Here is a 52,339-nt window from a genome sequence, read left to right on the forward strand (position 1 = left end):
GTTGAGGAGAGGTTCAGCTTCAACCCCGTGAGGAAGACCCAGGCCGGCGCCGGCCGGTCCGCAAGCCTGGTTGCCTCATTCTCGGGCAGGCGGTAGCGGGCTAGCGCCTGGGCGGCGGGAGAGGCGAGGGCGCGAAAGCTCTGCGGCGGGCGATCGATGACCGCGATCGGCACCTGGTCGGCGATGCGCCGCCAGTGCTGCCAACGATGGAATTGAGCGAGGTTATCGGCGCCCATAATCCAGACAAAGCGCAAGCCCGAGAGGCGGCGGCGCAAGGTGTTGATGGTGTCGATAGTGTAGCGCGTACGGATGACGGATTCGAGACAGCTCACCTCGATCCGGGGATCGTTGGCGACGTCGCGCGCGGCCTGCATGCGCTCGCCGAGCGCGTGCAGCGCGCCGTTCTCCTTCAGCGGATTGCCCGGCGTCACCAGCCACCACACCCGGTCGAGCTGCAATCGCTTCAGCGCGAACTGGCTGATGGCACGATGGGCCTGATGTGGCGGATTGAACGAGCCGCCGAGCAGGCCGATGCGCATGCCCTCGGTGTAGGGCGGGATGGTCTGCGCCACGAAGCGCGGCGCGACGAATTTGTTGCTCAATGCCCGCGCCTCGCGACGTTACGGCCGCGTCTGCCCGGTGCCGTGGACGCGATACTTGAAGCTCGTCAATTGTTCTGCGCCGACCGGACCGCGGGCGTGGAATCTGCCGGTGGCGATGCCGATCTCGGCGCCGAAACCGAACTCGCCGCCATCGGCGAACTGCGTCGAGGCGTTGTGCAGCACGATCGCGGAATCGACCTCGCTCAGGAATTTCTTCGCGGCAGCGTCATTCTCGCTCACGATCGCATCGGTGTGATGCGAGCCGTGGTTCTGAATGTGCGCAATCGCGCCGTCGACGCCGTCGACCACCTTCGCCGCGATGATCGCGTCGAGATATTCGGTGTCCCAATCGTCCTCGCTCGCGGGCTTCACACGCGCATCTGTCTTCTGCACGGCGTCGTCGCCGCGCACTTCGCAGCCGGCGTCGATCAGCATCTCGACCAGCGGCTTCAGGCTGTTCGCAGCAGCGGCGCGATCGACCAGCAGCGTCTCGGCCGCGCCGCAGACGCCGGTGCGCCGCATCTTGGCGTTGAGCACGATCGACTTCGCCATGGCGAGGTCGGCGCTGGCATCGACATAGACGTGGTTGACGCCTTCGAGATGCGCGAACACCGGCACGCGCGCTTCCTGCTCGACGCGCGCGACCAGGCTCTTGCCGCCGCGCGGCACGATCACGTCGACGGCGCCGTTCAGTCCCGACAACATCATGCCGACCGCTGCCCGGTCGCGCGTCGGCACCAGCGTGATCGCAGCTTCGGGCAGGCCCGCCTCGCGCAGGCCCTGCACCAGGCATTGATGGATCGCGCGGCAGGAACGGAAACTGTCGGAGCCGCCGCGCAGGATCACGGCATTGCCGGATTTCAGGCACAGCACGCCGGCATCCGCCGCAACGTTCGGCCGGCTCTCGAAGATCACGCCGACGACGCCGAGCGGCACGCGAACGCGCTCGATGGTCATGCCGTTCGGTCGCTGCCAGCTCTCGGTGACGATTCCGACCGGATCGGCGATGCCGCGCACGATGCCGATGCCCTCGGCCATCGCCTCGACGCGCGCGGGCGTCAGCGTCAAACGGTCGATGAAGGACGCGGTCATGTTGCTCGAGGCGCGGGCCTCGGCGACGTCCTCGGCATTGGCGGCGAGGATGGCGGCGGCATGCTCTCGGATCGCCCGCTCCATGGCTTCCAGCGCCCGGTTCTTCTGCTCCGGCGGCGCCAGCGCCAGCACGCGCGCGGCAGCGCGGGCACGGCTGGCGAGATCGGACATCAGCGCCTGGAGATCGGCATTGCCGTCGAGGGCTTTGAGGGGGGCGGCCATAGCGGTTTCAACCTTCTGCTAAGGCGGTGTCCTAGCACGGAAATCCCGCTTTTGCGAAGGGCGGGGAGGGTATGGCTGGTCTCCCGGCGGCGTGCGGACTAGGTCATTGGCCGAGCCGCGACGTCATGGCCGGGCTCACCATGTTTCCCTTGGGCGTCATTCCGGGGCGGTGCGTCAGCACCGAACCCGGAATCTCGAGATTCCCCGAAGCGCAATTGCGCTCGGAGGTCTGGTCCCTCGGACCATCCCGGAATGACGGAGCAAAGGGTTTACCCGCCCACCACCAGATCGTCGCGGTGGATCATCTCGGCGCGGCCGCTGATGCCGAGGATGGCCATGACGTCCGGGGAGGAGCGGCCCTTGATCCGCTCGGCGTCCTCGGCGTCGTAGGCGATCAGGCCGCGGCCGATCTCGCTGGCGTCGGGGCCGCGCACGATCACGGCATCACCGCGGGCGAACTGGCCCTCGACCTTGATCACGCCCGCCGGCAACAGGCTGGCGCCGGCGCGCAGTGCCGCGACCGCGCCGGCATCGATGGTCAGCGTGCCCTTTGACTCCAGCGAGCCTGCGATCCAGCGCTTTCGCGACGTGATGGGATTGGCCGGCGTCAGAAACCAGGTGCAGCGGCCGCCATCGGCGATCGCCTGCAGCGGATGCTCGATCTTGCCGGAGGCGATCAGCATATGCGTTCCGCCGGTGGTGGCGATCTTGGCTGCCTCGACCTTGGTGCGCATGCCGCCGCGCGACAGCTCAGACTCGGCATCGCCTGCCACAGCTTCGATCTCCGAAGAGATGCTGTCGACCACGGGAATGAGTTTTGCGTTCGGATTGTTCTTCGGCGGGGCGTCGTAGAGCCCGTCGATGTCGGAGAGCAGCACCAGCAGGTCGGCGCTCGCCATGGTGGCGACGCGCGCGGCGAGCCGGTCATTGTCGCCGTAGCGAATCTCGTTGGTGGCGACCGTGTCGTTCTCGTTGATCACGGGGATCGCGCGCCACTCCAGCAGCTTGCCGATGGTGGAGCGGGCATTGAGGTAACGGCGGCGCTCCTCGGTGTCCTGGAGCGTGACCAGGATCTGGCCGGCGCCGATGCCGTGCGCGCCGAGCACCTCCGACCAGATCCGCGCCAGCGCGATCTGGCCGACGGCGGCCGCGGCCTGGCTCTCCTCGAGCTTCAGCGGGCCGCGCGGCAGCTTGAGCCGGCTGCGGCCGAGCGCGATCGAGCCGGAGGAGACCACGAGCACGTCGCGACCCTCGCGATGCAGCTTGGCCATGTCGTCGGCGAGCGCGGCGAGCCAGGATGCGCGCACCTCGCCCTTGTCGGAATCGACCAGCAGCGCGGAGCCGACCTTGACGACGATGCGGCGGAATTGACTGAGTTCGGGGCTGGCCATGGCGCGTTGCTGCGAATTGCTCTGCTTCGAAAGGCGGCGGAGCGCGACAGGCGGCGCCGATAAGGCCTGCTTTTGCAGCAGGACGATGGCCGGCGCAAGGCGGCAGGCCCGGTAAACGGCGGCAAGGCTTGTCTTGGGCGTCCGCCCGGTTCTAATGCCGGCAACCAAAACGGGCTGAAAGAGGAAACGAATGGATCGCCGCAAATTCATGGCTGGATGTCTGGGGCTGCCGCTAGTCGCACAGGTGGGCGGGGCGCAAGCGCAGGCCGGATTGACAAAAATCATCTTTCCGTTCGCGGCGGGCGCAGGCGGCGACACGCTGTGCCGGCTGATTGCGCAAGAGATGGCGCCGGCGTTGCAACGGACCATCGTGGTCGAGAACCGCACCGGCGGCGATGGCCTGATCGGCATCAAGGCGGTCAGGGGTGGCAGCCCCGACGGCAGCCTGGTGCTGGTGACGACCGGTCCCACCATGTACCTGCTGCCGATGGTGGAGACGATTCCGAGCTTCGACACGGCGAAGGATTTCATGCCGGTGTCGCTGCTGGCGCGGTTCGAATTCGCCGTTGTGATTGGCCCGGCGGTCGATGCTGCCGATTTCAAGGCGTTCGTGGCCTGGCTGAAGGCACATCCCGACAAGGCGACGTTCGGGGTGCCGAGCAACGGCACCATTCCGCATTTCATGGGCTCGAAGCTGGAGAAGGACCTCGGCATTCCCTTGACCCGCGTGCCCTATCGCGGCAGCGCGCCGATCCTCAATGATCTCGTCGGCGGTCATCTGTCGTTCGGCATCGTGACATTGGCCGATGCGCTGCCGCAGCACCGCGCCAAGGGCGTGAAGATCATCGCGGCCTCGAGCGCGGAACGTTCGCCGTTCGCTCCGGAAGTCCCGACGCTGAGGGAGAGCGGCATCGATCTCGTCGCGGACGCCTGGTACGGCATGTGGCTTCCCGCCGGCAGTCCGCCCGAGCTTGCGACCAAGCTCGGCGCGGCCGCGAGCGCCGCGCTCGCCAAGCCCGAGGTGAAGGAGAAGCTGACAGCGATCGGCCTGATCCCGGTCGGCAGCAATGCGGACGGGCTGACCCAGGAGCTCGCCGCAAATACTGCGTTCTGGCAGCCGATCGTGAAGGCGACGGGGTACAAGATCGAGAATTGAAGCCCTCTCCCTCTCCCCGCTTGCGGGGAGAGGGTCGGGGTGAGGGGGAGTCTCCGCGGGGACGGTGGCAGTTGGACTCGCGGAGAGTCCTCCTCACCCGGATCGCATCTGGCGATGCGATCCGGCCTCTCCCCGCAAGCGGGGAGAGGCGAAGAGCAACTCACATCTTCGCGCGCTGCGCGATGCCGTCCTTGATCGACGCCAGCTCCTTCTCGTCCCAGACGCCGATCAAAATGCCGCCCTTCACCTGGAGCTGGTTGTCGGCATAGGCCGCGATCTTCTCCCGCGACGTGGTGATGTGGTCGTTGGGATGCAGCGCCCAGTCGAACAGCTCTGCCTGCAATCGCGTGATGACAGCAGCGCATTCGGGATCGTCGCCGCGATCCAAAAACTCTTCCGGGTCGGTCTCGAGATCATACAGCATCGGACGGAAGCCGGAGGCGTGGATGTATTTCCAGCGGCCGTCGAACACCATGAACAGGCGGCAGCGCTCGATCGGCTGGTTCAGCTTCAGCCGCACGTCCTGCATGGCGTAGTCGTATTCGGAGAACGCGACCTTGCGCCAATCGCTCGGTGTCGGCCCGCGCAGCAGCGGCAGCAGCGAGCGCCCTTCGAGGATGTGGCCCGGTACCTTGCCACCGAAGTAATCGACGAAGGTCGGCGCGAGATCGATGCCTTCGACCAATGCATCGCTGTGCGTGCCGCGGGTGGCGTCGGCCTGTTTCGATGGATCGATGATGATCAGCGGGATCTTCGCCGACTGCTCGTGGAACAGATCCTTCTCGCCCATCCAGTGATCGCCGAGATAGTCGCCATGATCCGAGGTGAACACGATCATGGTGGTCTCCAGCAGGCCGCGTTCCTCCAGGAACTTCATCAGCACGCCCATCTGGTCGTCGATCTGGGTGATCAGGCCCATATAGGTCGGGATCACCTTCTCCCGGGCATCGTCGCGCGCCATGTTGCGGGAGTAGCGCATGTCCATATAGGCGCCGAACACCGGATGCGGGTTTTGCCGCTCGCGCTCGGAGCGGATCGCCGGAATCATGTCCGCCGTCGAATACATGCTGTCATAGGGTTTTGGCGCGATGTAGGGCCAGTGCGGCTTGATGTAGGACAGATGCAGGCACCACGGCTTGCCGTCGGTCTCGGCCTCGCTGATGAAGTCCATCGCCCGCCGCGTCATGTAGGGCGTCTCGGAATGCTCTTCCGGCACGCGCGCGGCCTTGTCGGCGTGCACCAGCAGCCAGCCGTTCTGCAAGCTGCCGTCGTCGGCCGCGCCGGAATTGGCCCAGTGCTCCCAGGGGTTCGTCGCCTCAAATCCCTGCTGGCGCAGATACTCGTCGTATTTCGGCCGCGGCCGTCCGGTGGGGTGCAGGCCGTCGTCGCGCTCATAGGGCTCGAAACCGCATTCGGCGACATGCACGCCGATCATCGACTCCGGCGGGATGCCGAGCGCCTTCATGCCTTCGAGGTCGGGCGCCATGTGGGTCTTGCCGACCAGCACGTTGCGCACGCCGATGCTCTTGAGGTGATCGCCGAGCGTCGGCTCACCAACGCGGAGCGGCCAGCCGTTCCAGTGCGAACCGTGCGAACGCATGTAGCGTCCGGTGTAGAACGACATCCGCGACGGACCGCAGATCGGCGATTGCACGTACGCCTTGGTGAAGAGCACGCCGCGCTTGGCTAAGGCGTCGATGTTGGGCGTCTTCAGGGTCGGATGGCCGGTGCAGCCGAGATAGTCGTAGCGAAGCTGGTCGCACATGATCCAGAGAACGTTCTTCGCGCGCGCCATGCGTCATCCCTGCCGTTTCTTGATCTTTGGATGCTGCGCTATCGACGGCGCGAAGACAACCTCTCCCGAAGGGATGCGCGACCCGCGGCCGCACATTCCCCGTCGTCCCGGCGAAGGCCGGGACCCATACTCCTCAGAAGAAGTTATGACGCGAGATGGCAATGACCAATCTTCGCCAAATCGGTGGTTATGGGTCCCGGCCTTCGCCGGGACGACGGTGGGGAGAGAGTGCCGTTGCCTCAGTTCACGCCGACCAGGGCTCCGCCTCGGCCGCGCTCTTCGCCTTGGCGGAGACCGGGCTCTCGCCGATCACATCCGCAAGCGCGCGCACCGCTTCCTTGACGCCCTGGCCGGTGGCGCCGGACATCAGCAGCGGCGTCTTCTTGGCGGCGCGCTTCAGCCGGTCCTTCTGCTTCTTCAACTCGTCCGGCTCGACCGCGTCGATCTTGTTCAGCGCGACGATCTCGATCTTGTCGGTGAGCAGGCCGCCATAGGCGTCGAGCTCCGTTCGCACCGTCTTGTAGGCCTTGCCGGCGTGCTCGCAGGTCGCGTCGACGAGATGCAGCAGCACGCGGCAGCGCTCGACATGGCCGAGGAAGCGGTCGCCGAGGCCCGCGCCTTCATGCGCGCCCTCGATGAGACCGGGAATGTCGGCCAGCACGAATTCGCGGCCGTCAGCGTTCACGACGCCGAGCTGGGGATGCAGCGTCGTGAAGGGATAGTCGGCGATCTTCGGCTTGGCCGCGCTGACCTTGCTGAGCAAGGTCGACTTGCCGGCATTGGGCAGGCCGACCAGGCCGGCATCCGCGATCAGCTTCAGCCGCAGCCAGATCCAGCGTTCCTCGCCGGGCTGGCCGGGATTGGCATTGCGCGGCGCGCGGTTGGTCGACGACTTGAAATGCGCGTTGCCGAAGCCGCCATTGCCGCCCTCGGCGAGCACGAATTTTTCGCCGACATTGGTGAAGTCGTGGATCAGCGTCTCGCGGTCTTCGTCGAAGATCTGCGTGCCCACCGGCACCTTCAGCGTGATCGGCTTGCCGTTGGCGCCGTGGCGGTCCGAGCCGGCGCCGTTCTCGCCCTTCTGCGCCTTGAAATGCTGCTGGTAGCGGTAATCGATCAGCGTATTCAGACCGTCGGCGACCTCGATGACGACATTGCCGCCGCGGCCGCCATTGCCGCCGGAGGGACCGCCGAATTCGATGAATTTTTCGCGGCGGAACGCCACGCAGCCGTTCCCGCCGTCGCCGGAGCGGATATAGACCTTTGCTTCGTCAAGGAATTTCATGGGCCATAGGTAGGCCAGGGGCGGGGATGCGGCAACCCGCACTTGTCCGTGAAAAGCAGGAAAATCGGCAAATTTCCGTGCTTGCTTAACCCCAAATCCCGGTCTTGCGCCCGTTTGACGGCCGTCGGTCCGAGGCCCGTCGGGCCGCGCAAACCGTCAGGCCGGCGGCGTATCGCCGGCCGGCCGCAACACGCAGCGCAGCGGATGCTGACGGGCAGCCGCAAGGCTCTGGATTCTCGCGCTAAAGGCCGCGGCCTCGGTTCGGCGAAAGATCCCGCAGGAGCCGCGTTGACGCGCATGGGTGGCAAACACGATCCCGGTGGCGCGGTCGCGGCTCATCTGGAACACGGTTTCAAGAACCGACACCACAAATTCCGCGGGCGTGTAGGGGTCATTCAGCAGGACGATCTCGAGCCAAGGCGCCTCGCCACCATCCGCTTCGACATCGGCCGTGGCGCCCTTGGCGATGCCATGGCTCAAATAAAGCAGGGCGTCGTAGCGGGTGGCGCCCTGTGCCTGGAGGAAGCGCCCAACCGGCTCGGCGAAGAGCTCGACGAGCATATCGGCGCCGGTCACGACCTGCCGTTCGGACAGATGGGCCTCGTTGAAGGCGAGCTGAAGCACATGGCCAAGGCCCGGTGGAGCCGGTGCGCCACGCGAAGGGTTTCCAGCCGTCTCATCCGCCGCGCTTGCGGCCTCGACATCGCTTCGCAGGCGCGCCAAGTCGATGCCGCAAGCCAGCAACACTGGCGACGCGTCTTCATCGTCGATCATGGCGATCAGCAAATCGTCCAGGTTCGGATGCGCGCGGCCGCGCGCCCGGGCGGTCGACGCCGCACGCTGGAGCGAATGCTTGAGCGTCTCGGAGCAGGTCGGGGGCAATGCCATCGCGGGCCATCATTGTACGGTCGGGTCGTGCAGGCTGTTTGTCGGTCCTTTGCCGGCCGCGGTTCACGCCGGGCTCGCGCCTGTCCTGCCCTTCCGCTCGCGCCGCGAGGTGGCGTTAGCCCGGCCTTTTACGGATCAGGAATTTCTGCGTGCCCTCCAGCACCAGCTCCTTGCGCTGGTTGAACACGGTGCTTGTGAGCGTCACCGTGCCGGTCGAACGGCCCGGCACCAGCTCGGTGACCTCGAGTGCCGGATAGATGGTGTCGTTGGCGAACACGGGCTTGAGGAACCGGCTCGATTGCTCGAGGAAGCCGACCAGGGATTCCTCGACCATGAACGGGAACAGGCCCGCGCCGGGCGCGGTGTGGATCAGCGTCTGGAAGCCATGGGCGAGCAGGTCCGGCATGCCGCGGGTGCGGCAATATTCCACGTCGTAATGCACCGGATGGGTGTCGCCGCTCGCGGTCTGGAACGCCGCGAACACCGCCGAGGTCTGGGTGCGGCTCGGCAGCACGAAACGCTCGCCGAGAGCGAAATCCTCAAACCAGCGTTGCTGTGAGATCATGCGGTGCTGGGTCGGATCGAAGTCGGTCATGCGCTGCTCTCCCGTCGGTGCGGTGCCTCATCGCTACCGCGATGCGAAGAGTGCGACAATCCGTTCAATTCGGCGGAAGCGGGCTTGTCTCGGCTGCCTGCGTCATTAAAACGACCGCAAGCGACGCTAGTCGCCTGTTTTCGACGCTCTCTCCGCTCGTCATTGCGAGCGAAGCGAAGCAATCCAGCCTACCTCCGCGGAAACAGTCTGGATTGCTTCGTCGCAAGAGCTCCTCGCAATGACGGGTTTCCACGAACGACAGCAATGCCATTGTTCAAGAACCTCTCCGCCTATGACGACCGCTCGGCGCGGCTGGCCGGCATCGCGCTGATGGTGCTGTCGATCTTCATGTTCTCGTTCGGCGACGCCATGGGCAAGTTCCTGGTCGCGACCTATTCGGTGGGGCAGCTGCTGTTCCTGCGCGCCTGTGCGGCGCTGCTGCTGCTCGCGCCCTTGATCTGGCGGCAGCGTGACGACTTCTTTCGCCTCGAGCGGCCCTGGCTTCAGCTCTTGCGCGTGACGTTGTCGACGCTGGAGGTGGCGGCTTTTTTCGTCGCAACCGTCTATCTGCCGCTTGCCGACGTCATCACCTATTATCTCGCAGGTCCCATCTTCGTCACGGCGATGTCGGCGGTCTTCCTCGGCGAGCGGGTCGGCTGGCGGCGCTGGACCGCGATCCTGATCGGATTCTGCGGCGTCCTGATCGCGTTGCGGCCGTCGGCGCAGACGATCAGCCTGCCGGCGCTGATCGCGCTCGGCGGCAGCCTGTCGTTCGCAACCCTGATGCTGATCACGCGCAGCCTGCGCAAGACGCCCGATATCGTGATGGCGTCCTCGCAGTTCGTCGGCACCTTTCTGTTAGGTGCCGGCCTGTCGGCGTTCCACTGGGTGCCGCCGACGCCGAGCAGCCTCGTGATCTTCGCGCTGGCGGGATGCATCTCGGTGACGGCGCTGTTCTGCGTCAATCGCTCGCTCAAGCTCGCGCCGGCCAGCGTCGTGGTGCCCTATCAATATTCGATGATCGTCTGGGCCGTGATCTTCGGCTTCGTCGTGTTCGGCGACGTGCCCTCGATGGCCACCATCGTCGGCGCCGCGATCATCATCGGCGCCGGGTTCTATATCTACTTGCGCGAACGCGATCTCGGCCGTGCGACTGTGGACGTCAATCCGCCGGCGTAACTACCACCGTCGTCCCGGCGAAGGCCGGGACCCATACCCACAGGGAGTAGTTTTGCGAAGACTCGGAGTGGGAATCCTCGCATCACGAACAGTCGGGGTTATGGGTCCCGGCCTTCGCCGGGACGACGGTGGAGAATGACGCAGCGCCTCCGCCCTACCGCACCCTTCTTGCGCTGCTCCAGCTCTTCAGCGACGCCCACACCCCGCGCGAGAGACGGAAGCAGTCGACGGGTGTGGAGCAGCCCAGCGCCAGGAAGCGGTGCAGCTGGACGCCGCTCCACTGGAAGCCGCACTTCTCGATCACGTTGCGCGAGGCCGGGTTGGTGACGCGCGCGCCGGCGTAGAGATGGTCGTCGTCGAACTCCTCGAAGAAGAAATCGATCGCGCCGCGCGCGGCTTCGGTCGCGAAGCCCTGGCCCCAATGCTCGACGCCGAGCCAGTAGCCGAGCTCGGCATTGCCGGGCGTCGAGCAGTCGATGCCGACCATGCCGACCGGCCCGCTGTCGTGCTCGATCAGGAACACGGTTTCGCTGCCGAGCTCGGCGGTGGCGCGGACGAATGCGACGGCGTCGTCTTGCGAATAGGGATGCGGCAGGCGGCGGGTGTTTTCCGCGATGCGGCGGTCATTGGCGAGGTGGGCGATGGTCCTGACGTCGGCGAGTGTCGGCCGCCGCAAGGTCAGCCGTTCGGTGGCGACGACGCTCGGTCTCGCCTCCCGCAAGGTCGCGCTCGAAAAATCCTGCAACATGTCCGGCTCCGTCAACGTCATTAAGTCAAACGAAAGGGGAGGCCGGTTTCCCGCCTCCCCTGGAGCCTATTTGTGGACTCCGCCGGTTTGGTCAGGACCCGGCGGACTCCAAATTTGATCCACCGTCTATTCAGCTGCCTCTGCGAGCGGAAGCACCGATACGAATGTGCGGCCGTTGGCTTTAGCCTGGAACGTGACACGACCCTCGATCTTGGCGAACAGAGTGTGGTCCGTGCCCATGCCGACATTAAGGCCGGGATGCCAGGTGGTGCCGCGCTGACGCGCAATGATGTTGCCGGGAATCACAACTTCCCCGCCGAACGCCTTGATGCCAAGGCGCTTGCCCTTTGAATCGCGACCGTTGCGCGATGAACCGCCTGCTTTTTTGTGAGCCATGGCTCGTCTCCGAAATCCTGCGTATTTCTAGATCAATTCCTTGACGGAATCATTTCACATTTTCTCACGCATCAATTCGTGAATTGGCGTGATCAATTTATGCGGCGGCTTCGTCCGTCGCCGTGTCCTTGGCGACCTTTTCCTTCTTCGGACGCGGGCCCTTGGTGGGCTTGGCGTTGTCCGTCAGGATCTCGCTGACGCGCAGCACCGTGATCTCGTCGCGGTAGCCGCGCTTGCGGCGCGAATTCTTGCGGCGGCGCTTCTTGAACGCGATGACCTTGGGGCCACGCTTGTGGTCGAGCACCTCGACCGCCACGGACGCACCTGCGACCGTCGGCAGGCCCAGGATCGGCGTGTCGCCGCCGACCACCAGAACTTCATTCAGCTGCACGATCGAGCCGACTTCGCCTTCGATCTTGCCTACTTCCAGGACATCATCCGGAACGACGCGGTACTGCCGGCCGCCGGTTTTGATGACTGCGAACATCGTTTTCTTCCTTCGTGTTCAATCCCGGCCTCGCGACAGTTTGTCCGGGCCGGCTTTTTGTCAGTCGCTATGGGTTCATGCGAGTTTTGTGCGGGCGGGAGTTATCCCTTTGAAAACCCACGCAAAAACAAGCGGCGCGAGAAACGCCCCGCGCCGGGTGTGGGACTTATAGCCGCCGGACGCCGCAAGTCAAGGAAAACCGCCGAAAAAGGCCCGGATTTGAAGGATTTGGCGCCCGCCCGCCCGTCAGCCGATTCTCCGCCGGCTTTGCAACCAACGGGTTCCCGCGCCGTTGTCCCCAAGATTTCGCAAGCGGGCAAGGGCACCCATGGCAACGGACGAACTGGTCGCCACGACGGGCATCGCGCAGCACGGTGCGGGCCGGCTGCCGTCGGTCGATGTCGACAGCTTCAACATCGAGATCAAGGACGAGGACGGCTTCCTCGGTGATCGCGCCAGCAAGGGCGCATTCCGGGACATGCTCGATCGCTGGCGCAAACCCTTGCGCAAATCCGGCGAGGATCCCTTCGGCGACGAGCCGTCGGACGAGATCAGCAAGAAGACCCTGGATGCCATCCTGGTCGGCGACGACACCGAGGCGTCCGCGCTGGTCCACAGCGCGATCGAGGAGTTCGCCCAGGAGCTTGCCTATGTCACGCGGCGCTTCCTGAAGACCAAGGCCTGGGCCAAGACCGAGCGCATCGTGGTCGGCGGCGGGTTTCGCGATTCCCGGCTCGGCGAGCTCGCGATTGCCCGCACCGAGATCATCCTGAGGTCCGAGGATCTCAAGGTCGACATGCGGCCGATCCGCCATCATCCGGACGAGGCCGGCCTGCTAGGCGCGCTGCATCTGGCGCCGTCCTGGATCTTCGAGGCCCATGACAGCATCCTCGCCGTCGATATCGGCGGCACCAACATCCGCTGCGGCGTGGTCGAGACGCGCTGGAAGAAGGCCAGGGACCTCTCGAAAGCGGGCGTCTGGAAGTCCGAGCTGTGGCGTCACGCCGATGACGAGCCGACGCGCGAAGGCGCGGTGAAGCGGCTCACGAAAATGCTGAAAGGGCTGATCACCGAGGCCGAAAACGAGGGCTTCAAGCTCGCGCCCTTCATCGGCATCGCCTGTCCCGGCGTGATCAACGCGGACGGCTCGATCGAGAAGGGTGCGCAGAACCTGCCGGGCAATTGGGAGAGCAGCAAGTTCAACCTGCCGGCGAGCCTGATCGAAGGCATCCCGCAGATCGGCGCGCACGACACCGCGATCCTGATGCACAATGACGGCGTGGTTCAGGGCCTCTCCGAGATACCGTTCATGCAGGATGTCGAGCGCTGGGGCGTGCTCACCATCGGCACCGGGCTCGGCAACGCGCGCTTCACCAACCGCCGCAAGGACAATGGGAAAGACCGTGATTCTACCGAGAATGGGAAGAAAAAGGCTAAGTCTGACAAGGAGTAACCTTGACTGGTTAGGTTAAGGGACGGATTGCGTTGCGGTGCATGGGGCACCCGGTACGGTCGAATTTGTCGCCTCACCTGGCCAGCGAAGCCGCCCTTCCTGGCCAGTATTTCAATGAGCGGCACGGGACCGCCAGTGTTTACCGCGTCTGGCGGTCCCACCCCTTACTCGGACTCAACTCCAGTCGATGCGCTGAAAGAACGCCGCGATCTCTGCGGCCGCGTGGTCGGGATTTTCCCGATGTGGGAAGTGGCCGGCGCCGGGAAACATCGCGAGATCGAGCGCGCTGAACGTCTCGCCGAGCCGGTCGGTCCACGCATAGGGAAACAGCGGATCGTGCTCGGCCCAGCGCACGCAGGTCGGCACGTCGATCGGCGGCAGCTGTGGAGCTTCGCCCTTGATCATCGCGACACGCCCGGCATGCGCGGCGCGATAATACGCAAAGCCGCCGGCGAGATTGCCGTCCTTGAAGAAATTGTCGGCGAAGGCGTCGAGGACATCATCGAAGGCGTTCTTTCGGTGCGCCCAGCCTTTCAGGAAGTGACCGATATACAGCCGGCAGTTTTCGCGGCTTGCGCCGACGAGCCGCACGGCCATCTCCATCTGGTGGAAGGACTGGTACCAGATGTGGTTGAGCCGGTCGGGTGCCGCCATGCGCGGCCCGATGCCGGGATAGACGAAATCGAAGAAGAACAGACCGGGGATCCGCTCCGGCGCCAGGCGGGCCAGGGGCTGCATCACAGCGCCGCCGACATCGTGGCCGACGACGCCGAATCGGCTGACGCCGAGCCCGTCCATCAGCGCCAGCATGTCCGCCGCATGACCGTCCGCCCCAAATGGGCCGGATGGCTTGTCGCTGTCGCCAAAGCCGCGCAGATCTGGCGCGATCAGCGTGAAGCGATCGGCCAGCCGGTCCATCACCGGCTCCCAGGTCAGCCAGAATTCGGGCCAACCATGCAGCAAAAGCAGCGGTTTGCCTTGGCCAGAGCGGACCAGATGGAAATCGGCGCCATTGGCCTTGATCGTCAGATGCTCCATGGCAGTTCCTTCCGAAGGCTGGGATGGGGATGAAAGAGGCAGCGGATTTTCCCCTTTCGCGCCTTGTCTGGCCCGCCATCCTCGCCTATTAACGCCCCCAACCACAGGGGCCCTGCTCCTAATATGGCGCCTTCAGGAGAGGTGGCAGAGTGGTTGAATGCACCGCACTCGAAATGCGGCATAGGTGCAAGCCTATCGGGGGTTCGAATCCCTCCCTCTCCGCCATTATCCTTTGTCTGCCCCGGTTCCTGCTTAAGACGCCCGCCCCGATTGCTGCGCAAGTACCGTCCGCGCTGTCGTGACAAAGGCCTGCGCGGCCGGCGATAGCGTTCGGCCCTGACGCTGCAGCAGTGACACCGGACGGGTGATGGCTGGGCGCACCAGAGGTCTTGCGATCAGTGTTGGAAACTGATCGGCCGGCAGCATCGTGGCGGGAAGGATGGCAAGCCCCAGTCCCTGCGCCGTCATGGCGAGTGCGGTGTTGATCAGCGTCACTTCATAGGTCGGCGAGAGGCGCTTGCCTTGCGCGCCCAGCGCCTGGTCGATCTGCATGCGGATCCGTGTCTCGCGCCGCATCGCGATCGTCGGGAGCTGCGCCAGCTCGTCCCATGTGAGGGAACGCCGCGCGGCGAAGTCGGCGGTGCGGCGGCCGATGACACTCAGCCGTCCATGGATCAGCGTCTCGATCGTCATCTCCGCGAATTCACCCTCCACGCTGCCGATCGCGAACTCCGCATCGGTTGCGATCAGGCGCGGAACGAGATCGTCGGCGGCGACGTCGCGCATGTCGATTTCGATGTCGGGATGGGCCGCGCGGAATTTCGCCAGCACCAGGGGCAGCAGCGCCGATGCGGCGCCGGCGGAGGCGACAAAAGCGACGCGGCCGGTGCGCGCTTGCGCGAGGTCACGCATGCGCCGTGACAGTCCCAGCGCATCGCTCAGCATGCGTTCGGCGGCACGAAAGGCCTCGTCGGCTGCCAGCGTCGGCTGCACCGAACGCGTAGAGCGGTCGAACAATTTTACGCCGAGCTGGATCTCGAGCTGTTGGATCAGCAGGCTCGCCGCCGATTGCGTGATCCCCAGCTCGCGCGCGGCCCGCGTGATGCTGCGCGTCCGGTACACGGCGCTGAAGGCCCGTAGCTGCCGCAAGGTGACATTCATAGGCAAAGCTCATGAATTAATGAATTCTTTCTGGCTTATCTCATAAGCGGCCCCGCAATAAAATGCATGCCGCGCGGACAGAGAATCCGCCGCACAGCAAGGGGATGAAACGGGCATGAGGACACAGGTTCTGGTGGTGGGCGCCGGGCCCGTGGGATTGACCGCGGCCATGGATCTGGCCTCGCGCGGGATCGACGTTGTCGTCGCGGAGATCCGCCACGCCGGCGATCCGCCCAGCGTCAAATGCAATCACGTCTCGGCGCGCTCGATGGAGATCTTCCGCCGGCTCGGCGTCGCCGCGAAGCTGCGCGACGCGGGCCTGCCCGCGGACTTCCCGAACGATTGCTCCTACCGGACCACGGCGACCGGCATCGAACTCTGCCGCATCGATATCCCCTCTCGCGCGCGCCGTTACAGCGCAACCGGCGGCCCAGATACCTGGTGGCCGACGCCGGAGCCGCCGCACCGGATCAACCAGGTCTATCTCGAGCCGATCCTGTTCAGCCACGCCGCAGCCCAGCCGCGCATCACCATTCTGGCGCGCACGGAAATCACTGATATCGAGCAGGACGACCACGGCGTGGTCGCCCTCGCACGCAATCTCGACAGCGGGAGTTCGCTCCGCATCGAAGCCGGCTTCGTGATCGGGTGCGACGGCAGCCGTTCCCTCGTCCGCAAATCGATCGGCGCGAGCCTGTCCGGGACGCCGGTGATCCAGCGCGTGCAATCGACCTTCATCGAAGCCCCGCAACTCAAGCAGCTGATGGGTGCGCACAAGCCGGCCTGGATGGTGCTCTCGCTCAACCCGCGACGCTCCGGCACGACCGTTGCGATCGACGGTCACAACCGCTGGCTGATCCACAACCACCTCAAGCCCGACGAGCCGGAGTTCGATTCGGTCGATCGCGACTGGGCGATCCGTGCCATTCTCGGCGTCGACGAGCGCTTCGAGTACAAGGTCCTCAGCAAGGAGGACTGGGTCGGGCGTCGCCTCGTGGCCGATCGCTTCCGCGACCGCAGGGTCTTCATCTGCGGCGACGCCGCGCATCTGTGGATGCCTTATGCCGGCTACGGCATGAATGCGGGCATTGCGGACGCCGTCGACCTCTGCTGGCAATTGGCGGCGCATCTGAACGGGTGGGCGCCGGCTTCGATCCTCGATGCTTACGAGGCGGAGCGTCAGCCCATCACCGAACAGGTGTCGCGGTTCGCGATGGATCATGCGATGAAGATGATGGCGCAGCGCGGCGGCGTGTCGGCGGAGATCGAGGACGACACGCCGCGCGGGCACGCGGCGCGCGCAGCGCTGGCCAAGGCGGCCTACGAACTCAACGTCCAGCAATATTGCTGCGCCGGGCTGAACTTCGGCTATTACTACGATGCCTCTCCGATCATCGCCTATGACGGCGAGACGCCACCGGCTTACGCGATGGGGAGTTTTACGCCCTCCACCGTGCCGGGCGCACGCGCGCCGCATGTGTTCCTGCGCGACGGACGATCGCTCTACGACGCATTCGGACCGGGCTACACACTGTTGCGGCTGGATCCGGCGATCGATGTGACGCCGCTGCTGTCGGCCGCAGGAGAGCGCGGCATGCCGCTCGCGCTGGTCGACATCGCGCCGGATGAGGCCAACGGCGCCTATGCAGAGAAGCTCGTGCTGGTACGGCCCGACCAGCACATCGCCTGGCGCGGCCCGGCCGCGCCCGAAAATCCGCAAGGCCTGCTGGCGCGTCTCACCGGCGCGGCGGCGTAGAGGAACATCAAGCTGCCGGCCTGACGGCCGTTGGCCACGAACGAAAAATGCATTGGGAGGGGAACGTGCTTCACGTTGCAAGGCGCCGCATTCTGGCCGTGCTGACGGCCGCGATTTTCGCCGTGCTGCCGCTGGAGGCGGGCGAAGCCGCCTACCCGGAGCAATTGATCAAGATCATCGTGACCTTCCCGCCCGGCGGCAGCGCCGATACCGTGATCCGCGCGCTCGAGCCGTTGGTCACGGCCGAGCTCAAGCAAAGCCTCGTGATCGAGAACCGCGCCGGCGCTGGAGGCAACATCGGCATGGCCGCGGTCGCGCAAGCCAAGCCGGACGGCTACACGCTCGGCGTCGCGCCGGCAGGCGCCCTGACGGTGAACCTGCACCTCAATCCGTCGATGCCGTTCGACCCCAGGGATCTCGTGCCCATCACCCTGCTTGCGGAAATACCCTTTGTGCTGGTCGCGTCCGCGAACGTCCCTGCGCACAATGCAGCAGAGACGATCGCGCTCGCCAAGGCCAAGCCCGGCGCGCTGTCGATCGGACATGGTGGCAATTCGACGGCCATGCATTTGACCGCCGCGCTGTTCACGCAGAAGGCGGGGATCACGATGGAACTGGTCCCCTATCGCGGGACCGCACCGGCGACGGTCGATGTTCTCGCCGGCCATGTCCCCTTCGCGGTGCTGGACATTCCCGCATCGAGGCAGTTGATCCTCGAAGGCAAGCTCAACGCCGTCGGCGTCTCCTCAGTGCGCCGCCTCCCATCCTTGCCCGATGTGCCGACGCTCGCCGAGAGTGGCATTGCAGGCTTCGAATCCGTGGGCTGGTTCGGGCTCGTTGCTCCGGCCGGCACGCCTGCCGATATCGTCGGCCGGTTGAACGAAGCCTTCGTGAAAGCCCTGAAAGACCCGTCGGTGGCCGAGAAGATCCGGACCCTCGGTGCCGAGCCCGCCCCGACCTCGCCGGAGCAGTTCGGCAGCTTCATTCAGAGCGAAAGCACGAAATGGGGCAAGCTCATCAACGAGGCCGGCATCAAGGCGAACTAGGCCCGGCGTCACGCCACCCCCGCCGGCTTCTCCAGATCCGCCCAGATCTTCGCAAAATAATCCTGGAACAGCGCATCCGTCCTCAACGCCGCCGGATCGCGGCCGGCGCGGGGCAGATCAATCACGTGCAGCGCGCGGACCGTTGCCGGCCGGGCGCTCAGCACCAGCACGCGGTTGGCCATGGCGATAGCCTCGCCGATGTCGTGGGTGACGAGAATGGCGCTCTTGCCGCGCTCGGCGATGATGCGGGCGACGTCGGCCTGCATCAGCAGACGGGTCTGGAAGTCCAGCGCCGAGAACGGCTCGTCGAGCAGGATCACCTCGGGGTCGAAGGCGAGCGTGCGCATGATGGCGACGCGCTGGCGCATGCCGCCGGAGAGCGCCGCTGGCTTCGTGTGCTCGAAGCCGGCGAGGCCATAGGTCTTGATCAGCTCCAGCGCGATCTCGCGCGCACGAGCCTTGGGCGTCTTTCGGACCTCGAGGCCAAGCATGACGTTGTCGAGCACGCTACGCCAGGGCAGCAGCAAGTCCTTTTGCAGCATGTAGCCGACATGGCCGGCGGCATCGCCGACGCGCCGGCCTCCGACCTCGACATGGCCGCGGGTCGGCCGCAACAGGCCGGCAATAGCATTGAACAGCGTGGACTTGCCGCAGCCGGAGGGACCGACGATCGCAAGCGTTTCGCCGCGGTTGAGCTCGAAATCGACTTTCCGGATCGCCTCGACCGGCCGGCCGCCGCCGTCGAAGGTGACGCCGACATTCTCGGCCCGCAGCACGACCGGTGCGGCGTCCGTGGTGCGCGTGAGGTCCTGCGCGAGCGCATTCATCGGTCCACCTCCTTGCAGAAATCGAGCAGCGTATCGTTGAAGATGCCCGGCGTGACCACGGTGAAGGCATGCGCGCCCCAATCGACCTCGTGCACCCGCGCCTGCGGAATGGCGGCGGCGAGTTCACGGGTGAGATAGGCCGGCACCAGCGCATCGTCCTTCGCCGACGCCAGCAGCGTCGGCACGTTGATCTCGGCGAGGCGCTTGCCGCCCTCGAACGCCAGGAACATGTCGATGCGCTGGATCATCGTCGCCACCGGCGGGAAATGCTTCAGGATGCGCTCCTCCTCCGCGTCGAGATGGGCGATGTTTTCGGAGATCCATTGCGGCGGATACAGGAACAGCGGCTGCGCGCGCACATAGGCCTGCGGTCCGGACTGGTTGAGCAGTGCTTTCCGGATCTCGAAGCAGCGTCGCAGGAATGGATCGGCGCGGCCCCAGCCGTTGATGACGACGAGGCTGCGCAGCCGCTTTGGGTGGCGCAGCGCGAGCTCGATGCCGACGATGCCGCCGATGGCGTGGCCGACGAGATGCGCCGCCTCGACGCCGGCGTGGTCGAGCACGCAGACGATGTCGTCGGTCATGCCGGCGATGCTGCGGCGGCCGGCCGCGCTGCGGCCGGTGCCGACGTGATCGTAGAGGATGACTTGGTGATGTTTCGCGAGCGCATCGAGCTGCGGCGTCCAGAACGAGCCGCTGCCGCCCATGCCGGCCGACAGCACGATTGGCGTGCCGCGCCCATGAATTTCGTAATAGATGTCGGCGTCCTCGCCGCGTGCAAAAGCCATGACGTCCCGGATATTGGAGGGGTGTGGTTGCGGATCAGGAGAGCAGGCGCCGTTCGATCAGGTCGATCGCGCCATACATCAGCAGCGCCACCACCATCAGCGTGGCGATGCCGACCCAGACCGCGTTGAGGTCGTAGAGCACGCCGGCATAGTAGATCATGTAGCCGAGGCCTTCCTTGGAGGCGATGTACTCGCCGACCACGGCGCCGATCAGGGCGAAGCCGACATTGAGCCGGAAGGCAGCGACGATCCACGGCATCGCGCCGGGGATGATGACGGTGCGCCAGGTCTTCAGCCGGCTGGCGCCAAGCGAGCGCAACAGCTTGACCAGATCGGCATCGACCTCCTTGGCGCCTTGCAGCGCGGTGATGACCGCGACGATGAAGGTGATGATCGCGGCGATCGCGATCTTCGAGGAGATGCCGATTCCGAACCAGACGATGATCAGCGGCGCCAGTGCGATCTTCGGCAGGCCGTTGAGCGCGACCAGATAAGGCCGCAACACCGCGGCGCCGGTCGGAACCAGCCAGAGCGCGAGCCCGGCCGCACTGCCGAGCACCGTTCCGATCAGAAAGCCCGCGATCGCCTCCCATGCGGTGAGCGCCGCGTCGCGCAACAGCTCGCCGCTGCCGATCAGCTTGCCCGCCTTGGCGATGATGCCGCTCGGCTGACCGTAGAGATAGACAGCGATGAGGCCGAAGCGGATCGCAAGCTCCCAGGCCGCGAGCAGTGCAGCCAGGAGTGCGATCTGGAGCAGCGCGATCCGCAGCGCGGACGGTAGCTTGAACCGCGCGGCCGTCACCGCGGCCTGGCCGGCATCGAGCACGGCCACCTCACGGCCTCTTGTGCGCGATCGAGGCGATCTCGACCAGGCAGGCCGGCTTCACCAGGCCGCACTGGATGCAATAGCGCGCCGGCTTCTCGCCCGGAAAATACTCGGCATAGACCTTGTTGACCGCGGCGTAGTTCGCCCAGTCGGTGATGAAGATCGAGTTGAAGGTGACGTCGGCGAGGCTCGAGCCTGCCGTCTCCAGCACGCGCTTGATGGTCTCGAGAATGTGCCGGGTCTGGCCCGCCGCGTCGCCCTCGTGGACGACGTCGTTGTTTGCGTCGAATGCCAGCGTGCCCGAGACGTAGATCACGTTGTCGGCCATCATGCCCGGCGAGAACGGGGCGATGGGGGCGTGGGTGCCGGGTGGAATGATCGCGCGGTCGGTCATAGCGTCTCCTCATGTGCTGGAACGGCTTCGGTCTGGGCAAAGGCGCGGCGGAAATCGCTCGCGGTCGAGACCCAGCCGAAAAATGTCTCGATGTTGAAGACGGAGGCCTTCTGGATGTAGTCGGGGCCGGCCTGATGCGTCGCGTCCTCCAGCATCACGCCGAAATATTCGAGGTGGAAACCGTCGCGCAGCGTCGATTCCACGCAGACATTGGTGGCGATGCCGCAGAACACGAGATTGCGGACGCCGCGGGCGCGCAAAATGCTGTCGAACTGGCTGTTGAAGAAGCCGCTGTAGCGGGTCTTGGGCACCACGATGTCGCCGGGCTTCGGCTGCAATTCGTCGACCAGCGCGTAGTCCCAGCCGCCTTTTGCGAGCAGTTTGCCTTGCAGTTCGGGCCGCTTGCGCATCGTCTTCAGCGCGTTCGACTTGTGCCAGTTCGGCGAGCCCGGCCCGCCGGCCTCGACATAATCGGGATCCCAGCCGTTCTGGAAGAAGATCACCGGAACGCCCGCGCCGCGCGCGACACCCAGCACGTCCTTAATCGCCGCGATCGCGGCCTTGGCGCCGGAGATGTCGAAGCCCGCGAGGTCGAGATAGCCGTTCGGCGAGGCATAGGCGTTCTGCATGTCGACGACGACCAAAGCGGTCTCGTCGACCGCGAGCCGGAGCGGCTCGGGCCGCGCCGGCAGGGTGACGTAGCGCGGCTCGCGCGCAGGAGAAGTATTCACCACCATCACGCCAGCCCGAACTGCCTGGTCGCCTGCTCGGCGAAGCGGTTGTCGACCATCTGGGCATAGGGAAGGACGGATTGCACCGCGCCGCCGCCCTGTTCGAGCTGCATCGCGCGATCCCATTCGTCCGCGGAGATCGTGGGGTTGCGCGGGATCGCGGTCTTGGAGCCGAAGAAGTTCTTCGTGGCGCTGGCGACGACCGAAGGCGTCACCTTCGGGAAGAATTTTTCGGCGACCTCGGTGAAGACGGCGTTGTTGTCGTGCATCAGCTTCTGCGCTTCTGCGATCGCGTTGCAAAAGCCCTGCACGGCAGCCGGATTGCTGGCGATGGTCTCTTCCGTCGCCATTGCGGTGGTGAAGCAGAGCGGGCCGAGCACGTCGGCAAAGGACAGCACGGGCACGAGGCCGAACTGCTCGGCGGCAATGCTGACATCCCATTCGAAGGCGGTGGCGATGTCGGCGCGGCCATCCTTCACAGCGGCCGCCTGCGCGCCCGTCGGAAGTTCGAGGAAGGTGACGCCGGCGTCCTTGGGATCGAACTTGCCGACGGTCTTGATCGCGAAGGTCGGCACCTGGATCGTCGAGGACGGGAATTTCAGCGTGGCGATGGTCTTGCCGCGCAGATCGTCGATCGACTTGATCTTGCTGTCAGGCTTGGCGATGCCCCACATCGACACGCCACCGACGATTTTTGCGATGTTCCTGATCTTGCCGCCCTCGCGAACCGCGTTGACCGACATGCCCGGGCTGGTCACGCCGATCTGGCCGCGCCCGGAGAGCAGGATCGGCACCGGCAGCGCGATGCCGCCTGCGGTGGAGAAGTCAATGTCCAGGCCGTGCTTGGCGAAAAGTCCCTTGTCCGCGGCCACATAGAGAGAGTTGTACATGCCGAGCCGAAGCGCCTCGACGACCGCCAGTTTGGTTCCGGCGGCGAAGGCCGGGGTGGCGAGGCCCGTCAGCGGCGCCGTCGCTGCCCCCAGCAGCGAATATTTCATGAGGTCGCGTCTGTTGATCACGTCCCAGTCCTTTGACTTGTCAGAACAGTGGGTTACGCCCTGGTCTGCCTAATTGATGATCGTTCCCGGTCTTCGCCCAAAATCCTTGCATTGGAGATTTTCATTAACAATCCGGAATAGAGAGATATATTTATAAGCTATGCTGATAGATCAGATCGACCTGAAGCAGCTCCGCGCCTTCGTCCGGGTGGTCGAGACGGGCAGCTTCAGTGCTGCGGCGCGCGCGCTCGGGATGTCGCAATCCGCCGTCAGCCAGGCGGTGCGCCAGCTCGAGGACGGATTGCGTGTCCGATTGCTCGACCGCACCACGCGAAAACTTCAGCTCAGCAAGGTCGGCGCGGATTTCATGCCGGGCATTCAGCGCCTGCTCGCCGATCTCGATCGCCAGCTCCAGGATCTGCGCGATCTGCGCGAACATCGCCGCGGTCACGTCACCGTCGCCTGCGTACCGTCGGTGGCGTTGCGGCTGATGCCGCGCGTACTCGCGGCGTTTCAGCGCGAGCATCCGATGGTCGCGGTGACGCTGAAGGAGATTTCGCGACATCAGATTTTTGCCGCGCTGCGCGGCGGCGATGCCGATCTCGGCATCGCCAACGTCCCCGGCGACGATCCCGAGCTCGACGCCACGCGTCTGCTCGTCGACAATTTCGCGCTGGTGATGCGCCGCGATCATCCGCTGGCTGCGCGCGACGCTGTGAGCTGGGCGGAAGCGTCGAAGGCCGGCCTCGTGGTGATGGCAAGCGGCACCGGCATCCGGCTCGAGATCGAGCGCGGTGTCGCCGAGCTCGGTCAGGGCACGCCGATCCACGAGGCGGAGCATCCGGCGACGCTGCTGGCGCTGGTCGAAGCCGGTGTCGGCGTGGCGCCGCTGCCGAGTCTCGCCTGGCCCGAGGCCAGCCATCCCGTGCTGACCTGGCGCAAGCTGGTCGAGCCCGTGATCGAGCGCGAGCTCTATCTGATCTGGCGCATCGGTCGCGATCTCTCGCCCGCCGCCCGCGCGCTCCAGCGCGGCATTCTGGCGGGCGCGCAGGCGATCCGCGAGCGGAGCCTCGTCGGCTAACTGCGCCGCAATCGACAACCCGCTGCCCGGTGATAGGTTGAACCTGCTACCGGTGCGGCCCGACCCTAGCAACATCCCGCCGGTCGGCCGAGAGCCAGGTGATCCGTCACGATGTTCGACAAGACCTACCGGCAGCGCCTCGAAGCCGATCTTGCGCAATGGGAGGCCGATGGCGTTATCGCGCCTGCGGCCGCCATCAATATCCGCAACGCGCTGCCGCCGCTCTCGCCCGGCATCAACATCGCCGTGGTCGTCGCCATCGTCGGCGGCCTGTTGATCGCGGCCGCATTCCTTGCCTTCGTCGCGGCGCACTGGACCGAAATCGCGCGGCTGCTGCGGTTCGCGATCCTGATCGCCGGCATGGTTGTCGCCGGCGGCCTCGGAGCGTGGTTCGCCAGCACGCGGCGGCCGGTTCTCGCCGATCTCTGCGCCAGCATCGGTGCGATCGTCTTTGGCGCCGGCATCGCGCTGGTCGGCCAGATGTATCATCTGGGCGATGACTTTGCCGGCGGCATGCTGCTGTGGTCGATCGGCGCGTTCGCGACCGCACTGCTCACCGGCTCGCGCGGCGCGCTTGCGGTCGGTCTTGTGGCTGCCTGCATCTGGACCTGCATGCGCAGCTACGACGCGCCGGACCTCCTGCATCTTCCGTTCGTGGCGGTCTGGCTCATCGCCGCCGCTCTCGCCTTCGCCTGGAATTCCCGCGTCGCCGCCCATCTCGTCGCGCTTGCCGTGCTGCCGTGGTGGATCGCGACGTCGCTTCGCTTCGAATTCGACGGTATCCAGCCGTCATTCGTGCTCGCGAACGGTGCGGCCTTGCTGTTCGGCGCCGGGCTCGCGATTGCAGCTGCGCCGTCGCCGCGGGCGCTCCGCCTCGGGTCCGTTCTGTCGATCTACGGAGCATTTTCGCTGGCCGTCGTCGCTGTCCTGGAGGTGACAACGGTCGACGACATCATCCGCTTCCGGACCAGCACGGTGCCCGCCCAGCCGCTGTGGGCGATCCTGTGCGGGGCTGCGGGCGTGATCCTTGCGCTCGCGTCCGCCGCGCTCACGAAGCGCGCGGGTGAAATCCTTGCAGCATGTTCGATCGGGCTCGTGCTGATCGCGGCGCCGATCTGGCCGGCTTCCGCGGCCGGCGAGCCCTGGTTCGCCTATGCTGCGCTGCTCTGCGCCATGCTGTGCCTCGTCGTCTCCGGCATGCTTGACGACGTGCGCCCGCGCATCGTCGCCGGCTGGCTCGGCATTGCCGGCGTCGTCGCCGGCATCACCTGGGCGGTGAAGGGCTCGCTGCTGCGCCGCTCGGCCTTCCTTGCGGCGGCCGGCGTTGTCGCCGTCGCCTTCGCGACCGCGCTCAATCGCGCGCTGCCGAGGACCGAGCGATGACAGAGATGATCCCGTCCGTCACGAAACTCTGGCAGCGCATCCCGAAAGCCGTGCTGTTTGGCGTCGCCATCCTGGTCCAATGCGTGCTGTTGGTGCTGATGGTCGCCGATCGCATGCAGATCCTGCGCAACGGCCGTGAGGTGACCTTGCAGACGCAGCCTGTCGACCCCCGCGATCTCCTGCGCGGCGATTATGTCGTGCTGCGCTACGACATCTCGCAATTGCCGGCAGGCGCGCTCGCCGGTCAGCCGGCCGCCGAGCGCAATCCCGTCGTGTTCGTCAAGCTCGCGCCCAATGCCAATGGTCTCTACGAGGCGGTCTCGGTGCACGCTGAGCCCGTGCCGGTCACGGCTCCCGAGGTGCTGATCCGCGGCCGCCTCGCCTACGGCGCGTCCTGCGGCTCGCCCCGGCGCGCCTTCTGCGACAAGCTGACGATCCACTACGGCCTGGAAAGCTATTTCGTGCCCGAAGGCGAGGGCAAGAAGCTGGAGCAGGCCCGCAACCAGCAAAAGCTGCGGGTGGTCGCGTCCGTGCTGCCGTCCGGGCGCGCCGCCATCAAGCGGCTGCTGCTCGACGGCCAACCTGTGTATGAGGAGCCGTTGTATTAGCGGCCGGTCATTTCGACTGGGCCTTCAGCGCCCGCCGGAGCACGTCCCACATCCGCGGTTCGTTCATGTGCGCAACGTTGAACCGCATGAAGTCCGGCGCCGTCTGCGACACGCTGAACACATTGCCCGGCGCCAGCACGACGTCCTCTTGGAGCGCGGCACGCGCCACTGCGGTGGCATCCTGTCCGGCGGCGAGGCCGCACCACAGGAAGAAGCCGCCGCGCGGCATCAGCCAGGGCTCGACGCCTAAGGCCTGGAGCTTCCGAGCAACATCACGCCGGGTGCGTACGAGCTTTTGCCTGAGCTCGTCCATGTGCTTGCGATAGCGGCCGCCGGCCAGGACGTTGGCGATGATCGCGGTCGACACCGGGCTCGGGCCGCCAAAACTGGTTGCGACCTGGAGGTCGACGAGATGCTCGATCCAGTCGGCGCGCGCGGCGATGTAGCCGCAGCGCACCGAGGCCGACAGCGTCTTGGAGAAGCTGCCGATGCGGATCACGCGGGTGAGCCCGTCGAGCGCGGCAAGGCGCGGCGAGCGCTCCGGCTCGAAATCGCCAAAGATGTCGTCCTCGATGATGGTCAGGTCGTGCGCTGCGGCTGCCGTCAGCAGCCGGTGCGCGGTCGGAAGCGACAGCGTCGCGCCGGTCGGATTGTGGAGCGCGGAATTGGTGATGTAGAGGCGCGGCCGTGCGCCGGCGAGGATCGCCTCGAAACGCGCGACGTCCGGGCCCGACGGCGTGTAGGGCACACTGACGATCTTCACCTGATGCGCCCGCAGCAGCGCGCGAAAATTGAAGTAGCAGGGATCGTCCACCAGCACGGTATCGCCGGGACGGAGCAGGAAGCGGCAGACGAGATCGGCTCCTTGCGTGCCCGAGCCCGTCAGCATGAGCTGGTCGACCGACGCCTCGATCGCGTCCTCGGCGAGGCGCGCCAGCAAAAGCCGCCGCAGCGGCAGCGCGCCGCGCGTGCTGCCATAGTCGGTCAGCAGGCTCGCCTCGGTGCGCGCGAGTGCGCGCACCGCACGGCGCAACGCGGCCTCCGGCATCCAGTCCGGCGGCAGCCAGCCGCAGCCGGGCTTCGGCACCGCGGCGTCGGCATCGAGCGACTGCCGCGAGACCCAGAACGGATCGACGGCACGGTCGCGGCGCGGCTCGACCTCGGCAAGCGCCAGCGGCGGCATCACCGTCGGCGACACATAGAAGCCCGAGCCGCGACGGGCGCGGATCAGCCCTTCGGCGGCCAGGCGATCATAGGCCTCGACGACGGTCGAGGGCGAAACCCCCATCGTGGTGGCGAGGCTGCGGATCGACGGCAGGCGGTCGCCGGCACCGAGCGCGCGGCCCGCGATCTTGGCCCGGATCGCGCTGATCACGTCGACGGTCCGCGTTCCGCCCCGTCCCTTCGTTCGCGTCTCGCCGCCCAAGTGTATGACCTTCCATACCAGTACAATTTGACCAGATTGTATTGGATTGTCACTGGTTTCGCCACCGCTTCGGGCCGAGGATCGTCGCCCAAGAGAGCGAGGCGACATGCAATCCGCGGGCAGTGGCTGGGGCAACGGACTTCTCGGCGTCATCATCTTCAGCGGCTCGCTGCCGGCGACGCGCGTCGCGGTCGGCGGCTTCTCCGCGCTGTTCCTGACCTCCGCGCGCGCCGTCATTGCCGCGCTGATCGGTGCGGCCGTGCTCGGCCTGCTCCGTCAGGCGTGGCCGGCGCGGAAGGATCTTGCTGCGCTCGCCATCGTCTCGCTCGGGGTCGTCCTCGGCTTTCCGCTGCTGACGGCGCTCGCGCTCCAGCACATCACGTCGGCGCATTCGATCGTCTTCATCGGCCTGCTGCCATTGTCGACCGCCGTGTTCGGTGTGCTGCGTGGCGGCGAGCGCCCGCAGCCGCTGTTCTGGCTGTTCGCGATCCTCRGCAGCGCCACGGTGGCCGGCTTTGCGCTCTCGAACGACGGCACCGCATCAGTCACCGGCGATCTCCTGATGGTCGCCGCGATTGTGTTGTGCGGGCTCGGTTACGCCGAAGGCGCCGCGCTGTCGCGCCGTCTCGGCGGCTGGCAGGTGATCTCCTGGGCGCTGCTGCTGGCAATGYCGCTGATGGTGCCGGTCGCGGTCCTGACCTGGCCGCCGGCCTGGGCAGGCGTCGGCGTCCCCGCATGGATCGGGCTCGCCTACGTCTCCGTGTTCAGCATGTTCGTCGGCTTCATCTTCTGGTACCGCGGGCTCGCGATCGGCGGCATCGCGCGCATCGGTCAATTGCAGCAGCTCCAGCCGTTCTTCGGCCTCGCGCTCGCCGGCTTCCTTCTGCACGAGCCCGTCGCATGGAGCATGATCGCCGCGACCGCGCTGGTGGTCGTCTGCGTCTTCTTCGCGCGGCGGTATGCGTGAGGCGGTGCATCCCGACCAAGGTCTGAAGTTGATGACCTTGATCGAACGCGCTTCCATCCGGTCATTGGCGCGACCATCACCTGGCGCGGTAGTCATGCGACCGCCAACGTTGATCTAGATCAACGTCTGTTCTTGCACGCAGTGTCCCTCTGGATGGGAGAGTTATCTCCTCGGTGCATCGCGTGCGCTATTTCGCGATCACAGTGACAGTATCCGCCTGGCTGGTCTGCCCGTTTCGCTGATGGGACGGTGATCGGCATCCTCACTCGACTGACAGAAATCCGCAGAAACTTTGGCCAAGGGACGGAGGACGTCATGCGACACGGAACACATTTTTGGTTGGCCGGCGCCGTTATTGCCTGCGCAGCCATGGGCTCGGTGCAGTGGTCGGAGGAGGATGGTGTTTCATTCTCGATTCAGAGCGCACAGGCCCGCGTAGGGCGACCAGCGACCCCGGCGAGTGTCGCTGGCGTCGCGCGGCGAACGACGCGCCGCGCCGTAGTCGGTGGAGCAGCCGTAGGTGCAGCGACCGTAGGCGCCGCTGTCGCGGCACCGACGTGCACCCGCGTTCTGGTCAATGGCGCCTGGGTCTGCCGCTAGGAGAGCTATCTTTGATGGGGAGATGATCGCAGCGACCGCGCTCGTGGTCGTCTGCGTCTTCTTCGCGCGGCGGTTTGCGTGAGGCCGCTGCCTCATTCATTCCCTCCCATCACCGTCCGCGTCAGCGTGCTCCTCGCAAACTTCTTCAGCGGCATCGGCTTGCCGAACAGATAGCCCTGCACGAGATCGAAACCGAGCTCGTTCGCGGACACGAGGTCGGCGCGGCTCTCGACGCCTTCGGCCACGGTGCGCACCCCGCAGCCCTGCGCGAGCTCGACGATGTGGCGGCACACCGTCCGCTTCAGGCGGTCATTGCCGCAGCCGGTGACGAATTGCCGGTCGGCCTTGAGCTGGATGAAGGGAATCCTGTCCAGACCCATCAGCCCCGGCCAGTCGGCGCCGAGATTGTCGATCGCCAGGCCGATATTGTGGAAGCGGATTTCGCGTGCGGCCTCGGTGAGAAATTCGAGATCGCGGATCGCCTCGTCGCTGGCGATCTCGATCGTCAGTCCGCCGAAGGCCGGATGCGTCGGCACGCGGCGGCAGAGATCGCGCACGGCCTGCGGCTCCTTCAGGTAGGACGCCGGAAGGTTGATCGAAAGATCGACCGGGCTCTGCCGCTCCAGCAGGTAATGCCAGTCCTGCACGGCGCGCTCGACCACGAACTCCGACAGGCCGCGGAAATGCGGGTCATGCGCCTCCGGGATGAAGTAGGCGGGCGGCACCACGCCCCAGGTCGGATGCCGCATTCGCACCAGCGCCTCGGCGCCGCAGCGGACCAGCGTGCGCGCGTCGATCTTGGGCTGGTACCAGAGCTCGAGCCAGCCCGCATGCAGGGCCTCGCCGACATGCACGGCCGGGCTCGGCGCCGGCTCCTCCGGCAGCAGCATCGCGACGCGTTCGCGCAGCGTCTCCGCGGCAAACGGCGTGGTGAGCGGCGGCAGCATCGCAAGCCCGTATTCCTCGCCGACCTGCTGCACGGCCTTGACGATGATCGACTCGCGGGCGCCGACGGCCAGAACCTTGCCGTCAAACGCCCCGCGCACCAGCGTCTCCAGGAATTTTCCCGGTTCGATGCCGTCGGCGGCGATGCCGAGCAGGATCAAGTCCGGCAATTCGCTCGTCAGCACGGTTTGCAGCTCGTCGGCGCTGGCGCATTCGCTGGTGACGAAGCCGAGATCCTCGAGCACCTCGGCGAGAAACGCGCGCAAGTGGCGCTTGCCGTCGGCGACGCAGGCGCGCGGCGTCACCTTTCGCCGTCCGAAGGTTACTGCCCTCCGTCCGGCGAGTTCTACAATCCCATCGTTCATCGCAAGCCACTCCCGTTCCGTGGCGGTGTGTTAGCGATGCGGAGGGCTTCAAATATGGAGAGCTTCAGCGTAATTGTTGAATTGTCCGGGTAACGTTAAAGCCCCCATCTCTTTTAAAATTGTCCGGATTGTCTTGAAGAAGTTTTTACATCTGGCTGCTCGTCGCGCTCGGAGGTGCGGCAATATCGAGAGATTTTCGCGGCTCGCGCGACATGCGTGAGCGGCAGCCACTGTCCTGCAATTGGACGAAGCCGATCGGGCTTCGCCCAATTCAATAACGCCGGTATCAGTTGCGGGTGGCTTTGTCGTGCTGCGTCATGCCGACTGCCTTATAATCGTAGGTCGGATAGAACTCCGTGCGGTAGGGACCCCATGCGGTATCCTCGATGATTCGATTGACCTCGCGCAGCCGCGATGCCGGCAGGCGCAGCGTGATCACCTGCCCGATGCCCATCATCACGTACCAGCTCACGACCTCCACGCCCGGCGGCGGGAACGCCTTGTAGAAGCCCTGCTTGTCGAGCTGCGCGTTCAGCTCGTTGAGCGGGCGCGACTGGTCGTGCTTGAACATGACCGTGAGCAGGACGGCGTTGTCCGCGGTCGGCTCGGCATTGCTTGCAGGCGGCGCGGTCTGCGCCATCGTCGTCGATGTCAGCGCCAGCGCGCCCACGAGCCAGGCCATCGTCGTCAGTGTCAGTCGGATCGATCTCATCGCGGGTTCCTTCCATCGCGCCATGCGGTGCGGCCGAAGATAGGAGCGACGGGCCAGGCCGAAGAACTCATTTTCGCGCGATACGGGCATATATCGGCTGCGCTCGTGACAGTTCCGCGACAAAGCGCCGGCGCGCGCCGGCGGCAAATGTGAAACACATCACATGTGCATTGCTGCACCTGCGCTAATGGTCGCTATAGCCGGTGGTGGGCTGTCGAAGGATCGCAGCAATGACGACGCGGCGAATGATGTATTGGTGGTTCAGGTTCGTGCTGTCAGGGCGATTTCTCGATCGCTTCCTGTGCCTGCCGCGCGCGCCGCACTGACGCGCCTTGTTGTCTGCTCACGATCTTGTCGGAAAACCGCTGCGCACTTTTCCAGTTCTAGCTTTGTCCGAGTAGTTTGCGAAACACCGCCGCACCGTCCTGCACCGCGTCGCGCCCCTTCCAGGCCAGATAGCTCAGCTTGCCACCCAGCGTGTCGTGACTGCGCAAACGGCGCGAGCCGAGAATGTGGCCGACGTTGGAGGGGAAGCGGCTGACCTCGGCGGACACCAGCGCCGCGATCGCGTCCATCAATTGCTGCAGCCGGATGCCCCATTCCGATTGCTCGATGCCGTCGATGCGGACCTTGAGCGCATATTCGGTGTCGTAGATATCGGCGAGCAGGTCGCGCGCGACGAGGACCCGGTTGTGGCGGAGCGCGATGCGAAGCGCGAGGCGCTTGTCGTCGAGCCGGTCGAGCACCATCGGGACGACGCAAGCATAGGGCGTCGCGGCGACGTCGGCGGCGTTCTTGCTGGCGGCGGGCTTGGTGGCGAGGCGCACCAATTGCCAGGATGTCTTCAGGCGCCTCGCCAGCAGCGCCAGCGCGAAGGGTAGCGCCTGCGGGTGGGATTTCCTGAAGGCATCGAGCTGCGCGGTGATCTGGGTGACCTGGCCGTCGTCGAGTTTCGCGATCTTCTCGGGCAGCTTCGCGTTGAACTTCGGCAGCGCATCGCCGGCGCGCAGCACGTGCTGCATCTTCGTCACGTCGTCGAAGGCGGTGCGCGAGGCGGTGTATTGCGCGAGCTTGCTTCGCGCCTGCTCGGTGCCGTCGGGCGAGGCGAGGATGTTCTCGAGAACCTTGAGGACCTTGGTCTGGAAGGTCGATGCGATCTTCAGCACTTCCTTGGGATTGTTGGCCGCGACCTGGTCGTTGATCGCCTTGATGTAGTCGCGCGCCATGGTCGGCAGCAGGTCGCGGCAGATCCACTCCCAGATCGGGGTGAGCGTGTTGCGCGAAATCCGTCCCGCATTGGCGTGCTCGGGTGCGCCGTCGATCAGCAGCAGCTCGAGCGGCGCGAAGAAATAGCGCGAGGGACTGGTGGCGCGGGCGTGAGTCGATCCGTCCTTGCGGAACTCGGCGCGCAGCTTGGCCTGGATATCGCTCGAGCCCGGCATGTCGATGCCGCACAGCTCGAGCCGCTCAAGCTCGCTGAGCAGACAGCTGCGCGACAGCGGCGTCAGCTTCTGCAAGAACTCCGATAGCTGGTCGATCTCGTTCATGGCACGCAATCTTCCGCAGCGATTCCCGCAGGCCTGCCGGCCCAATGCGAGGAGGCATTTGCGCGCTCTCAACTCAGCCTGAGAGAAACAAGTTACTGTTAATTTATCCGTAAAGTCCGGGGGGCCCGGAGATCGGGCATCGAGGCGATCGTTAAGATTTCGCTCGTCTGCCTCCGATGCAGGCGGATTTATCAACCCCTGCGCGGTCCGGTGGGGTGCAGCGCAAGCATAAATTGTGCCGATGCCAGCGTTTCAGCACAAAACTGACAAAATTACCGTAGTCTTACGGAGCAAAAAGTTAACCACAGACCACCCCCGGTTCCGATAAACGAGTGACATGGGGTCACAGAATGATACGGCCACTGATTCGCGGCCGTCGGAATGGTACGAAAGCAGCGCTTCTCCGCCTGAAGAGCTCGATTTCGTCCGGCTGAATGCCGCTCGCGCCAAGGCGGCCGACGAGATGGCCGTTGCCATCGCCCGCGAGCTCAACGGCCCCCTGACCGCACTCCTGCTCTACATGGGCGAGATCAAGCATCACAGCGATCAGCTCGCCCCGGTCGCAGGCGACCGCGCCTATTTGCAGCGGGTGGTGGAGAATGCGCTGGCGCAGACCGAGCGCGTTTGCGGCCTGGTCAAGCAGCTTGCCGGGCCCCACAAGGGCGGCCTGCCGGCGGCGTCCAAGGCCGGAGACGCCGAGCTGAAGGCCGGCCGCGCGCCGCAGGCTCAACGCGTGGCGAGCCCCGAGCTGCTGGGCCTGACGGGCCAGAAGCGGCTGACCAAGCGCGAGCGCGAGGTGCTGAGGCTGATCAGCGAGGGTTATTCGAACAAGCAGGGCGCGCTGCGGATGCAGATCAGCCCGCGCACGTTCGAGAGCCATCGCGCCGAGGCGATGCGCAAGCTCGGCGCGCGCAACACCGCGGACCTTGTCCGTGCGGCGCTGTTGCATTCGATCGATTGAGGTTCTTGTGGTGTGCCGCCGGGCGGCGGCACGGCCAAGGCTTAAGAAAGAGGCCTTGAGAACGAGGTTTGAAAAAGCCTTGGACCCCGATCGCGCTCAGAAATAGTCTTCGGCGAACGGGCGCACGCGTGAGGTCGGCCGCAGCTGCTTGGGCTCTTCCTTCGGCCCATTCGGGATGATCGTGATGATCCAGCGCGGGGGAATGCTGGAATCCTGCTCGAGCACCGAACGGACGAAGCCCGTCACTGTCGACTCGCCCGCCTTCACCGTCGCCATCCGGCCGTTGAACTGAGCGATGCGGAAGCGACGGACTTCTTTCTGGTCCGCAGTCTCATAGGTGAACATGGAAACCCTCCTGGTTTGCCGCGACTATCGCCACCTATGATTAGCCATCTGTGAAAATCCCAAACCGTAGAAGTACGGCGGGGTTGCGCACGCGCTTCGCTAGGCCTGCGGCTCCTGCGCGCGGGCGGCGGCGTAGGCTGCATCCATCCGCTCCAGAAGGTCGCGGAATTCGGCCTCGCCGACCGTCTCCGCGCTGTGCTCCAGCCGCAGCGCCAGCGCCGCGAGCCGGCAATAGCCGAACGTCCCGGCTGCGCTTTTCAGCGAATGCGCTTCGCGTGCGAACCTGGCGCGGTGTTGCGCGAGTCCCAATGTCCGAAACAGCGTCAGGCGCGCGCAGGTCTCGCTCCAGAACACGGCGCGGACTTCGCCGGCGCCGTCTTCGCCGATCTCGCGCACCAGGGCATCGAATGCGTTCGGCTCCCGCAGGGGTTCGGCATCGAGCGCAGTGGCGAAATTGGCTTCAAACATGGCTCGGTCCCGATTGCCCGCGGTGGTGCGCGTCGCGGCCCTCGGGCGCGCGCATTCGTCAGGTCTACCCCCATTCTGATTTCGGTTCCGGTAGCGGGACGCGCGATGTTTGCAGGCCGCCGTAAGCGGTTGGTTTACCACGGGCCGTCTTGGGGCGGCGTACCTGGCGCGGCGTCAGGACCCGAGCAGCCTGTCGTACTGGGCCTTTACCGTGGCGTAGCATTCGCACGCCGTCTGCCGCAGCCCGTCCAGGTTGATGATCTGGATGTGTCCGCGGCTGTAGTGGATGAAATCGGCCTGCTGCAAGGTATTGGCGACCAGCGAGACGCTGTTGCGCCGCGCCCCGATCATCTGCGCCATGGCCTCCTGGGTCAGCAGCAGCCGGTAGTCGCCCGACAGGTCGTGGGTGTGCAACAGGCAGCGCGACAGCCGCGCCTCGACCGGATGGGCGGCGTTGCAGCCCGCGGTCTGCTGAACCTGCGCATAGACCGCCAGCCCGTGGCGCGTGAGCAACGTCCGCAGGGTGGTGCTCTGATCGGCGGCGACGCGCAGCCGGTCGAGGTCCATGACGGACGCAACGCCGGGAACCAGCACGATCGCCGTGTTCAACGCGCAGGCATCGCCCATGGTCGAGAGCGTCCCGAGCAGGCTGTCGCGGCCGACCATGGCGACCTGCACATGCTCTCCCTTGGCGAGCTTCACCACCAGCGAGATGACGCCGCGGTGAGGAAAATAGGCCCGCGTGAGCGTGTCGCCGGTCTCGATCAGCACCGTGTCGTGCGGCAGATCGATCGTGCGCAGATGCGGGCGGATTAATTCATAGTCATCGGCCGAGAGCGCGGACAAGAAACCGTTGGTAGGACGCACCATCGTTTCCAAAGCTGCCTCCCGTCGTCTGAGCCGGAGCGTTACCAGCTAAATTGCTCCTTGCACGGGCAAGTTCCATCATCTTCCCGTCGGGATATATTGGCAATTGGGACAAGATGTCCGCCCCCGCTGATCGCCCGCGCTGCGCCGCGTGCGGCGGGCCTCCAGAACGGTCGTATCGAGGCTGTTGTCGTCACCGCAGGGCTCCCAGCAGGCGGGCGTAGTGGGCCTTCACGGCGGAATAGCAATCGCAGGACATCGATTGCAGCGCGCGCAGGTCGGTGACGACGATCCGGCCGCGGGCATAGCGAATGATGCCGGACCTCTGCAGTGCATGCGCGACCAGCGAAATGGCGTTGCGCCGCACACCCATCATTTGCGCCAGGGATTCCTGCGTCAGGGGCAGGGCTTCGCTGTCGGACAGGTCGCGGGCACGCAGCAGCCAGCGCGCCAGCCGGGCTTCGACCGGGTGCCGCGTGTTGCAGAGCAGGGACTGCTGTGCCTGCGCGAGCAGCGCCTGCTCATGGCGGACCATCAGGTTGCGAAACCGGGTGCTGGCGGCGGCGACCGTCCGGAAAGCCGCGATTTCAAGCACTGAAGCAGTACCGGGGAAGAGGACGGCGGCGTCGGTCGGCGCGATGCCGTCGGCAAGCGCCGCGCCGCCACCCACGACGCTGTCGCGGCCCAGCATCGCCACCTCGATGGTCTGTCCCTCGGAGAGGCCTACGGTGATCGAAACGGATCCGCGGTGCGGGAAGTAGACGTGCCGCAACGCAACGCCCGCCTCGCCCAAGACAGCTGCCCTGACCATTTCAACGGTGGCGAGATGGGGACGCAGCAGATTGAAGTCCGCCGCGTCGAGCATTTGCAGCAGCTGGTTGGGCGGGTGTCCGCTTGCGGTCATGCGGAATCGATCCGGCGCGTTGCATGTGCAGTCGATGCCGCGTACCCATTCGTCATGCAGTTGCACGGCGGCACAATCATATTATACAGGTTGTGATGTCGCGCATATACCTGTTAGAGGGCAGACAGGCTGTCGCATTTGCGGCGGAAATAAGGGTAGCGCGCTGATTCGCTCACAACCCAGGCGCGCCAGTCCTGCGGATGGGCGAGGCAGGAAAATGCGGCAAAGGGGGCCTGCATGAGCCGGAAGCATCGCATCCGTGGCGCCATGGAACGCATGTCGACCCGCGCGGCCTCGTCCGCTCGCCGATCTTCTGCCCTCGACGATCGCTCTCCCCGATGGTGATCCATGGTCGCAGATTTCGCGGCCGCCTTCCGCTCTCCGCCAGGGGCATTTGCAGTCATCGCCATTTCGATCCAAGCCAGAGGAGCAAGGCGTGCCCCACTGTTCAATTATTGAATCGCCGAAACGGGAAGCTCAAACGGGGCCGGAAAATCTGCGCCATATTCTCGTCGTCGACGACGACCCGATGGTGTGCATGGCCATCGAGGTCTATCTGCAGAGGAACAAGTTTCGCGTGACGATTGCCGATGGCGGTGAAGCCGGACTTCGCGCGCTCGGGAACGAACAGTTCGATCTGATGATCATCGATATATTCATGCCGCATATGCGCGGATTCGAATCGATCCGGATCTTCCACGAGCGCGCGCCCGCCATTCCGCTGATCGCCATGTCGGGCTACGCTTTCGCAAATCTGAATTCGCCCGCCCCCGACTTCCTCCGGATGGCGCTGGAGCTCGGTGCGGCGCGCTGCCTGCGCAAGCCGTTCACACCGGCGGCACTGCTTGCCACCATCAACGAATGCCTTTCGGACTACAACGACGCGGTTTCCGCGGCCCGCCTCGGTTAGCATCTCGCCGTTGGCGGCGGGCCTCCGGTAAGGCTTCGTTTACCTCGCCTGCAGATCATGCGCGCGGCCTGCGCCCTGTCCGATGTGGTCGGCACCGATGGCGCCGAATGGCGGCGGAGCCATCCGGCCCGTGCGCCATGCGCGCATGGCCTTGCACGGCGGCGGCTTTTCCGGACGCCTCGGATCGCCGTTAGCGGCGCGTTTACCCAGAGCACGATCACGCCGGCAGCGGAGACGCGGTTTTGCCGAAAGACGCTCGCGCCGGCCGTCAAAGGGCAAACTTGTCTTCAATCTCCGTATTAGCACGGAGGCTGAAATTAACGTGACCGTGAAATGGGATGTCTAACGATTTAGGCGAGGGCGTCCGTCGAATTCGAAGGACGTGCGGGCGTCGCGCACGGTCCCCTCCGCTTGGCAAAGATGCCGGTCGCGAATGGCCGTCACGGCCGACGAGATCAAGGGCCGAAACATCGGCCGCGAAGTCCAGGTTAGTAAGGCGTATCGCATGGATGATCTGTTGCGGGAGTTTTTGACGGAGACCAGCGAGAGCCTGGACACCGTCGACAATCAGCTGGTGAAGTTCGAGCAGGAGCCGAACAACGCCAAGATCCTGGATAACATCTTCCGCCTGGTCCACACCATCAAGGGCACGTGCGGCTTTTTGGGATTGCCGCGGCTGGAAGCGCTGGCGCATGCCGGCGAGACGCTGATGGGCAAGTTCCGTGACGGCATGCCGGTGACCGGGCAGGCGGTGACGGTGATCCTGTCGTCGATCGACCGCATCAAGGARATCCTGGCYGGSCTSGAGGCGACCGAAGCCGAGCCCGAGGGCACCGACCGCGACCTGATCGACAAGCTGGAAGCGATGGTCGAGCAGGGCATGGCGGCGATGGCTGCCGGGGCTGCTGCTCCCGTTGCCGAAGCGCCGCCGCTGGTGCCGGACGCGCCGGCTCCCGTCGAAGCCAAGGCCGCACCCGCCAAGGACATGACCCAGGGCTCGCTGATCGACCAGACCCTGGAACGCCCGCTGCGTCCGGGCGAGGTGTCGCTGGACGAGCTCGAGCGCGCCTTCCGCGAGACYGCGATCGAGGCGCCGGCCCCCGTTGCCAAGGTTGAGGCGAAGGTCGACGTCGCACCCGAGCCGGCTCCGGCCCCGGTTGCCGCCAAGGAAGTTGCCAAAGAGACAAAGCCCGCCAAGGAGAAGGCCGCGCCGAAGAAGTCGATGGCGGACGAGACCGCCGTCGAGGGCGACCGCRTCGCCAACCAGTCGATCCGCGTCAACGTGGATACGCTGGAGCATTTGATGACCATGGTCTCCGAGCTGGTSCTGACCCGCAACCAGCTGCTSGAGATCTCCCGCCGCAACGAGGACACCGAGTTCAAGGTGCCGTTGCAGCGSCTGTCCAACGTCACSGCCGAGCTGCAGGAAGGCGTCATGAAGACGCGCATGCAGCCGATCGGCAATGCCTGGCAGAAGCTGCCCCGCATCGTCCGCGACCTCTCGAGCGARCTCGGCAAGCAGATCGAGCTGGAGATGCACGGCGCCGACACCGAGCTCGACCGCCAGGTGCTCGACCTGATCAAGGACCCGCTCACCCACATGGTGCGCAACTCCGCCGACCATGGCCTCGAGACCCCSGCCGAGCGCACCGCGAACGGCAAGGGCGAGCAGGGCACCATYCGYCTGTCCGCCTATCACGAGGGCGGCCACATCATCATCTGCATCGCCGACAACGGCCGCGGSCTCAACACCGAGARGATCAAGGCCAAGGCGATCTCCTCRGGTCTCGTCACCGAGGCYGAGCTCGAGAAGATGTCGGAAGCCCAGATCCACAAGTTCATCTTCGCCCCCGGCTTCTCGACCGCGGCCGCCATCACCTCGGTGTCGGGGCGCGGCGTCGGCATGGACGTGGTSCGCACCAATATCGACCAGATCGGCGGCACCATCGACATCAAGTCGGTGGCCGGCGAAGGCTCCTCCGTCACCATCAAGATCCCGCTGACGCTCGCGATCGTCTCSGCGCTGATCGTCGAGGCCGCCGGCGACCGCTTTGCGATCCCGCAGCTCTCGGTCGTCGAGCTGGTTCGCGCTCGCGCCAACAGCGAGCACCGCATCGAGCGCATCAAGGACACCGCGGTGTTGAGGCTGCGCAACAAGCTGCTGCCGCTGATCCACCTGAAGAAGCTCYTGAAGATCGACGACGGCGCCGCCAGCGATCCCGAGAACGGCTTTATCGTGGTCACGCAAGTCGGCAGCCAGACYTTTGGCATCGTGGTCGACGGCGTGTTCCACACCGAAGARATCGTGGTCAAGCCGATGTCGACGAAGCTGCGCCACATCGACATGTTCTCCGGCAACACCATTCTGGGCGATGGCGCCGTCATCATGATCATCGACCCCAACGGCATCGCCAAGGCACTCGGCGCCTCCGGCTCCTCGGCCCATGACATGGCTGATGAAGCCGCCGGCCATCATTCCTCCTCGGCCGAGCAGACCACCTCGCTCTTGGTGTTCCGCGCCGGCTCCAGCCAGCCCAAGGCGGTCCCGCTCGGGCTCGTCACCCGCCTGGAAGAGCTGCCCTCGGACAAGATCGAGTTCWSYAACGGCCGCTACATGGTGCAGTACCGCGAGCAGCTGATGCCGCTGGTCGCGATGGAGAGCGTCACCATCGCCTCCCAGGGCGCCCAGCCGATCCTGGTGTTCTCCGACGACGGCCGCTCCATGGGCCTCGTCGTCGACGAGATCATCGACATCGTCGAGGARCGGCTCAACATCGAGGTCGGCGGATCCTCCAGCGGCATCCTCGGCTCGGCCGTGATCAAGGGCCAGGCCACCGAGGTGATCGACGTCGGCCACTTCCTGCCGATGGCGTTCGCCGACTGGTTCACCCGCAAGGAGATGAAGCCGTCGATGCACTCGCAGTCGGTGCTGCTGGTCGACGACAGCGCCTTCTTCCGCAAYATGCTGGCCCCGGTGCTGAAGGCGGCCGGCTACCGCGTCCGCACCGCRCCGAACGCGCAGGAGGCGCTCGCCACGCTGCGCTCCGGCCAGAGCTTCGACGTGGTGCTGACCGACATCGAGATGCCCGACATGAACGGGTTCGAGTTCGCCGAGGTGATCCGCTCCGACAACAATCTGGCGGCAACCCCGATCATCGGCCTCTCCGCRCTGGTGTCGCCGGCGGCGATCGAGCGCGGCCGTCAGGCCGGCTTCCACGACTATGTCGCCAAGTTCGACCGTCCCGGCCTGATCGCAGCGCTGAAGGAGCAGACCGCGGGCGCGGCCGGCGCCTCCGAGCTGAGCCGGGCTGCGGCCTAAGCGAAGGAAACATCGATGACCAAGAAGATGCAGAGCACCGAGGGCGCCATGGTCGAATACGTCACCGCGATGATCGGCGGCCAGCTGTTCGGCCTGCCGATCTCCCGGGTCCAGGACGTGTTCATGCCGGAGCGCGTCACCCGCGTGCCGCTGTCCTCGCGCGAGATCGCGGGCGTGCTGAATTTGCGCGGCCGCATCGTCACCGTGGTCGACATGCGCGCCCGGCTCGGCCTGCCCAAGCCCGAGGACGGCAAGGTGCCGATGGCRGTCGGCGTCGACCTGCGCGGCGAATCCTACGGCCTCCTGATCGACCAGATCGGCGAGGTGCTGCGCCTGTCCGAGGACGGCAAGGAAGAAAACCCCGTCAACCTCGATCCCCGCATGGCCAAGCTCGCCGGCGGCGTCCACCGCCTCGACGGGCAGCTCATGGTCGTCCTCGACGTCGATCGCGTCCTCGAGCTCGCACCCGAGATGATGGCGGCCTGATACGGCGGCATCGCCGCCGACGGACTTGCAATTGGAAGTGCCCCCGCAAAGGGGAGGAAGCAGAGGTTCACATGCGAACTTGTCTCGTCGTTGATGATTCCAGCGTCATCCGCAAGGTTGCGCGCCGGATCCTGGAGGGCCTCGACTTCCAGATTCTCGAAGCCGAGGACGGTGAGAAGGCGCTGGAGGCCTGCAAGCGCGGTCTGCCCGACGCAGTGCTGCTCGACTGGAACATGCCGGTCATGGACGGCTACGAGTTTCTCGGCCATCTCAGGCGCATGCCGGGCGGCGACCAGCCCAAGGTGGTGTTCTGCACCACCGAGAACGACGTCGCGCATATCGCGCGTGCGCTGCACGCCGGCGCCAACGAATACATCATGAAGCCCTTCGACAAGGACATCGTGACGGCGAAATTCCAGGAAGTCGGGCTTATCTGAGCGAACATCCGGAGGCTGTACGGATCCTTCGGCGATTGTTTTCAACTGAACCGTTTCAGTCTGAGTTGGTGAGTAATGAGTGTTGCGTTCGCAGGTAATTCGACCACGGGTCCGTCGCGCGACGCCGGGCCGCTGCGGGTGATGGTCGTCGACGACTCGGTCGTCATACGCGGTCTGATCTCGCGCTGGATCGGTGCCGAGCATGACATGGAGGTCGCGGCCTCGCTGCGCACCGGGCTCGAGGCGGTCAACCAGCTCGAACGCATCAACCCCGACGTTGCCGTGCTCGACATCGAAATGCCCGAGCTCGACGGCATCTCGGCGCTGCCGCAACTGCTGGCGAAGAAGCGCGATCTCGTCATCATCATGGCCTCGACGCTGACCCGCCGTAACGCGGAGATCAGCTTCAAGGCGCTGTCGCTCGGTGCGGCGGACTACATTCCGAAGCCGGAGTCGACGCGCGAAGCGTCGGCCGCGGACATCTTTCATCACGACCTGATCCAGAAGATCCGCCACCTCGGCGCGCGGCTGCGCCGCAGGCCCGCAGTCGCGAGCCCGCCGCTTGCGCCCGCGAGCCCGGCACCGGCTGCACGTGCACCGGCTGTCGTGCGGCCCGCCGCGCCCGCACCGGCCGTGCATGCGCCGTCGTCGGGGGCGCTGTCCACGCGCCCGTTCTCGACCCAGGCACCCAAGGTGCTGCTGATCGGCTCCTCGACCGGCGGTCCGCAGGCACTGATGGCGCTGGTGACCGAGCTCGGCCCGGTGATCGACCGCTTCCCGGTGCTGATCACCCAGCACATGCCGCCGACCTTCACCACCATCCTTGCCGAGCATCTGGCGCGCTCGAGCCGCAAGCCGGCAGCCGAGGCGATCGACGGCGAGCCGGTGAAGCCGGGACGGATCTATCTGGCGCCGGGCGGCAAGCACATGCGCGTCGTGCGCAATGGCGCGGAGGTCGCGATCGCGCTCGACGACGGCCCCGCCGTCAATTTCTGCAAGCCCGCGGTCGATCCGCTCTTCACCTCCGCCATCGATATCTGGCACGGCAGTATCCTCTCCGTGATCCTGACCGGCATGGGCTCGGACGGCATGCGCGGCGGCAAGGACATCGTCGCCGCCGGCGGCAGCGTGATCGCGCAGGACGAAGCCTCCAGCGTGGTGTGGGGCATGCCGGGCGCGGCCGCCAATGCCGGCATCTGTGCGGCGATCCTGCCGCTCAACCAGATCGGCGCCAAGGTCAACCGCCTGTTCGCGGGAGACCGCGCGTGACGCCGGCCGACTACGAGTATCTGCGCAAGGTCCTGAAAGAGCGCTCCGGTCTCGATCTCTCCGCCGACAAGCAATATCTCGTCGAGAGCCGGCTGCTGCCGCTTGCGCGCAAGGCGAGCCTTCCGGGCATTCCGGATCTCGTGCAGAGGATCAAGAACGGCGACGGCAAGCTTGCTTCCGACGTGGTCGAGGCCATGACCACCAACGAGACGTTCTTCTACCGCGACAAGATCCCGTTCGATCACCTGCGCGACACCATCCTGCCCGGCCTGATCAAGGCGCGCGCCGCGCGCAAGTCGCTGCGCATCTGGTCGGCGGCATCCTCGACGGGACAGGAGCCCTATTCGATCGCGATGTGCGTGAAGGAGATGGGCGCAGCCTTCGCCGGCTGGCGCATCGAGATCGTCGCCACCGATCTGTCGCAGGAGGTCCTGGAGAAGTCCAAGGCCGGCGTCTACAGCCAGTTCGAAGTGCAGCGCGGCCTGCCGATCCAGCACCTCGTGAAATACTTCACGCAAGTTGGCGAGATCTGGCAGCTCAACGCCGACATCCGCTCGATGGTGCAGTTCCGCCAGCTCAATCTGCTGCAAGACTTCTCCCATCTCGGCACCTTCGACGTGATCTTCTGCCGCAACGTGCTGATCTATTTCGACCAGGACACCAAGGCCGTGATCTTCGAGCGCATGGCGAAGGGCCTGGAGGCCGACGGCACGCTGCTGCTGGGCGCTGCCGAATCCGTCGTCGGCATCACCGACGCCTTCCGTCCCCTCACCGACCGCCGCGGCCTCTACCAGCTGAATCCGGCGCGCTCCGGCCGCCCGATGGGCGGACTGATGCCGCAGCCGCTGAAGGTCGCCGCGGCGAGGTGATCTCATCGTCATTCCGGGGCCGCGCGTAAGCGCGGAGCCCGGAATCCATAACCACAGGCCATCGAAATAGGCAGGCGGTTAGACGTGGGGCCGTTCGATCCGCCTGTGGCTATGGATTCCGGGCTCGCGACTTTGTCGCGCCCCGGAATGACAAGCCTCACAAAATCGCGTGCGGGAGAAACCGCGAGCTGTTGCCGGTGATCGGGCTCTCGTCTTCGCGGATCGACAGGCCGCACGGCTCGTGGTTCACCAGCCAGCTTCCGATCACCGGATAGAAGTCCGAAAAGTTCGGCAGCGGCGCGAGCGCCTGGCGCACGAAGCCTTCGGCGCCATAAGGGCCTGCATGCGCGTCGAGCGGCACGCCGCCGGAGACCAGCGTGACATTGGCGCCCTCGCGCGACAGCAGCGGCTTGCGCACATAGGAGCTGCCGAGCTCGGCCGCGCGCGGATCGTCCTCGAAGAAGGCGGGCAGCAGATTGGGATGGTTCGGAAACATCTCCCACAACAGCGGCAGGATGCCCTTGTTGGAGAGCACCGCCTTCCACGGCGGCTCGATCCAGCGCGTCGGTGCCTCGGCAAGCTTCGCGCCGAAAGCGTCGTGGAACATCCATTCCCAGGGATAGAGCTTGAAGGCGAGCGCGATGTCGCGGTTATCGAGATCGACGAAGCCGCCGGCCTCGTCGCGCCAGCCGATCTGCTCGATGTCGAGCAGCGTGGTCGCAAGTCCCGCCTGGCGCGCGGTGTCTTCGAGATAAGCGAGCGTGCCGGCGTCCTCGTCATTGCCCGTGGTGCCGGTGAGATGCAGATGATGGCCCGCGGCGATCGTCGTCCAGGCCGCGATCAGCCGCTCATGGATGGAGTTGAACTGGTCGGCGCGCGCCGGGATGATGCGCCGCTCGATCGCCTGTTCGAGCCAGGTCCATTGAAACACCGCGGCCTCGAAGATCGAGGTCGGGGTATCCGCGTTGTATTCGAGCAGCTTGGCCGGGCCCTTGCCGTCGAATTTCAGGTCGAGCCGGCCGTAGAGGCTGTGGTCGTCACGCTTCCAGCTCGTCGCAATCAGATCCCAGAACGCTTCCGGAATCCTCAGTCGCCGCAGATGTCGCTCGTCGCCGATCACCCGGCTGGCAAGCTCCAGGCACATCGCGTCGATCTCGCCGGTCGGGGTCTCGATGGAGCGCTCGATCTCGTCGAGCGTGAAGGCGTAATAGGCCCGCTCGTCCCAATAGCGTTCGCCGCCGTTGGTGTGGAAGACGAAGCCGCATTGCGCTGCGGTTTCTCGCCAGTCGTCGCGCTCGAGGCAGGTGATGCGCCGCATGGATCAGCCCCCGCCCGAGAAGCCATGGCCAAACGAGCCGAAGCCGCCGCGGCTCACGCTGCTGTGGCCCGAGTCGGATGACGTGCTCGACGAAGAATGGCTGGAGGAATCGCTGCTGAAGAAGCTCGATCGCGACGATGAGCCCGAGCCGCCGCTGCCGCCCGAGGAACTGCTTCTGCTGCCGCTGCACGCGGTGCTCGTCTGCACCGCTGGATCCGTCCCGGGAGGAGAGGGCTCGCAAGTCTGCCGCGGCATCAGCGTGTAGGCGGTAGTGCCGACCGCGATCGTGCCCATCACCAGCAGCGCGACATGGCCGGAGCGCTTCACCGGCTCTCGCGGTGTCGGCGGCACCGGCCGGCGCTTGCCGAACTGCTTGCTGGAGGGTTTGTCGGCCATATCAGTAGATCATGCAGGCGGCGTTCAACAGGCCCGCGGCGAGCGAGGACAGCCCGAGCCAGATCGCCGGGGCAAGCTCGCCTGCGGCGATCCGCGCCGACAGGTTCGGCACCGGCACCCTCACCAGAAAGAGCACGATGATCTGCACGATCAGCGCGATGATCGCCCAGATCAGGCAGTCCAGCACACTGGCCGAATGTGCGATCGCGCTGACCAGCGGCGCCACGAAGCCGAGCAGGCTGAGGCCGAGCGCAATCGCTGCGGCCGGCTCGTCGTCGCGGATCAGCTGGAACTCGTTGTGCGGGGTGATGCGGGTATAGACGAACAGATACGCCACGATCGCGATCAGCCCGGTGCAGAAATAGACCAGGAAGGCGGGAAGGCCGGCGAGCGATTGCAGAATCATGGGGGATCCGACTGTGACCGTGCGAAGTCTGGCACGATCGTTTGGTCGCCGCACCGGCCCGATCCGTTCGATCCCCAGGAACGACGTCGACGTCGAAATTTGCGCCCGGCATGCCCATCCGGCACTGCACAAACTTTTCGGGTCAAATGAGACCTGCTTCACAAATGCGTCTTGAAGTTGCGTGCGATAATCTCGCCCAGCGATCGATCAAGCAGCGGATCGTTGCCACAGTCGGACTATCGGAAATTTTATTCCAATTGGATTGACTCCTAAGATTGCGTTTGCCGAATTGCGTTGCTAGCATGATCCACCGGGAGAGCGTGGCATGTGTTGGGCTCTCGACAAAATCGATCCCTTGCAGCAGCTAGAAGCACACTTCGCTGCCGCCGAGATCAATGTGGGCGCCCTCCGGCTTGCCACGTCGGCTATCGCAGCAAATGCAATTTCGCTCGTGCCGCAGGCCGCTGTCGCTACAGCGAACGTCTTTAACCGCGGCGCACCCCGTAACGAGCATTGCTGCCGTTACGTTTCTTTTCGGCAGGCGCAGACAACTTCGGAGGCAGGTAAGCATCCAGAGGTCGGCGATCTGGGCGTAGCGCATCTACGATTTAAGTACGAGGTTTTTGTCGAGTGAGGCTGCAATGCCTGAGTACCATGACTTCGAGCTTGAAATCAGTTCCGACAGCGCTGACGGGGTTCCGCGACAGTATTTCGCTCACGTCATTCGATCGCCGGCCGGCGAAGCCAGCAGGTCTCCTGTCCAGTTTCGGTTTTCCAAAGACCTTGCGAGGGTCCGTGCCGATTTGGAGAGTGCCGTCCTGGGCATCAATGGTAACGGCATTGCCGGCTTGGCGTCACCCTCTGAGCAAATGTTGCGAGAATTCGGCAAAGAAGTTTTTCGCAGCATATTCGTGAACACAAAGAGCATTTCGAATCTTTACGCTCAGTGCAAGAGGAAGGATCTAAGAATCAAACTGCGGATAAGCTCGCCCGATCTTGCAGCGCTGCCGTGGGAATATCTGTACGAAGAAGATGAAGTCATAAGTTACCTGAGCCTGCGGCTGCCGCTCGTCCGCTATCTGGAGACGGCAGGCGCTGCGGAGGCCATGGGTGTCAGGGGGCCACTGCGTATTCTGGGGATGATCTCCGCTCCTGTGACCGACGAATGGCCGAAACTGGAGGTCGCCAGGGAGCGCGAGCGGATCGACAGAGGTATCGACAAGCTGCAGCGGGAAGGCCGGGTTGTCTTCGAGTGGGTTGACGGAGGAACCGGGAAGGACCTGATGGCCAAGCTGCTGGAAGGTGATTGGCACATTTTTCATTTCATCGGTCATGGCGGCGTCGAACCGCAATCTCAGAATAATTTCGAGGGAAATAGTTTCGATCAGAGCGGCTTCATTGTCATGGTCGACGAAGACGGGAGGCCGGCCAAGAAATTCGCGTCCGATCTGGCGATAATGCTGGGAGACGCACGCAAGAGCCTTCGACTCGTGGTTCTCAATTGCTGCGAAAGTGCCAAGATCAATGTCGGCGAAAAGTTCGGCAATCCGGCGATCGGCCTTATGTTGGGAGGATGGCTGCCGGCGGTCGTAGCTATGCAATTCCCTATCAGCGATGGCGCAGCCATTGAGATGTCGGAGGGGTTCTATAGGGCGCTTGCAAATAATTCACCTGTCGACGACGCGATCAAAACGGCGCGGAAGTTCATTCAGATGAAGTCGAAGGTCGAGTTCGGCATCCCTGTTTTGTACATGCGTTCGCCCGACGGAAAGATTTTCGAAGTAGACAATCCAGTAGCCGACCGTCCGACCAGCACTGCGGTCGTTAACATCGTGGATCTGCAGCGGCGGCGAGAAGAATTCATGCTCGCCGTTGATGCTGCTCCGAACTCGATAGAAGAACTGGAGCAACTTACGCACGTTGGTCAAAATCTCATTTCCGGATTGAAAGACGACGAGCAATTGACCAAGCGTGTCGCTCGAGTCTACCTCGACCTCGGCACCCTGCAGCAACGAAATAAACAGACTCCAAACGCCGCAGGGAGTTTCGCTTACGCGATCAAGCTGGATCCAAGGAACCCCGAGTACTATGTACGGCGCGCAAATTTCTATGCGCTAGTGGGTTTCTACGAATTTGCGCTGGCCGATATCACGGCCGCGATCGGGCTGAAACCAGGCGAGGCTGAGTATTATTGGATCAAGGGTATCATCTGCGGTACGGCTTCGGGACCAGAAAACAAGCGCGGATTTCTTGAGCAGGCCGTCGAGGCATTCGGTGCTGCCATTCGCATGAGACCCTCGGAGCCCAAGTACCTGGCTTCGCGGGCCAACGCATTTACTCAGCTAGGAGTCGCTGCGGAAGCGATCAAAGACCTCGACCTGGCCATGACGATGGCACCGGATAATCCGGATCTGGTGGCGCAGAGAATGCGAATTCAGGCTTGAGCGACTGAAAAATTGCAGCTGCAGACTTGGGGGGTGCCGTGTCCCTTGAAACGTTCGTCACTGGATTGAACCTGGTCTGCGGATATCTAGGCGTGCCGCTCCTAGTCGCCTTGTTCTATTGGTTCAGATTCCATACGCTAAAAGGCACACGTTCCTATACGACGCAGTTGCTGTACTGTATCGGCATCGCGGTGTTCATTCTGCCGTTTCTGCTGATGTATTTCGCGATCGTCTACGTGGTAAGGGAGGTTGTCCCCCTCAAGGCCGATATATCCGCATCGTCCGCACTATGCCTCGTCATGCTCGTTTGGCTCGTGCCGGGACCACCCAAGTGGTGGCGCGACTTCTGCCAAAGGATAGCGCGCATACCTTTCCTTGCGCACGGGCTGCGGAACACGTTGTGCAACTCCCCGTGGGAATTGCCCGCCGCAGATTGGCCCGACATAAGTCGCAAGCTTGCGCGCATCGGCTACCCGATTGCTGATCTCCGAGCCCTTCAGTCGGCGCCAATCCAGTCTCGCTTCTTGAAGATCGCGACTATCATGTTCCACTTGGAGCAATGGAAGCTCCAGGGAGATTCGTTTTTCGATCGCAACTCAGAACATTATTCGGATCTGCTGGCCGTCTACGACCTGTTGTCCTTCAAGGCAATTCGGGTGTTGAAGAACACCGCGGCGATCTATGGCACGATCATGGAGGACAGCAAGGTTCAGCCGGATGATTGGGGGGCGCTCGACTCGTTCAGCGCCCAGAACGACCCAAGCAATAGGCTTCAGTTCGCCGCGCAAAATGCGGCTGGAGGCATGCTCGAGGACTTGCGGAAGGATATGGATTTCCTCCTCGATCACCTGCTCTTGCTTACAGCGCGTTGCGTGTTGGCCAGTGCGTGGACTTCCGCAGGTCGCAAACGCGGATTGGAGGAGATTGGATTCACGGTAAAGGCGCCGGCTCACACCATAGTATGGACGGCGATAGCTGGGGTAGGGGTCTCGGTTGCCACCGTTCTATTATGGTTTGCGACCATAAGGAATCCATCCAGTCTCATCTCGGGCGTTCCGGCGGTTGGCGTGACTCGATCGTTCGTCGTTTCGCCCTTGATCATCATTGTCAGCGTCGCGATCATATATCACCTCAAGCGCAACTATGCGTTTGCGAATGAAGGAGTGTTTGGCGGCCTCCCGTACAAGTTCATACTCTCAATCGGTGTTGTGACGGCCTTGCTGCTGTTTCCGGTTCAAGCCGGCTTCGACTACTATCAGTTTCCGGGCAATTACGTGGACGTGCTGGTGCATGAGTTGCCGATACTGCTCTATATGTGGGCCACGACGACCGTCATAGCTTTGCTGGTGCAGGACTCGATGTGGAGAGGCTTCGGGTCAATTTGGACGCGGCGAGTTATGGATGGCATCGTGTTCGGTGCGGGTTGGGTGTGCGCCATTGGACTGCTGTATGCGATAAACGCAGTGTTTCCCGTGCCGGTCATGGAGAAGTTGGCGAGCGCGAGTTGGGTGGAGATAGTGGTTCTTATTTTCGGTTTTTCTTTCGCTGCCGGCTTTGTTCTGGGTTTTGTTCTGATGGCTCCTCTTCGGCAAGCGACGTCATTTCGCCTTGCGCGCGAAGAAATGCCGTTAGGTCCGGCATTTGCTCGTGCTTGAGCGCGAAGGCCCCAAAAATAAAAACCCCGCCATTTGCGGCGGGGTCCAGGCTGGGAGGAGCGAGCCCCGGGGGCCCGCGACGTAAACCCAGGATCAGGCGGGAATGCGCTCTTCGTGCTCGTGCGGCTCGCGCAGCACGTAGCCGCGGCCCCACACCGTCTCGATGAAGTTGCGGCCTTCGGAAGCGTTGGCGAGCTTCTTGCGGAGCTTGCAGATGAAGACGTCGATGATCTTCAGTTCCGGCTCGTCCATGCCGCCATAGAGATGGTTGAGGAACATTTCCTTGGTGAGGGTCGTGCCCTTGCGGAGCGACAGCAGCTCCAGCATCTGGTATTCCTTGCCGGTCAGATGCACGCGCTGGCCGCCGACTTCGACCGTCTTGGTGTCGAGGTTGACGACGAGGTCGCCGGTCTGGATGACCGACTGGGCATGGCCCTTGGAGCGGCGCACGATCGCGTGGATGCGGGCAACCAGCTCGTCCTTGTGGAAGGGTTTGGTCATGTAGTCGTCGGCGCCGACGCCGAGACCCTTGACCTTGTCCTCGATGCCGGCGAGGCCGGAGAGGATCAGAATCGGTGTCTTGATCTTGGAGACCCGGAGCTGCTTGAGCACGTCGTAGCCGGACATGTCGGGCAGGTTAAGGTCGAGAAGGATAATGTCGTAATCGTATAATTTTCCGAGATCGACGCCTTCTTCCCCCAAATCGGTCGTGTAGACGTTGAAGCTCTCAGACTTCAGCATCAGCTCGATCGACTGCGCGACGGCGCTGTCATCTTCAATCAGCAAAACGCGCATGCCAGTTCCCCATAGTCGCCGCTCCTGGGCGTCAGGTCGGCCGCATTCGCGGCACTCAACAAAACGCCTTTGAACAACTGATTCGGATCCTGACAACAGATGGTTAACAAAATCTGATTCTGGAACGCAAGTCCCCCGGGTGCAATTTTTGTCGAATCGCCCTAAGGTATTGCGGATGAAGCAGCTTTCGTCACCCGATTCCGTTCAAGTTCCACTTTAAGAGACGGGCCTAACCGACTCCCGCGACTCAGCCTTCTTCTGAAGGGGAGTCACGCTCAGTCACAAAGACAGTGACGCAATGATTAATGATGCGGGTAAACACGAAGTTAAGCGCCGTTCAGAAATATGGCGAAACTTAAGGTTTTCGCCCCGAAGCCCCTCATTATGAAGGCGTCGCCCTTATGAAGGCCCTCTTATGAAGGCTCTGGCCGAACAGATCGGCGACATCGACGGCGTCAACATATATGGCCGCGTGGTCGGTGTTCGCGGCCTGATGGTCGAGGTGGCCGGCCCGATCCATGCGATGTCGGTCGGAGCACGGCTCGTGATCGAGACCGGCGCCAACCGCTTCATCCCCTGCGAGGTGATCGGCTTCTCCGGCAACAATGCCGTCGTGATGCCGTTTGCCGGACTCGACGGCGTGCGCCGCGGCTGCAAGGCCGTCATCGCCAATGCCGCCAACCAGGTCCGGCCTTGCGCGGCCTGGCTTGGCCGCGTCGTCAATGCGCTCGGCGAGCCGATCGACGGCAAGGGGCCGCTGCCGCAAGGCGCCTCGCCGATGCCGTTCCGCAACGCGCCGCCGCCGGCGCATTCGCGCAAGCGCGTCGGCGCCCCGCTCGATCTCGGCGTGCGCGCGATGAACACCTTCCTGACCTGCTGCCGCGGCCAGCGCATGGGCATCTTCGCCGGCTCCGGCGTCGGCAAGTCGGTGCTGCTCTCGATGCTCGCGCGCAACGTCGATGCCGACATCAGCGTCATCGGGCTGATCGGCGAACGCGGCCGCGAGGTGCAGGAATTCCTGCAGGACGACCTCGGCGAGGAGGGCCTGGCGCGCTCAGTCGTGGTGGTCGCGACCTCCGACGAGCCGGCCCTGATGCGGCGACAGGCCGCGTATCTGACGCTCGCGGTCGCCGAATATTTCCGCGACGAGGACCAGGACGTCCTCTGCCTGATGGACTCGGTGACGCGCTTTGCCATGGCCCAGCGCGAGATCGGGCTGTCCGCCGGCGAGCCGCCGACCGCCAAAGGCTACACGCCGACCGTCTTCACCGAACTGCCGAAGCTCTTGGAGCGCGCCGGCCCCGGCCTCGGCGTCGGCGCCATCACCGCGATCTTCACGGTGCTGGTCGATGGTGACGACCATAACGAGCCGATCGCGGACGCGGTCCGCGGCATCCTCGACGGCCACATCGTGATGCAGCGCGCGATCGCCGAGCGCGGCCGCTACCCCGCCATCAACATCCTCAAATCCGTCTCCCGCACCATGCCGAAATCGGCCGATCCGCAGTTCTGGCCGACCATCCAGCGGGCGCGCCAGGTGATGGCGACCTATGCCGACATGGAGGAATTGATCCGGTTGGGGGCCTACCGCGCCGGTTCCAGCCCCGAGGTCGACGAGGCGATCCGCCTGCACGAGCCGCTGGAGGCCTTCCTGCGCCAGCGCAAGGACGAAAGTGCCTCGCTTGCCGACGGCTACAGCCAGTTGGCGCAAATCCTCGGCAATTTGGAAACGGAACGCTAACTTTGTCGCGTCATCATCCGATCACACAGAGTAGCAGAGCCGGTCTTGGCCTCAATCGGGCCTGTGGGGAGACCGGTGTCGTCCCACGTGCAGCCAAGGGACTTCTGGGGAGTACGAGTCGATGAAGTCACGTGATACCCTCATTCGCCTGAAGAAGTTTCAGGTCGACGAGAAGCGCCGCCGGGTCGCCCAGATCGAGTCCATGATTGCCGACTTCCAGCGGATGTCGGTCGATCTCGAACGGGAGATCCAGACCGAGCA

At 64.7% G+C, this 52,339-nt stretch carries 50 protein-coding genes, 1 tRNA gene and 1 pseudogene; 22 read left to right on the forward strand and 30 right to left on the reverse strand.

Annotation, left to right across the window (positions count from 1 at the left end; all coding sequences use genetic code 11):
- The 3 genes from ACXJMY_RS31300 to proB form a co-directional block, all read right to left on the reverse strand.
- On the reverse strand, positions 1-602 hold a 602-nt coding region (locus ACXJMY_RS31300), incomplete at its 3' end, for a nicotinate-nucleotide adenylyltransferase (protein WP_456623205.1).
- Positions 603-620: 18 nt separating this feature from the next.
- On the reverse strand, positions 621-1,916 hold the full coding sequence (locus tag ACXJMY_RS31305) for a glutamate-5-semialdehyde dehydrogenase (RefSeq protein ID WP_456623206.1): 1,296 nt from the start codon (positions 1,914-1,916) through the stop codon (positions 621-623).
- Positions 1,917-2,185: 269 nt separating this feature from the next.
- A complete protein-coding gene (gene proB, locus ACXJMY_RS31310) occupies positions 2,186-3,307 on the reverse strand; it encodes a glutamate 5-kinase (protein WP_456623207.1) in 1,122 nt (373 codons plus the stop codon).
- Between the two features lie 190 nt (positions 3,308-3,497).
- On the opposite strand from proB, the gene ACXJMY_RS31315 reads away from it, so the two are divergent.
- Positions 3,498-4,463 carry a Bug family tripartite tricarboxylate transporter substrate binding protein gene (locus ACXJMY_RS31315; RefSeq protein ID WP_456623208.1) on the forward strand — a complete coding sequence of 322 codons (966 nt, stop codon included), beginning with the start codon at positions 3,498-3,500 and terminating at the stop codon, positions 4,461-4,463.
- A 160-nt stretch (positions 4,464-4,623) separates the two neighbouring features.
- Here ACXJMY_RS31315 and ACXJMY_RS31320 read toward each other — a convergent pair whose 3' ends face one another.
- From ACXJMY_RS31320 to ACXJMY_RS31335, 4 genes are all read right to left on the reverse strand, one after another.
- On the reverse strand, positions 4,624-6,258 hold the full coding sequence (locus ACXJMY_RS31320; RefSeq protein WP_456623209.1) for an alkaline phosphatase family protein: 1,635 nt from the start codon (positions 6,256-6,258) through the stop codon (positions 4,624-4,626).
- Positions 6,259-6,502: 244 nt separating this feature from the next.
- On the reverse strand, positions 6,503-7,543 hold the full coding sequence (obgE, locus tag ACXJMY_RS31325) for a GTPase ObgE (protein WP_456623210.1): 1,041 nt from the start codon (positions 7,541-7,543) through the stop codon (positions 6,503-6,505).
- Positions 7,544-7,699: 156 nt separating this feature from the next.
- The gene (locus ACXJMY_RS31330; protein ID WP_456623211.1) at positions 7,700-8,431 is read right to left on the reverse strand and encodes an ATP-dependent Clp protease adaptor ClpS; all 732 of its coding nucleotides are present in this window, start codon (positions 8,429-8,431) and stop codon (positions 7,700-7,702) included.
- A 115-nt stretch (positions 8,432-8,546) separates the two neighbouring features.
- Positions 8,547-9,026 (reverse strand): MaoC family dehydratase, encoded by a 480-nt coding sequence (locus ACXJMY_RS31335; protein ID WP_456623212.1) that lies wholly within the window; start codon positions 9,024-9,026, stop codon positions 8,547-8,549.
- Between the two features lie 264 nt (positions 9,027-9,290).
- On the opposite strand from ACXJMY_RS31335, the gene ACXJMY_RS31340 reads away from it, so the two are divergent.
- Positions 9,291-10,205, forward strand: coding sequence for a DMT family transporter (locus ACXJMY_RS31340; RefSeq protein ID WP_456623213.1), 915 nt, complete (start codon positions 9,291-9,293; stop codon positions 10,203-10,205).
- Between the two features lie 154 nt (positions 10,206-10,359).
- Here ACXJMY_RS31340 and ACXJMY_RS31345 read toward each other — a convergent pair whose 3' ends face one another.
- The 3 genes from ACXJMY_RS31345 to rplU all read right to left on the reverse strand — a co-directional run bounded on the left by ACXJMY_RS31345 (position 10,360) and on the right by rplU (position 11,836).
- Positions 10,360-10,953: a GNAT family N-acetyltransferase gene (locus ACXJMY_RS31345; protein WP_456623214.1), complete on the reverse strand. Its 594-nt coding sequence runs from the start codon at positions 10,951-10,953 to the stop codon at positions 10,360-10,362.
- A gap of 126 nt (positions 10,954-11,079) precedes the next feature.
- Positions 11,080-11,349: a 50S ribosomal protein L27 gene (gene rpmA / locus ACXJMY_RS31350; protein ID WP_008137923.1), complete on the reverse strand. Its 270-nt coding sequence runs from the start codon at positions 11,347-11,349 to the stop codon at positions 11,080-11,082.
- A 97-nt stretch (positions 11,350-11,446) separates the two neighbouring features.
- A complete protein-coding gene (gene rplU / locus ACXJMY_RS31355) occupies positions 11,447-11,836 on the reverse strand; it encodes a 50S ribosomal protein L21 (RefSeq protein WP_456623215.1) in 390 nt (129 codons plus the stop codon).
- Positions 11,837-12,164: 328 nt separating this feature from the next.
- Here rplU and ACXJMY_RS31360 point away from each other — a divergent pair, with 328 nt between their 5' ends.
- Entirely contained in the window at positions 12,165-13,289 is a 1,125-nt protein-coding gene (locus ACXJMY_RS31360) for an ROK family protein (RefSeq protein WP_456623216.1), read from the forward strand.
- Between the two features lie 174 nt (positions 13,290-13,463).
- On the opposite strand, the gene ACXJMY_RS31365 is transcribed toward ACXJMY_RS31360, so the two are convergent.
- The gene (locus ACXJMY_RS31365) at positions 13,464-14,327 is read right to left on the reverse strand and encodes an alpha/beta fold hydrolase (protein WP_456623217.1); all 864 of its coding nucleotides are present in this window, start codon (positions 14,325-14,327) and stop codon (positions 13,464-13,466) included.
- Positions 14,328-14,462: 135 nt separating this feature from the next.
- On the opposite strand from ACXJMY_RS31365, the gene ACXJMY_RS31370 reads away from it, so the two are divergent.
- Positions 14,463-14,552 (forward strand) — tRNA-Ser (locus ACXJMY_RS31370).
- Positions 14,553-14,579: 27 nt separating this feature from the next.
- Here the strand turns inward: ACXJMY_RS31370 and ACXJMY_RS31375 are convergent.
- Positions 14,580-15,488: a LysR family transcriptional regulator gene (locus tag ACXJMY_RS31375; RefSeq protein WP_456623218.1), complete on the reverse strand. Its 909-nt coding sequence runs from the start codon at positions 15,486-15,488 to the stop codon at positions 14,580-14,582.
- Between the two features lie 115 nt (positions 15,489-15,603).
- Between ACXJMY_RS31375 and ACXJMY_RS31380 the strand changes: the two genes are divergently transcribed.
- Positions 15,604-17,244 (forward strand): FAD-dependent oxidoreductase, encoded by a 1,641-nt coding sequence (locus ACXJMY_RS31380; RefSeq protein ID WP_456623219.1) that lies wholly within the window; start codon positions 15,604-15,606, stop codon positions 17,242-17,244.
- A gap of 65 nt (positions 17,245-17,309) precedes the next feature.
- The gene (locus ACXJMY_RS31385; RefSeq protein ID WP_456623220.1) at positions 17,310-18,290 is read left to right on the forward strand and encodes a Bug family tripartite tricarboxylate transporter substrate binding protein; all 981 of its coding nucleotides are present in this window, start codon (positions 17,310-17,312) and stop codon (positions 18,288-18,290) included.
- Positions 18,291-18,298: 8 nt separating this feature from the next.
- Here ACXJMY_RS31385 and ACXJMY_RS31390 read toward each other — a convergent pair whose 3' ends face one another.
- The 6 genes from ACXJMY_RS31390 to ACXJMY_RS31415 are packed head-to-tail and all read right to left on the reverse strand — an operon-like array spanning position 18,299 to position 22,875.
- A complete protein-coding gene (locus tag ACXJMY_RS31390; protein WP_456623221.1) occupies positions 18,299-19,117 on the reverse strand; it encodes an ABC transporter ATP-binding protein in 819 nt (272 codons plus the stop codon).
- Entirely contained in the window at positions 19,114-19,905 is a 792-nt protein-coding gene (gene rutD / locus ACXJMY_RS31395; protein ID WP_456623222.1) for a pyrimidine utilization protein D, read from the reverse strand. Before rutD ends, ACXJMY_RS31390 begins: the two co-directional genes overlap by 4 nt.
- A 34-nt stretch (positions 19,906-19,939) precedes the next feature.
- On the reverse strand, positions 19,940-20,737 hold the full coding sequence (locus ACXJMY_RS31400) for an ABC transporter permease (protein WP_456623223.1): 798 nt from the start codon (positions 20,735-20,737) through the stop codon (positions 19,940-19,942).
- Position 20,738: 1 nt separating this feature from the next.
- On the reverse strand, positions 20,739-21,125 hold the full coding sequence (rutC, locus tag ACXJMY_RS31405) for a pyrimidine utilization protein C (protein WP_456623224.1): 387 nt from the start codon (positions 21,123-21,125) through the stop codon (positions 20,739-20,741).
- The gene (rutB, locus tag ACXJMY_RS31410) at positions 21,122-21,856 is read right to left on the reverse strand and encodes a pyrimidine utilization protein B (RefSeq protein ID WP_456623225.1); all 735 of its coding nucleotides are present in this window, start codon (positions 21,854-21,856) and stop codon (positions 21,122-21,124) included. Before rutB ends, rutC begins: the two co-directional genes overlap by 4 nt.
- 5 nt (positions 21,857-21,861) lie before the next feature.
- The gene (locus ACXJMY_RS31415; protein WP_456623226.1) at positions 21,862-22,875 is read right to left on the reverse strand and encodes an ABC transporter substrate-binding protein; all 1,014 of its coding nucleotides are present in this window, start codon (positions 22,873-22,875) and stop codon (positions 21,862-21,864) included.
- Positions 22,876-23,014: 139 nt separating this feature from the next.
- Here ACXJMY_RS31415 and ACXJMY_RS31420 point away from each other — a divergent pair, with 139 nt between their 5' ends.
- The 3 genes from ACXJMY_RS31420 (at position 23,015) to ACXJMY_RS31430 (ending at position 25,926) form a co-directional block, all read left to right on the forward strand.
- Complete coding sequence (locus ACXJMY_RS31420) at positions 23,015-23,935, forward strand: LysR family transcriptional regulator (protein WP_456623227.1); 921 nt, start codon at positions 23,015-23,017, stop codon at positions 23,933-23,935.
- 111 nt (positions 23,936-24,046) lie between these two features.
- On the forward strand, positions 24,047-25,318 hold the full coding sequence (locus ACXJMY_RS31425) for a DUF2157 domain-containing protein (RefSeq protein WP_456623228.1): 1,272 nt from the start codon (positions 24,047-24,049) through the stop codon (positions 25,316-25,318).
- Positions 25,315-25,926 carry a GDYXXLXY domain-containing protein gene (locus ACXJMY_RS31430; RefSeq protein ID WP_456623229.1) on the forward strand — a complete coding sequence of 204 codons (612 nt, stop codon included), beginning with the start codon at positions 25,315-25,317 and terminating at the stop codon, positions 25,924-25,926. The genes ACXJMY_RS31425 and ACXJMY_RS31430 overlap by 4 nt, the downstream gene beginning before the upstream one ends.
- A gap of 7 nt (positions 25,927-25,933) precedes the next feature.
- On the opposite strand, the gene ACXJMY_RS31435 is transcribed toward ACXJMY_RS31430, so the two are convergent.
- Positions 25,934-27,352, reverse strand: coding sequence for an aminotransferase-like domain-containing protein (locus tag ACXJMY_RS31435; RefSeq protein WP_456623230.1), 1,419 nt, complete (start codon positions 27,350-27,352; stop codon positions 25,934-25,936).
- 106 nt (positions 27,353-27,458) lie between these two features.
- Here ACXJMY_RS31435 and ACXJMY_RS31440 point away from each other — a divergent pair, with 106 nt between their 5' ends.
- A complete protein-coding gene (locus tag ACXJMY_RS31440; RefSeq protein ID WP_456623231.1) occupies positions 27,459-28,319 on the forward strand; it encodes a DMT family transporter in 861 nt (286 codons plus the stop codon).
- A gap of 692 nt (positions 28,320-29,011) precedes the next feature.
- On the opposite strand, the gene ACXJMY_RS31445 is transcribed toward ACXJMY_RS31440, so the two are convergent.
- The 3 genes from ACXJMY_RS31445 to ACXJMY_RS31455 all read right to left on the reverse strand — a co-directional run bounded on the left by ACXJMY_RS31445 (position 29,012) and on the right by ACXJMY_RS31455 (position 32,488).
- Complete coding sequence (locus tag ACXJMY_RS31445; protein WP_456623232.1) at positions 29,012-30,229, reverse strand: EAL domain-containing protein; 1,218 nt, start codon at positions 30,227-30,229, stop codon at positions 29,012-29,014.
- A 286-nt stretch (positions 30,230-30,515) separates the two neighbouring features.
- Positions 30,516-30,941: a hypothetical protein gene (locus ACXJMY_RS31450; RefSeq protein ID WP_456623233.1), complete on the reverse strand. Its 426-nt coding sequence runs from the start codon at positions 30,939-30,941 to the stop codon at positions 30,516-30,518.
- A gap of 383 nt (positions 30,942-31,324) precedes the next feature.
- A complete protein-coding gene (locus ACXJMY_RS31455; protein WP_456623234.1) occupies positions 31,325-32,488 on the reverse strand; it encodes a hypothetical protein in 1,164 nt (387 codons plus the stop codon).
- A gap of 337 nt (positions 32,489-32,825) precedes the next feature.
- Here ACXJMY_RS31455 and ACXJMY_RS31460 point away from each other — a divergent pair, with 337 nt between their 5' ends.
- A complete protein-coding gene (locus ACXJMY_RS31460; RefSeq protein ID WP_456623235.1) occupies positions 32,826-33,449 on the forward strand; it encodes a LuxR C-terminal-related transcriptional regulator in 624 nt (207 codons plus the stop codon).
- 96 nt (positions 33,450-33,545) lie between these two features.
- Here ACXJMY_RS31460 and ACXJMY_RS31465 read toward each other — a convergent pair whose 3' ends face one another.
- From ACXJMY_RS31465 to ACXJMY_RS31480, 4 genes are all read right to left on the reverse strand, one after another.
- Complete coding sequence (locus tag ACXJMY_RS31465) at positions 33,546-33,794, reverse strand: hypothetical protein (protein ID WP_456623236.1); 249 nt, start codon at positions 33,792-33,794, stop codon at positions 33,546-33,548.
- A gap of 99 nt (positions 33,795-33,893) precedes the next feature.
- Complete coding sequence (locus ACXJMY_RS31470; RefSeq protein WP_456623237.1) at positions 33,894-34,262, reverse strand: Hpt domain-containing protein; 369 nt, start codon at positions 34,260-34,262, stop codon at positions 33,894-33,896.
- A 174-nt stretch (positions 34,263-34,436) separates the two neighbouring features.
- Positions 34,437-35,132 (reverse strand): Crp/Fnr family transcriptional regulator, encoded by a 696-nt coding sequence (locus ACXJMY_RS31475; RefSeq protein ID WP_456623238.1) that lies wholly within the window; start codon positions 35,130-35,132, stop codon positions 34,437-34,439.
- Positions 35,133-35,322: 190 nt separating this feature from the next.
- Positions 35,323-36,033 (reverse strand): Crp/Fnr family transcriptional regulator, encoded by a 711-nt coding sequence (locus ACXJMY_RS31480; RefSeq protein WP_456623249.1) that lies wholly within the window; start codon positions 36,031-36,033, stop codon positions 35,323-35,325.
- 496 nt (positions 36,034-36,529) lie between these two features.
- Here ACXJMY_RS31480 and ACXJMY_RS31485 point away from each other — a divergent pair, with 496 nt between their 5' ends.
- The 6 genes from ACXJMY_RS31485 to ACXJMY_RS31510 all read left to right on the forward strand — a co-directional run bounded on the left by ACXJMY_RS31485 (position 36,530) and on the right by ACXJMY_RS31510 (position 43,323).
- Positions 36,530-36,943 carry a response regulator gene (locus tag ACXJMY_RS31485; RefSeq protein WP_456623250.1) on the forward strand — a complete coding sequence of 138 codons (414 nt, stop codon included), beginning with the start codon at positions 36,530-36,532 and terminating at the stop codon, positions 36,941-36,943.
- A gap of 505 nt (positions 36,944-37,448) precedes the next feature.
- Complete coding sequence (locus tag ACXJMY_RS31490; protein WP_456623251.1) at positions 37,449-40,262, forward strand: hybrid sensor histidine kinase/response regulator; 2,814 nt, start codon at positions 37,449-37,451, stop codon at positions 40,260-40,262.
- Between the two features lie 15 nt (positions 40,263-40,277).
- On the forward strand, positions 40,278-40,748 hold the full coding sequence (locus ACXJMY_RS31495; protein WP_456623239.1) for a chemotaxis protein CheW: 471 nt from the start codon (positions 40,278-40,280) through the stop codon (positions 40,746-40,748).
- A 71-nt stretch (positions 40,749-40,819) separates the two neighbouring features.
- Positions 40,820-41,185: a response regulator gene (locus tag ACXJMY_RS31500; RefSeq protein WP_007600538.1), complete on the forward strand. Its 366-nt coding sequence runs from the start codon at positions 40,820-40,822 to the stop codon at positions 41,183-41,185.
- A 75-nt stretch (positions 41,186-41,260) separates the two neighbouring features.
- On the forward strand, positions 41,261-42,454 hold the full coding sequence (locus ACXJMY_RS31505; RefSeq protein ID WP_456623240.1) for a protein-glutamate methylesterase/protein-glutamine glutaminase: 1,194 nt from the start codon (positions 41,261-41,263) through the stop codon (positions 42,452-42,454).
- Positions 42,451-43,323 carry a CheR family methyltransferase gene (locus ACXJMY_RS31510; protein WP_456623241.1) on the forward strand — a complete coding sequence of 291 codons (873 nt, stop codon included), beginning with the start codon at positions 42,451-42,453 and terminating at the stop codon, positions 43,321-43,323. The genes ACXJMY_RS31505 and ACXJMY_RS31510 overlap by 4 nt, the downstream gene beginning before the upstream one ends.
- 157 nt (positions 43,324-43,480) lie before the next feature.
- On the opposite strand, the gene ACXJMY_RS31515 is transcribed toward ACXJMY_RS31510, so the two are convergent.
- The 3 genes from ACXJMY_RS31515 to ACXJMY_RS31525 are packed head-to-tail and all read right to left on the reverse strand — an operon-like array spanning position 43,481 to position 45,443.
- On the reverse strand, positions 43,481-44,641 hold the full coding sequence (locus ACXJMY_RS31515) for a glutathionylspermidine synthase family protein (RefSeq protein WP_456623242.1): 1,161 nt from the start codon (positions 44,639-44,641) through the stop codon (positions 43,481-43,483).
- 3 nt (positions 44,642-44,644) lie between these two features.
- Positions 44,645-45,037 (reverse strand): hypothetical protein, encoded by a 393-nt coding sequence (locus ACXJMY_RS31520; protein WP_456623243.1) that lies wholly within the window; start codon positions 45,035-45,037, stop codon positions 44,645-44,647.
- Position 45,038: 1 nt separating this feature from the next.
- Entirely contained in the window at positions 45,039-45,443 is a 405-nt protein-coding gene (locus ACXJMY_RS31525; RefSeq protein WP_456623244.1) for a DUF350 domain-containing protein, read from the reverse strand.
- A 325-nt stretch (positions 45,444-45,768) separates the two neighbouring features.
- On the opposite strand from ACXJMY_RS31525, the gene ACXJMY_RS31530 reads away from it, so the two are divergent.
- From ACXJMY_RS31530 to ACXJMY_RS31540, 3 genes are read left to right on the forward strand one after another with little or no spacing between them, the layout of a single operon-like run.
- Positions 45,769-46,077 carry a hypothetical protein gene (locus ACXJMY_RS31530; RefSeq protein ID WP_456623245.1) on the forward strand — a complete coding sequence of 103 codons (309 nt, stop codon included), beginning with the start codon at positions 45,769-45,771 and terminating at the stop codon, positions 46,075-46,077.
- A 7-nt stretch (positions 46,078-46,084) separates the two neighbouring features.
- A complete protein-coding gene (locus ACXJMY_RS31535) occupies positions 46,085-47,887 on the forward strand; it encodes a CHAT domain-containing tetratricopeptide repeat protein (protein WP_456623246.1) in 1,803 nt (600 codons plus the stop codon).
- A 38-nt stretch (positions 47,888-47,925) separates the two neighbouring features.
- Positions 47,926-49,542 carry a hypothetical protein gene (locus ACXJMY_RS31540; protein ID WP_456623247.1) on the forward strand — a complete coding sequence of 539 codons (1,617 nt, stop codon included), beginning with the start codon at positions 47,926-47,928 and terminating at the stop codon, positions 49,540-49,542.
- Positions 49,543-49,635: 93 nt separating this feature from the next.
- Here ACXJMY_RS31540 and ctrA read toward each other — a convergent pair whose 3' ends face one another.
- Positions 49,636-50,337: a response regulator transcription factor CtrA gene (gene ctrA, locus ACXJMY_RS31545; protein WP_008138878.1), complete on the reverse strand. Its 702-nt coding sequence runs from the start codon at positions 50,335-50,337 to the stop codon at positions 49,636-49,638.
- Between the two features lie 415 nt (positions 50,338-50,752).
- Between ctrA and fliI the strand changes: the two genes are divergently transcribed.
- Both fliI and ACXJMY_RS31555 read left to right on the forward strand, forming a co-directional pair.
- Positions 50,753-52,078 (forward strand): flagellar protein export ATPase FliI, encoded by a 1,326-nt coding sequence (gene fliI / locus ACXJMY_RS31550; RefSeq protein ID WP_456623248.1) that lies wholly within the window; start codon positions 50,753-50,755, stop codon positions 52,076-52,078.
- A gap of 121 nt (positions 52,079-52,199) precedes the next feature.
- Positions 52,200-52,339, forward strand: a pseudogene (locus ACXJMY_RS31555) (flagellar export protein FliJ); the annotation flags it as partial.

It is taken from the genome of Bradyrhizobium sp. P5_C12, from assembly GCF_054049735.1.

What these genes read in the sequence shown, in the direction of transcription:
- ACXJMY_RS31375 (WP_456623218.1), bottom strand. Translation starts at nt 15,488, where the DNA reads ATGAATGTCACCTTGCGGCAGCTACGGGCCTTCAGCGCCGTGTACCGG.
- proB (WP_456623207.1), bottom strand. Translation starts at nt 3,307, where the DNA reads ATGGCCAGCCCCGAACTCAGTCAATTCCGCCGCATCGTCGTCAAGGTC.
- ACXJMY_RS31500 (WP_007600538.1), top strand. Translation starts at nt 40,820, where the DNA reads ATGCGAACTTGTCTCGTCGTTGATGATTCCAGCGTCATCCGCAAGGTT.
- rutD (WP_456623222.1), bottom strand. Translation starts at nt 19,905, where the DNA reads ATGGCTTTTGCACGCGGCGAGGACGCCGACATCTATTACGAAATTCAT.
- ACXJMY_RS31420 (WP_456623227.1), top strand. Translation starts at nt 23,015, where the DNA reads ATGCTGATAGATCAGATCGACCTGAAGCAGCTCCGCGCCTTCGTCCGG.
- ACXJMY_RS31335 (WP_456623212.1), bottom strand. Translation starts at nt 9,026, where the DNA reads ATGACCGACTTCGATCCGACCCAGCACCGCATGATCTCACAGCAACGC.
- ACXJMY_RS31425 (WP_456623228.1), top strand. Translation starts at nt 24,047, where the DNA reads ATGTTCGACAAGACCTACCGGCAGCGCCTCGAAGCCGATCTTGCGCAA.
- rpmA (WP_008137923.1), bottom strand. Translation starts at nt 11,349, where the DNA reads ATGGCTCACAAAAAAGCAGGCGGTTCATCGCGCAACGGTCGCGATTCA.
- ctrA (WP_008138878.1), bottom strand. Translation starts at nt 50,337, where the DNA reads ATGCGCGTTTTGCTGATTGAAGATGACAGCGCCGTCGCGCAGTCGATC.
- ACXJMY_RS31360 (WP_456623216.1), top strand. Translation starts at nt 12,165, where the DNA reads ATGGCAACGGACGAACTGGTCGCCACGACGGGCATCGCGCAGCACGGT.
- ACXJMY_RS31305 (WP_456623206.1), bottom strand. Translation starts at nt 1,916, where the DNA reads ATGGCCGCCCCCCTCAAAGCCCTCGACGGCAATGCCGATCTCCAGGCG.
- ACXJMY_RS31455 (WP_456623234.1), bottom strand. Translation starts at nt 32,488, where the DNA reads ATGAACGAGATCGACCAGCTATCGGAGTTCTTGCAGAAGCTGACGCCG.
- rutC (WP_456623224.1), bottom strand. Translation starts at nt 21,125, where the DNA reads ATGACCGACCGCGCGATCATTCCACCCGGCACCCACGCCCCCATCGCC.
- ACXJMY_RS31515 (WP_456623242.1), bottom strand. Translation starts at nt 44,641, where the DNA reads ATGCGGCGCATCACCTGCCTCGAGCGCGACGACTGGCGAGAAACCGCA.
- ACXJMY_RS31445 (WP_456623232.1), bottom strand. Translation starts at nt 30,229, where the DNA reads ATGAACGATGGGATTGTAGAACTCGCCGGACGGAGGGCAGTAACCTTC.
- ACXJMY_RS31470 (WP_456623237.1), bottom strand. Translation starts at nt 34,262, where the DNA reads ATGTTTGAAGCCAATTTCGCCACTGCGCTCGATGCCGAACCCCTGCGG.
- obgE (WP_456623210.1), bottom strand. Translation starts at nt 7,543, where the DNA reads ATGAAATTCCTTGACGAAGCAAAGGTCTATATCCGCTCCGGCGACGGC.
- ACXJMY_RS31505 (WP_456623240.1), top strand. Translation starts at nt 41,261, where the DNA reads ATGAGTGTTGCGTTCGCAGGTAATTCGACCACGGGTCCGTCGCGCGAC.
- ACXJMY_RS31365 (WP_456623217.1), bottom strand. Translation starts at nt 14,327, where the DNA reads ATGGAGCATCTGACGATCAAGGCCAATGGCGCCGATTTCCATCTGGTC.
- ACXJMY_RS31480 (WP_456623249.1), bottom strand. Translation starts at nt 36,033, where the DNA reads ATGACCGCAAGCGGACACCCGCCCAACCAGCTGCTGCAAATGCTCGAC.
- ACXJMY_RS31315 (WP_456623208.1), top strand. Translation starts at nt 3,498, where the DNA reads ATGGATCGCCGCAAATTCATGGCTGGATGTCTGGGGCTGCCGCTAGTC.
- ACXJMY_RS31380 (WP_456623219.1), top strand. Translation starts at nt 15,604, where the DNA reads ATGAGGACACAGGTTCTGGTGGTGGGCGCCGGGCCCGTGGGATTGACC.
- ACXJMY_RS31430 (WP_456623229.1), top strand. Translation starts at nt 25,315, where the DNA reads ATGACAGAGATGATCCCGTCCGTCACGAAACTCTGGCAGCGCATCCCG.
- ACXJMY_RS31340 (WP_456623213.1), top strand. Translation starts at nt 9,291, where the DNA reads ATGCCATTGTTCAAGAACCTCTCCGCCTATGACGACCGCTCGGCGCGG.
- ACXJMY_RS31390 (WP_456623221.1), bottom strand. Translation starts at nt 19,117, where the DNA reads ATGAATGCGCTCGCGCAGGACCTCACGCGCACCACGGACGCCGCACCG.
- ACXJMY_RS31460 (WP_456623235.1), top strand. Translation starts at nt 32,826, where the DNA reads ATGGGGTCACAGAATGATACGGCCACTGATTCGCGGCCGTCGGAATGG.
- ACXJMY_RS31465 (WP_456623236.1), bottom strand. Translation starts at nt 33,794, where the DNA reads ATGTTCACCTATGAGACTGCGGACCAGAAAGAAGTCCGTCGCTTCCGC.
- fliI (WP_456623248.1), top strand. Translation starts at nt 50,753, where the DNA reads ATGAAGGCTCTGGCCGAACAGATCGGCGACATCGACGGCGTCAACATA.
- ACXJMY_RS31450 (WP_456623233.1), bottom strand. Translation starts at nt 30,941, where the DNA reads ATGAGATCGATCCGACTGACACTGACGACGATGGCCTGGCTCGTGGGC.
- ACXJMY_RS31345 (WP_456623214.1), bottom strand. Translation starts at nt 10,953, where the DNA reads ATGTTGCAGGATTTTTCGAGCGCGACCTTGCGGGAGGCGAGACCGAGC.
- ACXJMY_RS31520 (WP_456623243.1), bottom strand. Translation starts at nt 45,037, where the DNA reads ATGGCCGACAAACCCTCCAGCAAGCAGTTCGGCAAGCGCCGGCCGGTG.
- ACXJMY_RS31535 (WP_456623246.1), top strand. Translation starts at nt 46,085, where the DNA reads ATGCCTGAGTACCATGACTTCGAGCTTGAAATCAGTTCCGACAGCGCT.
- ACXJMY_RS31530 (WP_456623245.1), top strand. Translation starts at nt 45,769, where the DNA reads ATGTGTTGGGCTCTCGACAAAATCGATCCCTTGCAGCAGCTAGAAGCA.
- ACXJMY_RS31525 (WP_456623244.1), bottom strand. Translation starts at nt 45,443, where the DNA reads ATGATTCTGCAATCGCTCGCCGGCCTTCCCGCCTTCCTGGTCTATTTC.
- ACXJMY_RS31475 (WP_456623238.1), bottom strand. Translation starts at nt 35,132, where the DNA reads ATGGTGCGTCCTACCAACGGTTTCTTGTCCGCGCTCTCGGCCGATGAC.
- ACXJMY_RS31320 (WP_456623209.1), bottom strand. Translation starts at nt 6,258, where the DNA reads ATGGCGCGCGCGAAGAACGTTCTCTGGATCATGTGCGACCAGCTTCGC.
- ACXJMY_RS31330 (WP_456623211.1), bottom strand. Translation starts at nt 8,431, where the DNA reads ATGGCATTGCCCCCGACCTGCTCCGAGACGCTCAAGCATTCGCTCCAG.
- rplU (WP_456623215.1), bottom strand. Translation starts at nt 11,836, where the DNA reads ATGTTCGCAGTCATCAAAACCGGCGGCCGGCAGTACCGCGTCGTTCCG.